The organism is Nocardia sp. NPDC058519 (assembly GCF_042719755.1).
GTDB lineage: Bacteria > Actinomycetota > Actinomycetes > Mycobacteriales > Mycobacteriaceae > Nocardia.
Genome location: NZ_JBHXNK010000003.1, coordinates 111131 through 168801, shown reverse-complemented (window position 1 = coordinate 168801; position 57671 = coordinate 111131). Strand labels below are relative to the sequence as shown.

At 67.6% G+C, this 57671-nt stretch carries 48 protein-coding genes (2 of these 48 running past the window's edge); 20 read left to right on the top strand and 28 right to left on the bottom strand.

What is annotated here, in order from left to right:
* From ACFWPK_RS05295 to mftA, 6 genes are all read right to left on the bottom strand, one after another.
* Nucleotides 1-13281, bottom strand: the 5' portion of a protein-coding gene (locus ACFWPK_RS05295; RefSeq protein WP_378913306.1) for a non-ribosomal peptide synthase/polyketide synthase. The gene continues 4779 nt to the left of window position 1, outside the view; the window shows 13281 of its 18060 coding nt (coding positions 1-13281); the start codon lies at nt 13279-13281; its stop codon lies off the left edge, out of view.
* A gap of 425 nt (nt 13282-13706) precedes the next feature.
* Nucleotides 13707-15071 (bottom strand): GAF domain-containing protein, encoded by a 1365-nt coding sequence (locus ACFWPK_RS05290; protein ID WP_378913305.1) that lies wholly within the window; start codon nt 15069-15071, stop codon nt 13707-13709.
* 105 nt (nt 15072-15176) lie between these two features.
* Entirely contained in the window at nt 15177-16580 is a 1404-nt protein-coding gene (gene mftG, locus ACFWPK_RS05285; protein WP_378913304.1) for a mycofactocin system GMC family oxidoreductase MftG, read from the bottom strand.
* A gap of 10 nt (nt 16581-16590) precedes the next feature.
* Nucleotides 16591-17988: a mycofactocin biosynthesis glycosyltransferase MftF gene (mftF, locus tag ACFWPK_RS05280; RefSeq protein ID WP_378913302.1), complete on the bottom strand. Its 1398-nt coding sequence runs from the start codon at nt 17986-17988 to the stop codon at nt 16591-16593.
* Nucleotides 17989-18129: 141 nt separating this feature from the next.
* Nucleotides 18130-19620, bottom strand: coding sequence for a mycofactocin radical SAM maturase (gene mftC, locus ACFWPK_RS05275; RefSeq protein ID WP_378913473.1), 1491 nt, complete (start codon nt 19618-19620; stop codon nt 18130-18132).
* Nucleotides 19621-19622: 2 nt separating this feature from the next.
* Nucleotides 19623-19727, bottom strand: a complete 105-nt coding sequence (gene mftA / locus ACFWPK_RS05270) for a mycofactocin precursor MftA (protein WP_101468422.1) — start codon at nt 19725-19727, stop codon at nt 19623-19625.
* Between the two features lie 170 nt (nt 19728-19897).
* On the opposite strand from mftA, the gene mftR2 reads away from it, so the two are divergent.
* The gene (gene mftR2 / locus ACFWPK_RS05265) at nt 19898-20536 is read left to right on the top strand and encodes a mycofactocin system transcriptional regulator MftR2 (protein ID WP_378913300.1); all 639 of its coding nucleotides are present in this window, start codon (nt 19898-19900) and stop codon (nt 20534-20536) included.
* Between the two features lie 37 nt (nt 20537-20573).
* Complete coding sequence (locus ACFWPK_RS05260) at nt 20574-21629, top strand: 2Fe-2S iron-sulfur cluster-binding protein (protein ID WP_378913298.1); 1056 nt, start codon at nt 20574-20576, stop codon at nt 21627-21629.
* Here the strand turns inward: ACFWPK_RS05260 and ACFWPK_RS05255 are convergent.
* From ACFWPK_RS05255 to ACFWPK_RS05245, 3 genes are read right to left on the bottom strand one after another with little or no spacing between them, the layout of a single operon-like run.
* The gene (locus ACFWPK_RS05255) at nt 21626-22399 is read right to left on the bottom strand and encodes a DNA alkylation repair protein (RefSeq protein WP_378913296.1); all 774 of its coding nucleotides are present in this window, start codon (nt 22397-22399) and stop codon (nt 21626-21628) included. The two genes, ACFWPK_RS05260 and ACFWPK_RS05255, sit on opposite strands and share 4 nt — an antisense overlap.
* Before the next feature lie 46 nt (nt 22400-22445).
* A complete protein-coding gene (locus ACFWPK_RS05250; protein ID WP_378913295.1) occupies nt 22446-23210 on the bottom strand; it encodes a glutamate racemase in 765 nt (254 codons plus the stop codon).
* A 60-nt stretch (nt 23211-23270) separates the two neighbouring features.
* Nucleotides 23271-23846 carry a TetR/AcrR family transcriptional regulator gene (locus ACFWPK_RS05245; protein ID WP_378913294.1) on the bottom strand — a complete coding sequence of 192 codons (576 nt, stop codon included), beginning with the start codon at nt 23844-23846 and terminating at the stop codon, nt 23271-23273.
* A gap of 70 nt (nt 23847-23916) precedes the next feature.
* On the opposite strand from ACFWPK_RS05245, the gene ACFWPK_RS05240 reads away from it, so the two are divergent.
* Nucleotides 23917-24516 (top strand): flavodoxin family protein, encoded by a 600-nt coding sequence (locus ACFWPK_RS05240; RefSeq protein WP_378913293.1) that lies wholly within the window; start codon nt 23917-23919, stop codon nt 24514-24516.
* Nucleotides 24513-25568 (top strand): NAD(P)H-dependent flavin oxidoreductase, encoded by a 1056-nt coding sequence (locus ACFWPK_RS05235; protein WP_378913292.1) that lies wholly within the window; start codon nt 24513-24515, stop codon nt 25566-25568. Before ACFWPK_RS05240 ends, ACFWPK_RS05235 begins: the two co-directional genes overlap by 4 nt.
* A gap of 3 nt (nt 25569-25571) precedes the next feature.
* Here ACFWPK_RS05235 and ACFWPK_RS05230 read toward each other — a convergent pair whose 3' ends face one another.
* Entirely contained in the window at nt 25572-26771 is a 1200-nt protein-coding gene (locus ACFWPK_RS05230) for an NAD(P)/FAD-dependent oxidoreductase (protein ID WP_378913291.1), read from the bottom strand.
* A 215-nt stretch (nt 26772-26986) separates the two neighbouring features.
* Between ACFWPK_RS05230 and ACFWPK_RS05225 the strand changes: the two genes are divergently transcribed.
* Complete coding sequence (locus ACFWPK_RS05225; RefSeq protein WP_378913289.1) at nt 26987-27343, top strand: SPW repeat protein; 357 nt, start codon at nt 26987-26989, stop codon at nt 27341-27343.
* A complete protein-coding gene (locus tag ACFWPK_RS05220; RefSeq protein WP_378913288.1) occupies nt 27343-27960 on the top strand; it encodes a TetR/AcrR family transcriptional regulator in 618 nt (205 codons plus the stop codon). The genes ACFWPK_RS05225 and ACFWPK_RS05220 overlap by 1 nt, the downstream gene beginning before the upstream one ends.
* On the opposite strand, the gene ACFWPK_RS05215 is transcribed toward ACFWPK_RS05220, so the two are convergent.
* The gene (locus ACFWPK_RS05215; RefSeq protein ID WP_378913286.1) at nt 27886-29436 is read right to left on the bottom strand and encodes an MFS transporter; all 1551 of its coding nucleotides are present in this window, start codon (nt 29434-29436) and stop codon (nt 27886-27888) included. The genes ACFWPK_RS05220 and ACFWPK_RS05215 overlap by 75 nt on opposite strands.
* A gap of 103 nt (nt 29437-29539) precedes the next feature.
* Between ACFWPK_RS05215 and ACFWPK_RS05210 the strand changes: the two genes are divergently transcribed.
* Complete coding sequence (locus ACFWPK_RS05210; RefSeq protein ID WP_378913285.1) at nt 29540-30439, top strand: helix-turn-helix transcriptional regulator; 900 nt, start codon at nt 29540-29542, stop codon at nt 30437-30439.
* Nucleotides 30440-30493: 54 nt separating this feature from the next.
* Here the strand turns inward: ACFWPK_RS05210 and fusA (ACFWPK_RS05205) are convergent, their stop codons facing one another.
* Nucleotides 30494-32572: an elongation factor G gene (gene fusA / locus ACFWPK_RS05205; RefSeq protein WP_378913284.1), complete on the bottom strand. Its 2079-nt coding sequence runs from the start codon at nt 32570-32572 to the stop codon at nt 30494-30496.
* A 270-nt stretch (nt 32573-32842) separates the two neighbouring features.
* Between fusA (ACFWPK_RS05205) and ACFWPK_RS05200 the strand changes: the two genes are divergently transcribed.
* Entirely contained in the window at nt 32843-33274 is a 432-nt protein-coding gene (locus ACFWPK_RS05200) for a PPOX class F420-dependent oxidoreductase (RefSeq protein ID WP_378913283.1), read from the top strand.
* 1 nt (nt 33275) lies between these two features.
* Here the strand turns inward: ACFWPK_RS05200 and ACFWPK_RS05195 are convergent, their stop codons facing one another.
* Nucleotides 33276-34097, bottom strand: a complete 822-nt coding sequence (locus ACFWPK_RS05195) for an alpha/beta fold hydrolase (RefSeq protein WP_378913282.1) — start codon at nt 34095-34097, stop codon at nt 33276-33278.
* Nucleotides 34098-34222: 125 nt separating this feature from the next.
* Here ACFWPK_RS05195 and ACFWPK_RS05190 point away from each other — a divergent pair, with 125 nt between their 5' ends.
* Nucleotides 34223-34570, top strand: a complete 348-nt coding sequence (locus ACFWPK_RS05190) for a nitroreductase/quinone reductase family protein (protein ID WP_378913280.1) — start codon at nt 34223-34225, stop codon at nt 34568-34570.
* Between the two features lie 74 nt (nt 34571-34644).
* Here the strand turns inward: ACFWPK_RS05190 and tuf are convergent, their stop codons facing one another.
* From tuf to hppD, 7 genes are all read right to left on the bottom strand, one after another.
* Nucleotides 34645-35835, bottom strand: coding sequence for an elongation factor Tu (tuf, locus tag ACFWPK_RS05185; RefSeq protein WP_056814209.1), 1191 nt, complete (start codon nt 35833-35835; stop codon nt 34645-34647).
* A 135-nt stretch (nt 35836-35970) separates the two neighbouring features.
* Nucleotides 35971-38073: an elongation factor G gene (gene fusA / locus ACFWPK_RS05180; RefSeq protein WP_067449655.1), complete on the bottom strand. Its 2103-nt coding sequence runs from the start codon at nt 38071-38073 to the stop codon at nt 35971-35973.
* A 33-nt stretch (nt 38074-38106) separates the two neighbouring features.
* On the bottom strand, nt 38107-38577 hold the full coding sequence (gene rpsG, locus ACFWPK_RS05175; RefSeq protein WP_056814216.1) for a 30S ribosomal protein S7: 471 nt from the start codon (nt 38575-38577) through the stop codon (nt 38107-38109).
* Nucleotide 38578: 1 nt separating this feature from the next.
* Nucleotides 38579-38953, bottom strand: a complete 375-nt coding sequence (gene rpsL / locus ACFWPK_RS05170; protein ID WP_056814220.1) for a 30S ribosomal protein S12 — start codon at nt 38951-38953, stop codon at nt 38579-38581.
* A 272-nt stretch (nt 38954-39225) separates the two neighbouring features.
* Nucleotides 39226-39771 (bottom strand): DUF3558 domain-containing protein, encoded by a 546-nt coding sequence (locus ACFWPK_RS05165; protein ID WP_378913278.1) that lies wholly within the window; start codon nt 39769-39771, stop codon nt 39226-39228.
* A complete protein-coding gene (locus ACFWPK_RS05160; RefSeq protein WP_378913277.1) occupies nt 39768-40295 on the bottom strand; it encodes a DUF3558 domain-containing protein in 528 nt (175 codons plus the stop codon). The genes ACFWPK_RS05165 and ACFWPK_RS05160 overlap by 4 nt, the downstream gene beginning before the upstream one ends.
* Nucleotides 40296-40326: 31 nt before the next feature.
* Complete coding sequence (gene hppD, locus ACFWPK_RS05155; RefSeq protein WP_378913276.1) at nt 40327-41469, bottom strand: 4-hydroxyphenylpyruvate dioxygenase; 1143 nt, start codon at nt 41467-41469, stop codon at nt 40327-40329.
* Nucleotides 41470-41601: 132 nt separating this feature from the next.
* On the opposite strand from hppD, the gene ACFWPK_RS05150 reads away from it, so the two are divergent.
* The 3 genes from ACFWPK_RS05150 to ACFWPK_RS05140 all read left to right on the top strand — a co-directional run bounded on the left by ACFWPK_RS05150 (nt 41602) and on the right by ACFWPK_RS05140 (nt 44319).
* Nucleotides 41602-42123, top strand: a complete 522-nt coding sequence (locus tag ACFWPK_RS05150) for an Lrp/AsnC family transcriptional regulator (RefSeq protein WP_378913275.1) — start codon at nt 41602-41604, stop codon at nt 42121-42123.
* A gap of 10 nt (nt 42124-42133) precedes the next feature.
* Nucleotides 42134-42778 carry a TetR/AcrR family transcriptional regulator gene (locus tag ACFWPK_RS05145; RefSeq protein ID WP_378913274.1) on the top strand — a complete coding sequence of 215 codons (645 nt, stop codon included), beginning with the start codon at nt 42134-42136 and terminating at the stop codon, nt 42776-42778.
* 146 nt (nt 42779-42924) lie between these two features.
* On the top strand, nt 42925-44319 hold the full coding sequence (locus tag ACFWPK_RS05140) for a lipase family protein (RefSeq protein ID WP_378913273.1): 1395 nt from the start codon (nt 42925-42927) through the stop codon (nt 44317-44319).
* A 9-nt stretch (nt 44320-44328) separates the two neighbouring features.
* Here the strand turns inward: ACFWPK_RS05140 and ACFWPK_RS05135 are convergent, their stop codons facing one another.
* The 4 genes from ACFWPK_RS05135 to ACFWPK_RS05120 all read right to left on the bottom strand — a co-directional run bounded on the left by ACFWPK_RS05135 (nt 44329) and on the right by ACFWPK_RS05120 (nt 48804).
* A complete protein-coding gene (locus ACFWPK_RS05135; RefSeq protein WP_378913272.1) occupies nt 44329-44508 on the bottom strand; it encodes a hypothetical protein in 180 nt (59 codons plus the stop codon).
* Nucleotides 44489-45601: a winged helix DNA-binding domain-containing protein gene (locus ACFWPK_RS05130; protein ID WP_378913271.1), complete on the bottom strand. Its 1113-nt coding sequence runs from the start codon at nt 45599-45601 to the stop codon at nt 44489-44491. The genes ACFWPK_RS05135 and ACFWPK_RS05130 overlap by 20 nt, the downstream gene beginning before the upstream one ends.
* Nucleotides 45602-45663: 62 nt before the next feature.
* Nucleotides 45664-46638: an NADPH:quinone oxidoreductase family protein gene (locus tag ACFWPK_RS05125; protein ID WP_378913270.1), complete on the bottom strand. Its 975-nt coding sequence runs from the start codon at nt 46636-46638 to the stop codon at nt 45664-45666.
* A 54-nt stretch (nt 46639-46692) separates the two neighbouring features.
* Nucleotides 46693-48804 carry a protein kinase gene (locus ACFWPK_RS05120; RefSeq protein WP_378913269.1) on the bottom strand — a complete coding sequence of 704 codons (2112 nt, stop codon included), beginning with the start codon at nt 48802-48804 and terminating at the stop codon, nt 46693-46695.
* A gap of 189 nt (nt 48805-48993) precedes the next feature.
* On the opposite strand from ACFWPK_RS05120, the gene ACFWPK_RS05115 reads away from it, so the two are divergent.
* Complete coding sequence (locus ACFWPK_RS05115) at nt 48994-49767, top strand: acyl-[acyl-carrier-protein] thioesterase (protein WP_378913268.1); 774 nt, start codon at nt 48994-48996, stop codon at nt 49765-49767.
* Nucleotides 49768-49799: 32 nt separating this feature from the next.
* On the opposite strand, the gene ACFWPK_RS05110 is transcribed toward ACFWPK_RS05115, so the two are convergent.
* On the bottom strand, nt 49800-51467 hold the full coding sequence (locus ACFWPK_RS05110; protein WP_378913267.1) for an FAD-dependent oxidoreductase: 1668 nt from the start codon (nt 51465-51467) through the stop codon (nt 49800-49802).
* A 156-nt stretch (nt 51468-51623) separates the two neighbouring features.
* On the opposite strand from ACFWPK_RS05110, the gene ACFWPK_RS05105 reads away from it, so the two are divergent.
* Nucleotides 51624-52115: a SixA phosphatase family protein gene (locus ACFWPK_RS05105; protein WP_378913266.1), complete on the top strand. Its 492-nt coding sequence runs from the start codon at nt 51624-51626 to the stop codon at nt 52113-52115.
* Between the two features lie 13 nt (nt 52116-52128).
* Here ACFWPK_RS05105 and ACFWPK_RS05100 read toward each other — a convergent pair whose 3' ends face one another.
* A complete protein-coding gene (locus tag ACFWPK_RS05100) occupies nt 52129-52332 on the bottom strand; it encodes a hypothetical protein (protein ID WP_378913265.1) in 204 nt (67 codons plus the stop codon).
* A gap of 106 nt (nt 52333-52438) precedes the next feature.
* Between ACFWPK_RS05100 and ACFWPK_RS05095 the strand changes: the two genes are divergently transcribed.
* The 5 genes from ACFWPK_RS05095 (at nt 52439) to ACFWPK_RS05075 (ending at nt 55684) form a co-directional block, all read left to right on the top strand.
* Nucleotides 52439-52807: a VOC family protein gene (locus ACFWPK_RS05095; RefSeq protein ID WP_378913264.1), complete on the top strand. Its 369-nt coding sequence runs from the start codon at nt 52439-52441 to the stop codon at nt 52805-52807.
* Nucleotides 52808-52895: 88 nt separating this feature from the next.
* Complete coding sequence (locus tag ACFWPK_RS05090; RefSeq protein WP_378913263.1) at nt 52896-53357, top strand: MerR family transcriptional regulator; 462 nt, start codon at nt 52896-52898, stop codon at nt 53355-53357.
* On the top strand, nt 53354-54370 hold the full coding sequence (locus ACFWPK_RS05085; RefSeq protein WP_378913262.1) for an aldo/keto reductase: 1017 nt from the start codon (nt 53354-53356) through the stop codon (nt 54368-54370). The genes ACFWPK_RS05090 and ACFWPK_RS05085 overlap by 4 nt, the downstream gene beginning before the upstream one ends.
* Nucleotides 54371-54380: 10 nt before the next feature.
* The gene (locus tag ACFWPK_RS05080) at nt 54381-54698 is read left to right on the top strand and encodes a GNAT family N-acetyltransferase (protein WP_378913261.1); all 318 of its coding nucleotides are present in this window, start codon (nt 54381-54383) and stop codon (nt 54696-54698) included.
* Between the two features lie 5 nt (nt 54699-54703).
* Nucleotides 54704-55684, top strand: coding sequence for a pirin family protein (locus ACFWPK_RS05075; protein ID WP_378913472.1), 981 nt, complete (start codon nt 54704-54706; stop codon nt 55682-55684).
* A gap of 63 nt (nt 55685-55747) precedes the next feature.
* Here the strand turns inward: ACFWPK_RS05075 and ACFWPK_RS05070 are convergent, their stop codons facing one another.
* Together ACFWPK_RS05070 and ACFWPK_RS05065 are read right to left on the bottom strand one after the other, a co-directional pair.
* Entirely contained in the window at nt 55748-56227 is a 480-nt protein-coding gene (locus ACFWPK_RS05070) for an SRPBCC family protein (protein ID WP_378913260.1), read from the bottom strand.
* On the bottom strand, nt 56224-56556 hold the full coding sequence (locus ACFWPK_RS05065; RefSeq protein ID WP_378913259.1) for an ArsR/SmtB family transcription factor: 333 nt from the start codon (nt 56554-56556) through the stop codon (nt 56224-56226). Before ACFWPK_RS05065 ends, ACFWPK_RS05070 begins: the two co-directional genes overlap by 4 nt.
* A 129-nt stretch (nt 56557-56685) precedes the next feature.
* Here ACFWPK_RS05065 and ACFWPK_RS05060 point away from each other — a divergent pair, with 129 nt between their 5' ends.
* Nucleotides 56686-57671, top strand: the 5' portion of a protein-coding gene (locus ACFWPK_RS05060; protein WP_378913257.1) for an FAD-dependent oxidoreductase. The gene runs 271 nt beyond the window's last position; the window shows 986 of its 1257 coding nt (coding positions 1-986); it begins with the start codon at nt 56686-56688; its stop codon lies off the right edge, out of view.

Sequence of the window (57671 nt, the reverse complement as noted above, 5' to 3'; positions counted from 1 at the left end):
GGCGACCACGTCGGCCATCGCGGCCCGCAGGGCTCCGGTATCGAGCGCACCGCTCAGGCGCAGCGCGAACGGGATGTTGTAGGCCACCGACGCGCGGTCGAAGCGGTTGAGGAACCACATTCGCTGCTGGGCCGGGGACAGCGGAAGGACCTCGGGACGGGCCCGGCCGACGAGCGCGGGCCGATCGACCGTGGACTGGGCATCGACCGCCGCGGCCAGCTCGGCGACGCGCGGCGCCTCGAACAGGGTCCGCACACCGACACGCCGGTCCAGCGCGGCACCGACCCGGGCCACGGCCTTGGCTGCCAGCAGAGAGCTGCCGCCGAGGGCGAAGAAGTCGTCGTCGGCGCCGACCGGCTGGTCGTCGGTACGGCCGAGGACCTCGGTGTAGACGTCGGCGATGATCTGCTCGGTGATCGTGGCGGGCTTGCGGTAGACGGTGGTCTCGAAGACGGGTGCGGGGAGTGCGGCACGGTCGAGCTTGCCGTTGACCGTGAGCGGGATGCGGTCGACCGGCACGACGGCTGCCGGGAGCATGTGCTCGGGCAAGGTTCGCGCCAGTTCCTTGCGCAGGGCGGCGGTGTCGATGTCGGCGGACTCCGCGACCAGGTAGGCCACGATTCGCGGCTCGTCGACGAGGTCGGTACGGACCAGCACCGCGACTTCGCGCGGGGCCACCGAGCTGTGCAGCAGCGCCGCCTCGATCTCACCGAGTTCGACACGGAAGCCACGCAGGTTCACCTGCTGGTCGGCGCGGCCCAGGTATTCGAGATCGACGCGGGTGTCGACGGTCGCCGAAGGTGACAGCGCGAGATCGTCGGGCACAACCGTCCAGCGGGCGAGGTCGCCCGAGCGGTAGGCGAGGGATCCGGGCGGTCCGTAGGGGTCGGCGACGAAGCGGCTCGCGGTCAGGTCGGGTCGGCCCAGGTAGCCGCGCGCCAACTGTGGTCCGGAGACGTAGATTTCGCCGGGGACGCCGACCGGGACAGGGCGCAGACGCGAATCGAGTACGCGCACTGTCAGTCCCGCGATGGCGCCGCCGATCACGCTGGCGGAGCCGGTGTTCGGGGTGATCTCGCGGTAGGAGGCGTGGACGGTGGTCTCGGTGATGCCGTACATGTTCACCATGCGGGGCGAGTCCGGGTGGCGGGCGAACCAGCCTGCCAGGCGCTGGGGCTCGAGTGCCTCGCCGCCGAATATCACTGTGCGCAAGGCGTATTCGATGGGCGCCGGGGTGGCCAGGTCCGCGGCGATGAGCTGGTAGAACGCGGACGGCGTCTGATTGAGGACGGTGACGCGTTCGGTGCGGAGCAGCTCACGGAACTGTTCGGGCGAGCGGGACGTGAAGTAGTCGACCAGGACGACCGAGCCGCCGTGGAGCAGGGCGCCCCACAACTCCCATACCGAGAAGTCGAAGGCGTAGGAGTGGAACATGGTCCACACATCCGACGGGCCGAAGCCGAAGCGCTGTGCGGTGTTGTCCAGCAGCGCAATAACATTCGAGTGCGGAACGACGACGCCCTTGGGGCGGCCGGTCGAGCCGGAGGTGTAGATGACGTAGGCGGCGTTGGCGGGGGCCAGTGGCGTCCGCCGGTCCGCGTCGGTCAGTGGCTCGGCGGCGAAGTCGGACAGGTTGGCCGCGGCGGGGTCGATGACCGGGCCACCGAACCAGTCACGTGCCAGGCCGGTGTCGTCGTTGCTGATGGCGCAGTGCGGGCGGGCGTCGTCGAGGACGTATTCGATGCGATCGGCGGGGTAGTTGGGGTCGATCGGCAGGTAGCCACCGCCCGCCTTCAGCACCGCGAGCAAGGCGACGGGCAGCTCCACCGAGCGCGGAAGTGATACCGCAACCAGTGATTCCGGGCCGACGCCCGCGGCGACGAGACGTCGGGCGAGCCGGTTGGACCACTCGTCGAGCTCGCCGTAGGTCAGGGCGAGCTCGCCCGCCTTCACGGCGACGGCGTTCGGGTCGAGGGTGGCGGCGCGGGTGAACCGGTCGACCATGGTGTCGGCGGCGGCCACCGAAGCGCCGGTGGACGACCAATCGTGCAGGGTGCGCTGCTGTTCTTCGGCGCTGAGCAGCTGGATGTCGCCCACCACGACGGTCGGGTCGGCGACGACGGCGGCCAGCACCTGGGTGAAGCGGCGGGCCAGTACCGCGACGCTTGGCTCATCGAACAGATCGGTGGCGTAGGCGATTTCGATTGACATGCCGTTCGCGCGACCGTCGATGTCGACGGATTCGCCGACAGTGAACTGCAGGTCGAACTTCGCCACGGCGGCATCGAAATCGACCGGCTCCACGCGTAGTCCCGCTGCCGCGAGCGCGGGGACGGTGAAGTTCTGCAGTACCAGGGCTACCTGGAACAGCGGGTGGCGGTTGCGCGACCGCGCCGGGTCGACGGCATCGACGACCTGCTCGAACGGGATGTCGGCGTGCGAGAGCGCGTCGAGGTCGCCCGCGCGGACGGCGTCGAGGGCGGTTTCGAATTCGGCGCGCGGGTCGATCTGGGTGCGCAGGACCAGGGTGTTGACGAACATGCCGATCAGTCCGTCGAGGGCGGCCTCGCCACGGCCCGCGACCGGAGTGCCGATGGCGATATCGCCGGCGCCGGACAGCCGGGCCAGCAAGACGGCGAGGGCCGCGTGCACCGTGCTGAACAGGGTGGCCTCGTGCTTGCGGGCCAGTTCGCGCAGTTCGCTGTGCAGATCGGAGTCGATCTGGAAGCGGTGGACGGCGCCACGGTAGGTGGATTCGACGGGGCGGGGCCGGTCGGTCGGCAGGTCGAGCTGCTCGGGGAGACCGGCTAGGCCACGGCGCCAGAAGGCGAGTTGCGTGTGCGCGAGCGATTCGGGATCTGCCGCGTCACCGAGGTTTTCGTGCTGCCAGAGCGCGTAGTCGGCGTACTGGATCGGCAGTGGTGCCCAGGTGGAGGTGACGCCTTCGCGGCGGGCGGCGTAGGCGGCCATCAGGTCGGCGGCCAGTGGGCCGAGCGAGAAGCCGTCCGCGGCGATGTGGTGGACCACCAAGACGAGTATGTGGTCGCCGTTCACCGCGAACAAGGCCGCACGCAGCGGGATTTCGGTGGTGAGGTCGAATCGGACCGCGGCACAGGACACCAGGCGTTCGGGCAGTTCCGCCTCGGTGATCTCCTCGGGCCGCAGGGTGAGTGCTGTTGTGGCCGAGATCAGCTGTTCGGCGCCCTCCGGCCCGTCGGGGTAGCTGGTTCGCAGGGATTCGTGCCGGGCGACCAGGTCGGCGAGGGCGGCTTCGATGGCAGCGATATCGAGGTCGCCGGCGAGTCGGAGCGCGACGGGAATGTTGTCGACAGCGTCGCCGATGCCCTCGACGTCGGCGAGGTAGCGGTTGAGGAACCACATCCGGCGCTGTGCCGCCGACAGCGGAATCCGCCGGGGTCGTTCGCGGGTGGTGAGTTCGAGGCGGCCACCGGTGCCGCGCAGGGCGGTGCACCGGTCGGCCAGGTCGGCCACGGTCGGTGCGTCGAAAAGCAGCCGAACCGGGATCTGGGTGTCGAGGGCGGCGCCGAGGCGAGCCGCGACCTGGGTGGCATTGAGGGAGTTGCCGCCGAGGGCGAAGAAGTCGTCGTCGAGACCGACTTCGCGATCGGCGGGAAAGCCGAGCACCGTGGCGAAGGTGGCGGCGACGATGCGTGCGACCTCGGTGGTCGGCGCACGGAACACCGCGGCCTCGAAACTCGGTGCGGGCAGCGACTTTCGGTCGAGCTTGCCGGAGGCGTTGAGCGGGAATTCGTCGAGCACCACGAAGGCGGCGGGAACCATGTAGGCGGGAAGGGCGCGGATCAGCGTGGACTTCACCGCGTCCACGTCGACGTGTTGTGGCGCGACGAGATACGCGACCAGGGTCTCGTCGCGGACGACGACCGCGGCCTGGGTGATCTCGGGAAGTCCGGACAGTACGGCTTCGATCTCGCCGAGCTCGATCCGCAGACCACGCAGCTTCACCTGGAAGTCGGTGCGGCCCAGGTACCCCAGTTCACCGTCGGCCGTCCAGGTGACGAGGTCGCCGGTGCGGTACATGCGTTCGCCAGGGGTGAAGGGGTTGGCGACGAAGCGGTCCGCTGTCAGATCGGCGCGGCCCGCGTAACCGCGTGCGAGTTGAGCGCCGGCCAGAAACAGCTCGCCGGGAACACCGACGGGGACCGGGCGTAGTCGGCCGTCGAGGACGTACACCTGGGTGTTGTGCACAGGTGCACCGATCGGGACGGAGACGGTGTCGGCGTCGATCACCTCGTGGAAGGTGACGTCGACCGCGGCCTCGGTGGGCCCGTACAAGTTGTGCACAGCCGTACCGGTGCGCTGACGCAGCAGCTGGGCAGGTGCGGGCGGCAGCGCCTCACCCGACGCGAACACCAGGCGCAGCGATGCGCAGTTCCCGGCCGGTTCGGTGCTTGTGGCCTGCACGATCGCGGCGACGAAGACCGCGAGCATCGATGGGACGAAGTGGGCGACGGTGATCTGCTCGGTGTCGATCACCTGGGCCAGGTAGGCCGGATCGCGGTGCCCGTCGGGCCGGGCCAGGACGAGGCGGGCCCCGATTTGCAAGGGCCAGAAGAACTCCCACACCGACACATCGAAAGTTGCGGGCGTCTTCTGCAGGACGGCGTCGTCGGGGGTCAGGCGGTAGGCGTCCTGCATCCAGACCAGGCGGTTGACGATGGCGGCGTGGGAGACGACGACGCCCTTGGGCTTGCCGGTGGAGCCGGAGGTGAAGATCAGGTAGGCGGCGTTCCCGGGTGTCAAGGTGCCGAGGCGGTCGGCGTCGGTGATCGGTTCGGACGAGTAGTCCGTGGTGTCGAGTTGCTCGAGATCGAGAATCGCGGGGCGAACGGTGGCGGGCGCGTCTTCGGAGTCCACCGCGGAGAGGTCGATGTCGTCGATCGCACGGGTCAGGACACAGATCGGGTCGGCGGCGGCGATCACCTGGGCGATGCGCTCGGCCGGGTGGTCCGGGTCGAGCGGCACATAGGCGCCGCCCGCGGCGAGGACCGCGTACATGGCGACGACGAGGTCGGTCGAGCGACGCATGCCGAGAGCCACGGTGCGGTCGGGACCGACGCCGATCGAGATCAACAGGCGGGCCAGGCGATTCACGTTTTCGACGAGCTCGGAATAGCTCAGCGATTCGCCTTCGAAGGTCACCGCGGTCGCATCCGGGGTGCGCTCGGCCTGCGCGGTGAACAGCGAGACCAGTGTCATGCGCTCGTGGACCGGGTACGCGGTGTCGTTCCAGACGTCGAGCAGGTGGGTGCGCTCCGCGGTATCGAGCAGGTCGATGTCGCCGATCACGACGCTGGGATCGGCGGTCACCGTATCCAGCAGCCGCAGGAAGCGGGTGCCGAAATCCGCGACGGTCTGCGCGTCGAAGAGGTCGGTGGCGTACTCGAAACGGCCGAGCAGTCCGTCCGCGGTCTCGCGCAGGGTCAGGTGCAGATCGAATTTGGCTGTGTGGGTGTCGATCTCGATCTCCGAGGCGGTCAGGCCCGCGAGTTCGAGTTCGGTTCGGGAGTTGTTCTGGAAGTCGAGCATCACCTGGAACAGCGGGTGCCGGGCGGTCGAGCGCTCGGGGTTGAGCACCTCGACGAGACGGTCGAAGGTGACGTCGGTATTGGCGAGGGCGCGCAGGTCGCCGTCGCGGACCGTGGCGAGGAGTTCGGCGAAGGTGGCTTCGGGCCGGAGCTCGGTGCGCAGCACGAGCGTGTTGACGAACATGCCGACCAGGTGGTCGAGCGCCTGGTCACCGCGACCGGCGACCGGGGTGCCGATCGAGATGTCCTGCTGGCCGGACAGTTTGGTGAGTGTGGCGGCGAATGCGGCGTGCAGCACCATGAACAGCGAGGCGTTGGCTTGTGCGCCGATGCCGCGCAGTCGCTCGGTGATCGCGGCGGGAATCGTGAATGCCTGGCGCGCACCGCGCCCCGAGGCTACGGCCGGGCGGGGACGGTCACTCGGCAGGGAGAGCAGGTCGGGGAGATCGGCCAGTTCCGTTGTCCAGAAAGCGATCTGCCGCGACATGGACGAATCGGCGTCGTCCTCGTCGCCGAGCGCATCGCGCTGCCAGAGGGCGAAGTCGGCGTACTGCACCGGCAATGGCGTCCACTGCGGTGCGGTGCCGGACCGGTGGGCGGCGTAGGCGACCATCACGTCGCGGGTCAGTGGTGCGACGGACCAGCCGTCGGCGGCGATGTGGTGCAGCACGAGGACTAGGACGTGCTCATCGGTCGCGGTGTGCAGCAGGTGCAGGCGGACCGGGGGTTCCTGGTCGACCACGAACGGGATGGCGGCCAGCGCGCGGATCCGGGTGTCGAGGTCGATCGGGGCGATCGCGTGCGGTTCGAGGGTGATCGTCAGCTGGCCGGCGTCGAGCACCTGCTGGAACGGGATGCCGTCGACGGCGGGGTAGCGGGTCCGCAGGGCCTCGTGCCTGGCGAAGACCGCGGCGACGGCGGCGTTCATCGCGGCGTAGTCGATGGCGCCGGTCAGGCGGATGGCGGCGGCGATATTGTCGGCGACCGAGTCGGCGTCGAACTGGTTCAGGAACCACATGCGCTGCTGGGCGTAGGACAGCGGAATCCGTGGCGGCCGTGGCCCTGCCACCAGCGCGAGCCTTGGCTCGACCACTTCCGCCGAGCCGAGCAGAGCAGCCAGAGCGGTGACGCTCGGCGCCTCGAACAGCGCCTTCAGCGACACCGCGCGACCGAGCGCGGTGCCGAGGCGCGACACCACCTGGGTGGCGACGAGAGAGTTGCCACCGAGCGCGAAGAAGTCGTCGTCGGCACCGACCTGCTCGACCCCGAGCACCTCGCCGAACACCTGAGCCACCACGGACTCGGTGCCCGCGGCGGGCGCACGGAAGGCGCGCGCGGTGAACACCGGCTCCGGCAGCGCCCGGCGATCGAGCTTGCCGTTGGGGGTGAGCGGCAGCGCGTCGATCACGACGAACGCGGACGGCACCATGTGCGGGGCGAGGATGCCGCGCAGGGCAGCGGTGATCGCGTCGACATCGGTACCGACCACCTCCGCCATTCCGGCAGCCTCGCGTCCGGCATGCGCTTCGCCGATGGCAGCGGGCACGAGGTAAGCGACGAGTTGGTCGCCGCGGTGCGCGTCGGCGCGGACGAGCACGACGGCCTGGCGGATCGACGGCAGCGCGAGCAGGGCGGTTTCGATTTCGCCGAGTTCGATGCGGAAACCCCGGAGTTTGACCTGGTCGTCGTTGCGGCCCAGGTATTCGAGGGTGCCTTCGGTGGTCCAGCGGACCAGGTCGCCGGTGCGGTACATGCGCTCGGACGGTGCCCACGGGCAGGCGAGAAAGCGGGTCGCGGTGAGGGCCGCGCGGGAGCGGTAGCCACGGGCCACCTGGGCACCCGCGACGTACAGCTCACCTGCGACGCCGGCGGGGACCGGTCGCAGGCGGGCGTCGAGTACCCACTGGGTGATGCCGCGCAGTGGCGTGCCGAGGGTCAGCGGGGAATCGGCGGTGAGGGGGGCGCTGATGTTGGTGGCGACCGTGGTCTCGGAGGGGCCGTAGGCGTTCACGAACGCGCGCGGGACGGGTCCGGTGGTCCAGCGGGCGATCAGGTCGGGCGGGCAGGCTTCGCCGCCGACCATCACCATGCGAAGGGCGTCGAGCCGGGTGGGGTCGAGAACGGCCAAGCCGGACGGGGTCATCAGGGCGTGTGTGACGCGCTGCTCCGAAAGCAGCTGGGCCAGTTCGTCTCCCACGTGGCGACCCAGCGGGGCGATCACCAGCGTCGCGGCGGAGTTCACGGCGAGCAGGAATTCCATCACCGAGATGTCGAAGGACGGGGAGCCGACCTGCAGGACGCGGGCGTCGGCGGTGCCGAACATGCGGGCGGTTTCCTCGGCGGCGAACCCGGCGATGCCCGCCTGGGTGACCAGCACGCCCTTGGGGAGTCCGGTGGAGCCGGAGGTGTAGATGACGTAGGCGAGGTGCTGGGTGCGCAGGGGGCGGACGCGGTCTACGTCGGTGACGGGATCACTGGAACGCCAAGCACATTCGGCCATCAGCTTCAGTTCGTCGAGGACCAGCCAGTCGATCGGGCCGGGCAGCGCGGGCTGCGACTCGGACACTGTAAGACCTAGTCGCGCACCGGAATCGGACACCATATGGGTGATCCGATCGAGCGGGTAGCTCGGATCGACCGGCAGCCAGGCGGCACCGGACTTCGCGACAGCCCACACCGCGAGGACCGATTCGATGGAGCGGGGGATGCCGACGGCGATCACATCGTCGGGGCCGATCCCACTGTCGATGAGGACCCTGGCCAGGAGTGACGACGCCCGGTCGAGTTCGCGGTAGGTGAGGGTGCGGTCGCCGTCGGTCACCGCATCGCGATCCGGGTCGGCCGCGACGGCGGTGGCCAGCAGGTCGGGAAGCAGACCGGTGGCGGTCACCGGTCCTCCGCGCATACCGGTGAGCTGGGAAAGTTCGGGCGCCGACAGTAGTGATAGGTCGCCGACCGCAGTGTCGGGGGCGGTGACTGCCGCCGACAGTAGTCGCACGAAACGCGCACCTAGTGTGTGCATCTCGGGTTCGTCGAACAGGTCGGTGGCGTAGAGGGTGACGGCTTCGATGCCTGCGGGTTCGCCCGCTGCACCGCGTCGTTCGGCGAGGGTGATCTGCAGGTCGAATTTGGTGATGTCGAGTTCGATCTCACCGACCGTGACCGGCGAGCCCGCCAGCTCGAAAGTGGTGTCGAGAACGGCCTGGAAGTTGAGCGCCACCTGGAACAACGGGTGACGGGACTGCGAGCGAGCCGGGTTCACGACGTCGACCAGGCGATCGAAGGGAACGGTGGCGTGCGCGAAGGCGGCGAGATCGGTTTCGCGGGTGTGCTCGAGCGCGGCGATGAAGCTCGCGGCCGGGTCGACCTCCGTGCGCAGCACCAGGGTGTTGACGAACATGCCGATCAGGTCGTCGATGGCGCGGTCGCCGCGGCCCGCGACACCGGTACCGATGGCGATATCGGTGGTCCCGGACAGGCGCGCGAGGAGCACGGCCAGCGCGGTGTGCAGGACCATGAACAGCGAAGCGCCTGCCTGCTGCGCCAGGTCGGCGAGCTGACGGTGCAGGTCGGCGTCGATGGTGAAGGCGGTGCGTGCGCCGCGCATGCTCGGCTCGATCGGCCGCTGACGCGCTGAGGGCAGCTCGAGCTGGTCGGGCAGACCCGCGAGAGTCCGCTCCCAGAACGCGATTTCGCGCGAGGCAAGCGACTGTGGATCGGTTTCGGCGCCGAGGAGTTCGCGCTGCCAGAGGGCATAGTCGGCGTAGTGCACGCTCAGCGGCGACCAGCCAGGGTCGACGCCGTCCGTGGCGGCACGATAGGCGGTGAGCACGTCGCGCACCAGCACCTGCAACGAAACACCGTCCGCCGCGATGTGATGCAGCACGACAGCGAGTACGCACTCCGGCTCGCCGACGAACGCCGCACCATCGCTGCCGACGGGCTCAGTGGCGACGCCGGATCGGCGCGGTGCGGAGTTGTCCACAGCTGTGTCGGCGGTCGCCGGGACGACGAAGATGCCCGCACGGAACGGAGCTTCGCGTTCGAGATCGAATCCGGCGCGAGCGAACCGAGTCAGCTCGGCATCGAGCTCGGCGGCCGACACTTCGGTGGGATCGCCGATGCGGACCAGTCCGGCATCGCGGATGACCTGCTCGGCGACCTCACCGCCAGGGGCATCGACCGCGGGGAACACGGTGCGCAGGGCTTCGTGGCGGTCGACAACCGCGTTCAGGGCGGCGACCAGGGCGGGGAGATCCGCGGTGCCACGCATGCGGATGACGAAAGGCATGTTGTAGCCGGGGGCCGAGGGGTCGAAGCGGTTGAGGAACCAGATTCGTTGCTGCGCTGGAGAAAGCGGAATCAGCGCCGGGCGGGAGCGCGCGGTGAGCACCGGGAGCTGGGCCGAGACACCGGTGTCGTCGCGTTCGGTGATGGCGGTGGCGAGGCGGGCGACGGTGGTCGCGCCGAACAGGTCGCGCACACCGAGGCGGCAGCCGAGGTCGGCGCCGAGGCGCGCCGCGACCTGGGTGGCGACCAGGCTGTTGCCGCCGAGGGCGAAGAAGTCGTCGTCGCGGCCGACGCGGTCGAGGCCGAGCACCTCACCGAACACCCTGGCCACCGTCTGTTCCACCGGGCCGACGGGTTCGGCGTAGGTGACGACGGTGCGGGTGGGGGCGGGCAGCGCCTTGCGGTCCAGCTTGCCCGACGCGTTCACCGGGAGGGCATCGAGCAGCACGAACGCGGCGGGCACCATGTAGGCGGGCAGCGCGCGCAGTGCGGCCTCGCGCAGATCAGCGATCGCGACCGAGCCCGGCTCGGCTTCCACGACATAGGCGACCAGCTGCTCGCCGACACCCGCGTCGTCACGGACCAGCACAACGGCACGCGCCGCGGAATCGACACTCTCCAGCACGGCCTCGATCTCGCCGAGCTCGATCCGCAGACCACGCAGCTTCACCTGAAAGTCGGTGCGCCCCAGATATTCCAGCTCGCCGTTGGTGGTCCAGCGGACGAGATCGCCGGTGCGGTACATCCGCTCACCCGGCAGCGGGTGCGTGACAGCGACACCGGACCCGGCGTCGGTGGCGACAACCGCGGGCGCGGCGACGAAACGTCCGGCGGTGAGCTCGGGACGTCCTACATAACCCCGGGCGAGCTGTACCCCCGACAGATACAGCTCACCCGGAGCCCCGACCGGAACAGGCCGCAGCCGTGAGTCGAGAACATGGAGCCGGGTGTTGAACACCGGCGCGCCGATCGGCACCGTGACCCGGTCGCTGTCGTTCACCTCGTGGAAGGTGACATCGACGGCGGCCTCGGTCGGGCCGTAGAGATTGTGCAGCCGGGCACCGGTCAGCAGCCGCAGCCGCTGGGCAGGCGCGGCGGGCAGTGCCTCGCCGGACGCGAAGACCAGTCGCAGCGAGGTGCGCTCGGCGATTTCCTGTTGGGCCAGAAAGACTTCGAGCATCGACGGCACGAAATGCGCGACGGTGACGCCGTATTCGGCGATCACACGGCGCAAATACCCGGGATCGCGGTGGCCGTCCGGCTCCGCTAGCAGCAGGGTGGCGCCGATCTGCAAGGGCCAGAAGAACTCCCACACCGACACGTCGAACGTCATCGGGGTCTTCTGCAGCACCACGTCGGCACCGTGCAGCCGGTAGGTCTGCTGCATCCACACCAGCCGGTTCACGATCGCGGCGTGCTCGACCGCGACGCCCTTGGGCAGACCGGTGGAGCCGGAGGTGAAGATGACATAGGCGGGATGACCGGGGCGCAGCGGCGCGGTGCGGTCGGCGTCGGTCAGCGGGGCGTCGTCGTAGTCGCCCAGCTCGATGGCGTCCACGGCCAGCACCGGCAGCCCGTCGACGTGGGCACGGTCGCGGGTGGTGGTGAGTACCGCGGCCGGGGCGGCGGTGGCGAGGATGTGCGCGATGCGCTCGGCCGGATGATCCGGATCGATCGGCACGTAGGCCGCGCCCGCGGCGAGCACCGCGTACATCGCCACGACCAGCTCGGGCGAACGCCGAATACTCAGCGCCACCAGCGATTCCGGGCCGATGCCGTCGGCCCGCAGCCGCCGGGCCAGCCGGTTGACCCGCTGAGCCAGCTCGCGATAGGTCAGCGTCGCGTCCCCGGAATGCGCGCCGTCGGCATCGCTGGGCGCGTCGGTGCGCGATGACGTCGCCATGCGCACGGCCACGTCGTCGGGGGTGCGCGCGACCTGGGCTTCGAACAGGGCGGGCAGGGTGGCCACCGGCGCCGACCGCTCGGCCAGCGCGGCGTCGACATCGAACCGGGTGGAATTCCAGATTCGGGTGCTGACCTGGAGTTCCAGCTCGGTCGCCACCTCGATCGCGCTCAGCGCGGTGTCCAGGTCGGCAGCGGCCAAACGCTCGAGGAAGCCGAGGAAGCGGGCGTGGTGCCTGGCCAGGGTGTCGGCGTCGTAGAGGTGGGGGTTGGCCTCGAAATCGACGTGCACGCGGTCGCGGTCGCCGTAGTAGACGTTGAGGCTCAGGTCCTCGATCGGGCCGGTGGACAGCACCCGGTATCGGCCGGTGGTGGTTCCGAGCGTGAGGTCACTGCGGAAGAGCATGAAGTTGGCGAGCGGGCCGAACAGCGCGCGCCGGGCGGGGCGGCCGTCGTCCTCGGCGTCGCGGCGGATGTCCTCGGCACGGTAGCGCTGATGACGCAGCGCACCCGCCACCTCGACCCGCGCCGCGCGCAGCAGCTCACCCCAGGTGGCGGCCGAACCCGCCGCGCCCGTCGGCAGTCGCAGCGGCACGATATTGGACAGCATCCCCGCCGAGCGACGCATGACCGCGGTGGTCCGGGCAGTGACGGGCAGGCTCAGCACCGCGTCCGGGCGGTCGGTGAGACGGCCGAGATAGGCGGCGAAGGCGGCGAGCAGTACCGCGGAGATCGTCGAATCATCGCTGGCGGCAATGGTTTCCAGCCGGTCGACCAGTTTTTCCGACAGGCGCCCGCCGGTCACCAGGTTGATCGCCGAACGCGGCGCGGTACGGCCGTCGAGCGCGGTGGGGCTGTCGAGGCCGGCGATGCGCTGCGCCCAGTGCTCACGGTCGCCGACGAAACGGGTGCTCTCGCGATAGCGCTGTTCGCCCTCGACCAGCACCGACAGCTCACCCGGCACCACCTCGCGGGCCGGGGCGTCGAGCATCCGCGCGGTGTAGAGCTCGGCGATGCGCTGGGAGTTGGTGAATGCGCCGTACCCGTCGAGCACGATGTGATGGCCGCGTAGGTACCAGAACCAGCGCGCGTCGCCCACCCGCAATACCGCGCCGGCCACCAGCCGGTCGGTGAGCAGGTCGATCGGGGCGCCGAACTCCGCGCGCATCCATTCGTGCGCGGCGGCCACGGGGTCGTCGTGGTGGCGCAGATCGATCAGCGGCAGCTCCTGCTCGACCGCGATGGTGTGGTCGACGTACTGGTGCGGGACGCCGTCGAACTCGCCGATCCGCACCAGCGGTGAACCGTACGCGTGTGCGGCCTCGGCCGTAACCTGTTGCAGCACAGCGGCATCCAGCTCACCGTCGATGTCGACGTACTGGGCGATGGTGATCGGGACGTCGGGGTCGAGCAGCTGCGCGTACCAGACACCCAGCTGGGCCGGGGTCAGCGGAAACGGCAGACCGACAACCTGTGCTTCCTGTGGTCGCGCACTGAACCCACCCAACTCCGTACCGTGCACCAGAGCCTCCTCGTATCGCGAAAGAACAGCAGATCGAATGTTTTCGGGCAGCACGAATACACCTCGTGAACCGAAAGATTCGATATGAACGCGGTGGGCGTGCCGCCACACTCGCGCAAGATCCCCGACAGATCATGTGGACGAGATCGACGACCGAGGGGCCGCCGAGGCAACGGACGAGGTGTCCGTCGCGGGTGCCTAGCTGTTGATCATTCCTCCAACGGCTTTGTCAGTTACATCACATGGGCGCCTGTCCATGCAGTGCCGACAGTAAGCCTTCGATTAATAAAAAGGTACTTTTTCCGGTAAAAAACCTCGGTCGATTGTCCAGTCCGTACCGGGGGTTGGTCACGACCATGGCACGAGTGTGGGCTCCAACACATCGGCCACCGATATGTGAGCCATCACACCTTCAGACCGGGACACTATGATCCGAAACGTTGCATCTGCGTTGCATCGGCGCCGATGCGCCGGTCGAGCACCCGGATCTTGGCTTCTATCTGCGCATACAGCGGCGAATCACGATCGACAGTCGACCGGTACGCGGCCCACGCCGCGGCATCGTCACGCCCTTCCGGGCACGACGTCCAGCGACGCAGCACGCCGGTATCGGGGGTGGCCAGCACGGCCGTCCGCAAACGGACCCGGAGCTCGTCGCGGATGTCGCAGATGCCGGGCGCCGAGGAGCGCGGGAGCACCGGACCCGCGTACAAGCGCAATGCGGATTCGATATCACCGGAGTCGAGCGCGGCCCGCAAGGCCTCCACATCGGTTGCGACATGCACGCGCAGACGGTAGGGGCGCGATCCGACGACCGAGGCACCGACCACCGACCGCAGCCGCGACATCGCCGCGCGAATCGTGCCGTTGTCCAGATCGGTGTCGTCCAGCAGCAGTGCCAAGTGGTCGGCGCCGAGGCCTTCGGGATATTCGGTGAGCAAGAGCAGGATCTCGGCATGACGCTGCGAGAGCGGCACCCGCTCCCCCGCGATGCTCAACTGAGGTTGACCCAGCCCGAGCACGTCGAGGCCGAGCTTGGCCTGCTCGGTGTCGTCGCGGTTCGCCGGAGCCGGTGCCGCGATGCCGTGGCTCGCGCGCATCGCCCGCAGCACCAGGTCCATTTCGGCGGCGGTCGCGGCGGCTTTGACCAAAGCGAGGATTTCAGGCTTGGCCACCCGCATCCCGCCGGCAATCATCAAAACGCCGATCAGGCGGCCATCCGGCTCGTGAACGGGGGCCGCGGCGCCGGTGATCTGGTGCATGCGATGCAGGAAATGTTCGGGTCCGTGGATCCAGGTGGCGCGGCCGGTGCGCACCACGAGGCCGACGGCATTGGTGCCGATCCGGCGTTCGCTCAGATCGTCACCCTCGCGCACGCCGATCTCGGCGGCGGCGGCGACCTGCTCGGGATGACCGTGCACCGACAGCACACGACCGAACTGGTCGGCCACCGTCACGATCAATCCGGCCTGCGACGCGTCCTGGACCAGCAGTTTGTCGATCAAGGGCATCAGTGCGGCGATGGGATGGGCATCGCGATAACGCTCCAGATCGGCGCCGCGCAGCCCGCGACCGTCGATGACGTCCGTCGGATCGACACCGCCGCGCACACCGCGCAGCCATGATTCGAGAACGAGCGGACGTAGTAGACCGGCCAGCTGGGTAAGCTGTTCACCACCGGCACTGAGAAATCCATGGGCCTGTGCGGCATAGGCTTCCAGAGCCCCGAGCTGCGCGCCCGACTCCGATGCCTGCCGTGGGGGCCTCCCACCTGCAAGATTGCTGACCATTTGCCTTTCTTTCCCGCTACAAACTGTACCGGGCAGTTATCGGGCGAAACGACAGAAGTCTGGGTTTGTCCCGCAGGTCACATCGTGGTATCGACTGTCACTTCGTCACGCCCCCGTGTAGTCCGCTATAGCTGCGGCGAGCATCACTGTCGTGGCCTGTGGACCACGGCCCAGCGGGACCGGCACGACCGACAGATCGGCGACCGTCAGGGCTTCGATGCCGTGGACGCGGCCCTGTTCGTCGACCACCGCGCGCTCGTCGTGCGCGGGGCCCATGCGGCAGGTACCGGAAAGATGTTGAGAAGTACCCAGGTTGGCCTGCAGCCAGGCATCGTCGATGGGGCCGATTCGCCGACCGAGCAGATCCGCGGTGAACGCTACGCCGTCGCGAAGGCGGGCGCGGTCTCGTTCGCCGCGGAGATAGCGCTGGTCGACCTGGGCGGGGACGGCCGGATCCGCCGAAACCAGGGTCAGCTCGCCCGTCGACTCGGGATGCATCAGGGCGACCCCGATCCTGCGAAGACCCGGCGTGAACATCGGGGTGTACGGGCGTAGTTCCAGGTCGCCGATTTCGAGGACGTATTCGAGCGGGACGGCGGGCTCGGCGGGCCCGTGGTCGGGGAATTCGACGCCGATCTCGGGGTGATCGGTGCACCACGCGCCGACCGGAGCGGGCCGCACGATCGGCACACCGAGCGAGCGCAGCAGTGGTTCGGGCCCGATTCCGGATCTGATCAGCAGTGCGGCCGACTCCACCGCACCCGCGCACAACACCGTCTGATCGGCATAGGTACGCCCGCGCTCGCGACCGCGCGCCCACTCCACACCGATCACCCGGGTACCGCGCAGTAGTAGCCGGGTCACCATGGTGTCGCCGGTGACCGTCAGATTCGGTCGCTCCATCGCCGGATAAAGATGAGTGAAAGCGGGCCCCGCTCGATGACCTCGCGACACCGCCAACGGCACCGGGCCGTATCCATCTGTGTGGTTCGCACCGGGCCCGGTCGGTTCGTTGAGGTCGGGGATTTCGGTGAATCCCGCTGCCGCGCAACGCTCCGCGAATTCAGCGCTGAACGCGGTGCAGTCGCTGGTTCGTGAGATCGGGATCGGGCCTGCGACGCCGTGGCCGGGGGACGAGCCGAAATCCAGGTCGTGTTCGAGGTCGCAGAAAACGGGCAGCACCGATTCGAACGACCAGCGCGGGCCTGCCACCGCACTCCATGCCGCGAAGTCGGTGGCGGGTGGGCGGATGAAGTAGCTGCCGTTGATCGAACCGGATCCACCGATCAGCTTGCCGCGCACCAGGTTTCCCGGGTACCGCCACACCACCCGGGAGTCGGGACCGACCGGGAGGTGACCCGGGTCGAGCAGTTCGGTGGGCAGCTGCCCCATCGTCCGGTAGGCCGGTCCGGCTTCGAACACCAGCACCGAACGCGCCGGGTCAGCACTGAGCCGGGCGGCGAGCACACACCCCGCCGACCCGGCTCCGACGATGAGAGTGCTCGTCACGCAGTCGTATTCAGCGGGGTGGCACGCTCGGTTTGAGCGCTTCGAAACTGCGCGCCCGGATGACGCCGAGCCACAGGCCCGTGCCGTAGGCCACGTCGTCGAGGCGTTTGTAGGCCACATAGCGCAGCGGGTCGAGGCCACCCGCGTCGCGATGGGTGAACCAGTCGGCCAGACCGTCGGCGAGTGCCATCGTGATGGCGATCTTGCGGATCCGGCTCGACGCGATGACGGCGAGTAGCGTCACCGGCCAATAGTCCCGGCACATCGCCGAAGCCAGTCGCCACATGCCGGCGAAGTAACCGCGCGCCAGGTAGACCGCGGCGATCCTGGTCGGGTTGTCGAGTTCGGTGAAGACCCGGCGCAGGCGGACGAGGGCCGTGGCGAGGGTGACGAGTCCGCCGAGCAGACCCCACTTCGACAATGTCGCGAACAGCAGACTCGCCAGCACGGTCCAGGTCGGCACCGACAGCGGCGAGACCAGGCCCGAGTGCCGTTTCCCCAGCGGTGCGGCACCGGTGCCGTAGAACAGCTTTCGCCCGAACCAGGCGCGGAAGGCCACCCGGTGATCGTGGGCGACGTGCGCGGCGGGCTCGTAGCGCAACCGCCAGCCCGCGCGTTCGAGCCGCCAGCACAGGTCGACATCCTCGGCCACCTGCATCGATTCGTCGAATCCGCCCTCGCCGAGCAGCGCGGCGCTCCTGGCCAGCAGCGCCGCGCTCGGCACATACGACACGATGCCGCGCGCGTGCACCGCCGACTCACGGCGGCCGAGGTCGAGGGAGGATCGGGTGTGTTCGTAGCGGGCGAGCGCGTTGGATTCGGAGTCCAAGGCGACGATGCGCGGCGCGACCAGCGCGACCTGCGGATCGCTGAAATGTCCGAGCATGACCTCGAGCCATCCGCTGCGTGGCACCACATCGGAGTCGAGGAACGCGACGAAGCCCGTAGTCGCCGCCTGCAATCCGGCATTGCGCGCGGCCGCGGGGCCGAGCGGGCTTTCGTGCCGCAGCACCGTCACCTGACCGCGGCCCGGTCGCGGCGGGATGCGGACCGGCTCGTCGGAACCGTCGTCGACGACGATCACATTGTGCCCGCGCAGCACCGCCAGCAGACGTAACAGCCCGTCGGCGTTGTTGTAGAGCGGGATGACGACGGTGACATCGTCGAGTGACGGTTCGAGCCGCGGACGTGGGTTGGCCACGCCGGAATCGAGCAGTCGGCGGGCGACGATCGCGGACTTGGTGTCGGTCACCTCCAGGTATCCGTCGCCGATCAACTCGGCGGCCTCCGGGGCCAAGCGCAGCATCCGTGCGGGCGATCCTCCGATCAGGATCCGACCCCCGGAAAATGCGCGTACCCGTGGATCGATCCGTACCCCGAAGCCGTCGGGCAGACGATCATGGCGCATTCCTCGCATGCTATGCGCAGTTGGCCTCTCAGACATCATCACCCCACAAAAAAGGAGGAAAGTCTGCCTGAAATGCCGCCCTGACCGGTTGCCGGACGTGTCAACAAGATCGGCAGCGCATTTCCGGCAACCAGCCTCGGGTCAGCCGAGCGGACTCTCGTTGCACGCCTTGGCAGGTGGGCGCTTCACGGTCAGCGGCAGCGACACCCTGGCCCGGCTGCGAACCGGGCGGGAGTGGTCGACAGCAGGGCGCGGAATGGTGCGCCCTGGTGCCGTCAGCGCCGCTTCGCCATAGCCCTGCACGCACTCCGGATCCGGTCCGTTGGCAGGCAGGCCGGTGAAGAACTTCGCCGCCATGCAGCCGCCGCGGCACGAATCGTAGTGCGAGCACTTGGTGCACGCGCCACCGTCGACCGGTTCGCGCAGTTCGGCGAAGAGCTCCGAGTCGGTCCAGACCGCGTCGAAACCACCGTCGGCGACGATGTTTCCGGCTTTGAAGCGGTCATGGATGGCGAACGGGCAGGCGTAGACGTCGCCGACCGGGTCGACCAGGCAGACCACGCGGCCCGCACCGCACATGTTCAAACCCGGTAGCGCCGAGCCGAATGCGGACAGGTGGAAGAACGAGTCGCCGGTGAGCACACCCTCGCCGTTGAGCACGAGCCAGTCGTAGAGCTCGCGTTGCTGTTCGGGCAACGGGTGCAGTTCGTCCCACACGTCGGCGCCGCGACCCGAGGGGCGCAGCCGAGTGAGTCGCAAGGTGGCGCCGTATTTGTCGGCGATGGCCTTGAACTCGTCGAGCTGGGAGATGTTGTGGCGGGTGGCCACGACCGAGAGTTTCGCGTCCTTGAAACCCGCCGCGGCGAGGTTCGACAGCGCCTTGATCGCGGTGTCGTAGGAGCCGGGGCCGCGCACGGCGTCGTTGACCGCGGCGTCGGCACCGTCGAGGGAGATCTGCACGTCGACGTAGTCGCTGGCCGCCAAGCGCGCGGCGACCTCCTCGTTGATGCGAACGCCGTTGGTGGAGAACTTGACCCCCACATTGTGCGCGGTGGCGTAGTCGACGAGTTCCCAGAAGTCCGGGCGCACGGTCGGTTCACCGCCGCCGATGTTGACGTAGAAGATCTGCATGCGCTCGAACTCGTCGATCAGCGCCTTGCACTGTTCGGTGCTCAGTTCGTTCGGGTCGCGCCTGCCAGAGGAGGACAGGCAGTGCACACACGACAGGTTGCAGGCGTAGGTGAGTTCCCAGGTGAGGCAGATCGGTGCGGCCAGACCTGATTCGAAACGATCGATCAGCCTGCCGCCCTGCGTCGCGGGGCCCGCCTGCGGTGCGGCGGCGTGAATCGGGGCGGGTGCGGCGGTGACCGGGCCTGGTGTCGGCACGATCATGTCGGTATCGGCCAGCTGCCCGAGCGCGGCGAGGTGCGCGTCGGAGGCGTCGATGCCCTTGGCACGCAGTGCGTCACGCACAGAACTGTGCGCGGGCAGCGACCGGACCACGTCGACGAGATCGCGGCTCTTGAGGAACGAGAGCTTGCGGGTCCCGAAGTGGTACAGCAGCGCGCCGAAGGACTCCGGGCGCAACGAGACCCGCGGGTGCAGCGTCCAACGGGTGTCGAGATCGAGCATGGTCAGTACACGCCGCACATGCCGTCGATGCTGACCTCTTCGATCAGCGTCTCGGTGACCAGGTCCTCGTCGGATTCGACGGTCGCAGGCGTGGTGTTCTCAGGCATGACTACCTCCATTGTGTTGCCGGTCACCTCGGACCTTAACGTCAGTGACTGCCATAAAGGGCGGAATCGGAAAATCTTTCTCTGAGCACACCCCACCCCCATCGCGTGCGAACCCCTCTAGACTTCCGGGGGCAGGATGGGAAAAGGGCTGGTGGCCCGGAGGAGGAAGCTTGCGTAACCACGGAGGGGCGGGGAGTGGCGCAAATTCAACTCTGTCCGAGGCGGAGATTGTCGATGCGGCGCTCAAGGTGGTGCGCGAGGACGGGGTCGAGAAACTATCGATGCGTCGGCTCTCGCGCGAGCTCGGGGTGTCGCCGATGGCGCCGTACTACTACGTGGCCGACAAGCGCGAGCTACTCGACCTAGTCGCCAGCGCCGCACTGCTCGGGGTGCGCAAGCCGCCGCGCGAGTCGGGTCCGTGGCAGCAGCGCCTGCGCGATCTGATCGATCAGATAGACGATAAACTGCGCACGCATCCCGGCCTGGGCGACATCTTGCTCGAGCAGATGCTCGGCAAGCAGCTCGACCTGATCGACGCCGTGATGGAGATCCTGTTCGACGCGGGCTTCAGCGACCGCAATGTGCTGGCCGCCTACGCGACCATCCACACCTACCTGTTCGGCCGCAGCAGAGTGAACCCGCGCGACCGTTCCGCGCCGGCGGATGTGTTGTTGCCCGAGGCCGTGGCCCGAGCCACGAAGTACATGTCCGACCTGCGCGGCAAGTACTCCTACGACTTCGGGATGGAGGTCCTGGTCGCCGGACTCGAGGCACAGCTTGCCCTGCAGGCGCGTCCCGGCCTAGCATGAAACTGAAACACGTTCTAGTTTTGCTCGAGAGGACGACATGACCACAGTCGAGGTTCCGCACGGCTCGCGCTCGGTGGTGCTGCGGGTAGCCGCGGTGATCGCCGAAACAGCCGATACCCACTCCGTGGTCTTCGAGGTGCCCGCCGAACTGCGCGAGCGCTTCACCTACTCCCCCGGCCAGTTCCTGACGCTGCGCATCCCGAGCGAGCAGACCGGATCGGTCGCCCGCTGCTATTCGCTGGCCAGCTCGCCGTTCACCGATGATCTACCGAAGGTGACCGTCAAGCGCACCGAGGGCGGCTACGGCTCGAACTGGCTGTGCGACAACCTCGCCGCCGGCGACGAGGTCGAGGTGCTGCCGCCGTCGGGTGTGTTCACGCCCAAGAATCTCGACGAGAACCTGCTGCTGTTCGGGGCGGGTAGCGGGATCACGCCGGTGATGTCGATCCTGAAGTCGGCGCTGTCGCAGGGTTCGGGCAAGATCGTGCTCGTCTACGCCAACCGCGACGCGAACTCGGTGATCTTCGCCGACGAACTCCGCGATCTCGTCGGCAAGCATCCCCAGCGATTCACCGTCATCCACTGGCTCGAACCGCTGCTCGGACTGCCGACCGCCGACATGCTGGCCACCCTGGTCGCGCCCTACACCGCCTACGAGGCGTTCATGTGCGGGCCGAAGCCGTTCATGGACCTGGTGCACGACTCGCTGGCCGCGCTCGAGGTGCCGCGGAACCGGACCCATGCCGAGGTGTTCAATTCCCTCGCGGGCGATCCGTTCGCCGACCACGCACCCGCCGAGGTGTCCGAGGCCGAGGCCGCCGACGCGGCGACGGTCGAGGTGGAGCTCGACGGTCAGGTGCACGAGATGTCGTGGCCGCGCAAGCAGACGCTGGTCGACATCATGCTCGACAAGGGTCTCGACGTGCCCTACTCCTGCCAGGAGGGCGAGTGCGGGTCGTGTGCCTGCACCGTGCTGGAAGGCAAAGTGGAGATGGCCAATTCGGAGATCCTGGATCCCGAGGACATCGCGAACGGGTACATCCTGGGCTGCCAGGCGCGGCCGGTCACCGATCGGCTGCGGATCCAGTTCTAGCGCATGGCGCGGTAGGCGGCGCGTTGCTCGGGGTCGAGGTGTTCGGTCGCGTAGCTCAAAGCGGTGCGGCCCAATTCGGGCGCGTTCTTGTCGAGGAAGTCGGTGAGCGCGGCCGGGTCGACGCGTTTGCCTATTTCGCGCAGCATCCAGCCGAGTGCTTTCTGGATGAGGTCTCGGCGGTCCGCCCGGAGGATTTCGGCGAGTTCCAGCGTCGTGCTCGGGTCGCCCGCCTTGATGAAGGCGAAGGTGGACAGCAGGGCTACCCGGCGCTCCCAGAGTGAATCCTGCTCGGCCAGTTCGAAAAGCAGGGTGCGGTCTTTGTCGAGCAGCCACGGGCCGATGATGTTCTCGGCGGAGGCGTCGACCAGGTCCCAGTTGTTGACTCGGCCCCTTCGGACCGCCGCCAGGTAGAGGTCGACCATCTCCTCGCGGGCCTTGTCGTCGAAGACGCGCGGTTTCGATGCCGCGGCGAAGCGGGCGTTGAGGATGAACAGGGCGGCCAGGCGTTCCTCGTGGAGGGGGCTGTCCAGGAGTTCGTCGATCTGCGACAGGGGAAGTGTGGCGAACTTCTTCGCCACACTTCTGGTGACGGGGACTCGGATGCCGAGGAAGATGTCGCCCTCGCCGTATTCGCCGGGGCCGGTCTTGAAGAAGCGTTGCAGGTGATGCGCATCGGTGGGGTTCGCCAGGTCGGCGAGGGCCTTGCGCACCTGTGCAGCGGTGGGGAGCTCGGACACACGCACCTCCGGGTCGAGGGATTCTCTCCGCATTCAACACGGGTGCGGTGACATGTTCGCGCAGGCGGCCGCCTGCCGATCAAGCGGGCAGCGCGCCGAGCAGGCGGCCCGACTCGAATGTCGCCGCACCGGAGGGCAATTCGCCCGGCCGCCCGCTCGTGCGGACGGTGACGGTGCCGGTGCCGGTGGTGGGGCGGCCTAGCTCGTCCATCTTGCGGAGGGTTTGGGCGGCGACGGCCTGGGCGCTGTCGAACAGGCGCACGCCGTCGGGCAGGGCGGCGACGATGGCGTCGATGACCAGCGGGTAGTGCGTGCAGCCGAGGACCACGCCCTCGACGTCGGCCGGGGTGCGCGCGGCGGAGTCGGCGATGGACTCGCGGATCGCCGTGACATCGCCGCGGTCGATCGCGTCGGCCAGTCCGTGACAGGCGACCCCGACGACCTTCGCGTCACCGCCGAACCGGGCGATCAGGTCGGCTTGGTAACGGCTGGCGGTGGTCGCCGCCGTCGCCCATACCGCCACCGAATTGCATTGCGCGGCAGCCGGTTTGATGGCGGGCACCGTGCCGATCACCGGCACCGAAGCCCCCACCTCGGCCCGCACGTGATCCAACGCCGTGACACTGGCGGTATTGCACGGCAGCACGATCACCTCGGCCCCCGACTCGACCGCCTGCCGCGCCGCGCCGACGACCCGCTCGACCACCCACTGCTCGGGCTTTGGCCCCCACGGCGCGCCGTCGGGGTCGAGCAGCAGCAGCAGATCGACGTCGGGCCGCAGCTTGCGCAACCACGAAGCCGTAGGCAACAGGCCGAGGCCGGAATCGATGAGCGCGACGATCACCGCTACACCGTATTACAGGTGCGAGATCGGCCCTGCGCGCCCATGTGTGCGCCGCCCCTCCTACCCGGGGTCGAGTAGGCGTCTGGTCTGATCCCACAGTCCGTCGAGCAACAGGGGATTGTTGTGGAGCTTGGCGAACAGCAGCGCTCCCTCGAGTTGCGCGAGCACCGAACGGGCAGTGCTGACGGGATCGACGCCGTCGATCTCGGACACCAGGTCGGCGACGATCGTTGTCTGTTCATCGAAGATCTCTTGAATCCTCCTGCGCACCAGAGGTTCTCGGTCACTCAATTCGAGCCCGACGTTTGCCAGCATGCAGCCGCCGAGGTTGCCGGTGGCTGCCCGGTATACGTACTGAGCCTCGACTTGGGCGCGCACCAGCGATTCGAGGCGGGATGCCGGTGCGGTATCGCCGTCACGGGCGGCCAGCCACGTGGGGCGTTGCCCCTCCCAGTAGGCATCGATCACGGCGATCGACAGCGCCTCCTTGGAGGCGAAGAAGTGGTAGAAACTGCCCTTCCGCACGTCAGCACGCGCGCAGATCTCGGCGACGCCGATGGCGGCGTAGCCGCGCTGATGCATGAGATCCCCCGCGGAGTCGAGCAGGCGCTCTCGGGCATCACTCGTTCTTCCCATTTCCCCACAGTAGACGACCGGTCAACTTTCTGTTTATAGTTGACCGGTCGTCTACAAATGAAGGATGGACATGTCCACAATCACCGTTGCCGTCGCTTATCACAGCGGATACGGCCACACCGCGCGGCAAGCGAAGGCCGTAGCGTCGGGAGCAGAGAGCCTCGACGGCGCAACAGCCGTGCTGGTCGACGTCGAGGAACTCGGCGAGAACCTGTGGAACACCCTTGCCTCCGCCGACGCCATCGTGTTCGGCTCGCCCACCTACATGGCCAGCCACACCGCGGTGTTCCAGGCTTTCGCCGAGGCCAGTTCCGGGGTATGGCTCGAGCAAGGATGGAAGGACAAGGTCGCAGCCGGATTCACCAACTCCGCCGGTGTCAACGGCGACAAGCTCAACACCCTGGTCTGGCTTTCCCTGTTCGCCGCGCAACACGGGATGACTTGGGTCGGCCTCGGTCTGCCGCCCGGTTGGGCCTACACCGCTGCCGGTGAACGCGACTCGCTGAACGCGCTCGGCGGTTTTCTCGGCGCGATGGCGCAGTCGCCGTCCGACGTGGGGCCGGACGAGGCGCCTGTGCGCGCCGATCTGGACACCGCCGCGCACCTGGGCCGTCGCGTCGCCGAGCAAGCGCTGCTGCTGGCGCACGGCCGAGAGGTTGTGCCCCAGTGAACGCATTCACCGAACTGATGGGAATCGAACATCCCATCGTGCAAGGGCCGTTCGGCGGTGGGCTGTCCACGGTCGAGCTGCTGGGAACCATCTCCGACGGCGGCGGGCTCGGCTCCTTCGGCGCACACATACTGGATGGGCAGGGCATTGTTGAGCTGGTGACCGAATGCCGGGCACGTACCCAGCGACCTTTCAACATCAATCTGTGGGTACCGCAACCGGACGAACCCACAACCCTCGCGGCTGCGGACAAGCTCCGGCTCCAACCGTTCTACACCGAACTCGGCACCGAACCGCCGCACGGCATCTTCACGCCGGACTACGCGGAGCAGCTCGCCGGGGTACTCGAAGCGGCGCCACCGGTAGTGAGTTTCGTGATGGGCATTCCCGACGCGGGATTTCTCGCGGCCGCCCGCAAGCGCGGGATTCTCACGCTCGGCACCGCCACCACGGTCGACGAAGCCGTTGCCATTGAGGCCGCGGGCATGGACGCGGTGGTCGCGTCCGGGTCCGACGCCGGTGGACATCGCGGCGCGTTCCTAGCCCCGGTGCACGAGTCGTTGGTCGGCACATTCTCACTGATTCCCCAGGTAGCGCAGTCTGTTTCGATCCCTGTCGTGGCAGCAGGCGGCATCGCCGACAGCCGTGGGGTCGCTGCCGCGCTGCTGCTCGGCGCGGACGCTGTGCAAATCGGGACCGGCTTTCTGGCCACCGAGCAATCAGGTGCGAGCGCGGTGCATCGCGCCGCGCTGCGCTCGGCAGGTGCCCGTACGACGGTGCTCACCCGACTGTTCTCGGGGCGGACGGCACGGGGCATCGCGAACCGCTTCGTGCGTGAGATGGCCAGGTACGAAGCCGAGGTACCCGCCTATCCCGCACAGAACGCCCTCATGATGCCGATCCGGAAAACCGCCGCACAGCAGGGTAGTTCAGAGCTGCTCAATCTGTGGTCCGGGCAGTCGGCGGCGCTGGTGGGCAGCACCGCCGCCGCCGAGTACCTGGCGGAGTTGGTCACCGGGCTGGGCAACCAGCAGGTCCCTGCCCACCTATGAGGTTCAGCCCGCTGCGGCGAGGAGGTCGGCTACCGGGGTGGGGGTGGCGAGTTTGGCGCGCAGTTTCATCACCTGGCCGGTCAGGCCGGCGCCGAGAACGGCGGTGAGAACGCCGTCGCGGGAGTAGTAGGCGAGGAACTTGCGGCCGTCGTCGGTGACGATGGTGACGTCATCGTTGGGCGATGGGGTGCCGAGTGCCTGGATCTTGACGTCGTACTGGTCGCTCCAGAAGTACGGTACGCGGGCCATGGTGGGGGGCGCGCCGCCGAGGAGGGCGGTGACCAGGAGTTTCGCCTGTTCACCGGCGCTGGTCCAGTGTTCTACGCGCTTGCGGACGCCGCTGTCGTGCTGCCAGGCGGCGACGTCGCCGACGGCCCAGACGGCGTCGGCGGAGGTGCGGCCGACCTCGTCGGCGAGCACGCCACCGCCCGCGGACCTGTCGGCCAGTTCGATGCCGGAGTCCGCCAGCCAATCGGTGACCGGGACGGAGCCGACGCCGACCACGACCAGGTCGGCGTCGATTTCGGTGCCGTCGGTGAAGACCGCGCCACGCACCCGGCCGGAGTCGTCGGCGCGCAGGGTGTCGACGCCGACGCCGCAGCGCAGGTCGACACCTTCGTCACGGTGCATGCGCGCCACCAGGCCACCGACCTGCTCGCCGAGGACCGAAGCGAGCGGGGTCGGCTGCGGTTCGACCAGGGTGACCTCGACTCCGGCAGCACGGAAGCTGGCCGCGAGTTCACAGCCGATGAAACCGGCGCCGATGATCAGTGCGCGGTTCGCACCGTCGAGTTCGGCGCGCAGGGTTTCGGCGTCCTCGTGGGCACGCAGCACGTGCACGCCCGCGACGTCGGGCAAGCTGGGGAGCCTGCGGGGGCGCAGACCGGTCGCGATGATCAGCTGGTCGTAGGCGACGGTGCCGCCGTCGGCCAGGGTGACGGTGCGCGCGGCGGTGTCGACGCCGGTGACGGCGGTGCCCAGGCGCAGTTCGATGTTCTTGTCCGCGAAGAACTCCGGCGGCCGAAGGGTGGTGTCGTCGGTCTCGCCGCGGACGAACTGCTTCGACAGCGGCGGACGGTCGTACGGCGGGCGCGTCTCGTCGCCGAGCAGCAGCACCCCGCCCTCGTACCCGGCCCGACGCAGTTCCTCGGCCGTGCGCAGGCCTGCCAGACCCGCTCCGACGATCACGATGGGCGCGCTCATGTTGTGTCCTCTCGGCATGCTCGGTCACCGACCACCCATGCCATGTTCTGCTGTGTCGCGGACCACTACGGCCCCCAGATGTTTGTACCAGTGCGCCGGGCCGCTGTGACACCCACGTCGCAACCCAACCGTGCCGCTTCCGATATCGACCGGGCGGTCAATCAGGAGTAGACCGAGGTCAGAAGTATTTTCGTCTCATCGAGGAGGCACAACCTATGTTCACCAACAGTCGCGCACAGGATTTTCTCGCTGTCGTGCTCGGCGCATTCACCGCACTGTCGCCCCTGTGGCTCGCCACCAACGACAACGCCCGCTGGACCCTCATCGTGCTCGGCGTACTCATCGCCGCGACCGGTCTGATCCAGATGGCCAGGGATGACCTGATCGTCGCGGACTACGCGATGGGCGTATTCGGCGTGCTGCTGTTCATCTCGCCGTGGGCAATGGACTTCACCGCCTTCAGCGGCGCGTCCTGGACCGCATGGGTGGTCGGAGTGGTGACGGCGGTGGTGGCGGTCGCCGCACTGCCCGCGATGAACCAGCGCCTGCACAACATGGCTCCACATCACTGATGCCGGGCCGACGAGTCGGGCGCCGCAACGCGAAACGCGATGGCGACGCCCGGCAACTCATCCTGGATGCCGCCGAAACCCTGTTCGCCACGCAGGGATTCGATGCCACCGCGACCGCCGCCGTCGCCGCGGCCGCCGACGTGCCGAAAGGACTGGTCTTCTACTACTTCCCCACCAAGAACGCGATCCTGTCCGCGCTTATGCGCGAGCGCGTCCCGGAACACCCGATCGACGACCTCACCGCCGTGGTCACCCCCGGCGATCCGGCCGCCAGCCTGATCAACCTCGACACCGCGATCAACCTGCGTGACCACCATTCCTCGGTCCTGCGCGTGATCATGTGGCGCGAGGCCGACACCCACCCCGACGTCCGCCGCACCCTCCGCGCCCTGCGCGACCAGCTCCTCGACGTCACCGCCCGGGTGCTGCAAGCCAGCACGCCGGTCCCCGTTCGGCCCGGCACCCTCCACGCGTGCGCCGCCGCCTGGGTGTCCGCCATGTTCGCCATCGCCAGTACCGACCGTCTCCACGCCCTCGACGGCCTACCCGTTCCGACGGCCGATGACCTGATGAATGTCGCCCAGGTGGTCGCGGCGGGCATGACCCAACTCGGCTGAGCCCGGCTCGATCCGCGGGACGCCCGGCGAATTGCCGCGGAGCAGGCGGATCGCCGCCAGCCCGAGGACAGCGTGCAGGAAGGCCGCTGTCGCGGCGACCACATGCAATCCGCTGACGAAAGCGCTGCGAGCGTCCGCAAGTACGGCGGGGGCAAGGGCCGGGAGACGCAGGGTTTCGCCGAGGGTGGGAGCGAGGTCGGGGCCGTCGACGCGGAACAGCACGGCGGCCAGGGAACCGAAGAGGGCGATACCGAGGGCGTTGCCGAGCTCGTTGCCGGTTTCGGCCAGCGCGGCGGCCGCCCCTGCCCGTTCGACCGGAACCGCGGCGACCGCGATATCGGCGACCACGCTGAACGAGATGCCGTAGCCGATGCCGGCGACCGCGGTCGCGGCGATATACCAGCCGACACCGCCGCCGGTGCTGGTCGGCAACAGCAGTATCAGCCCGACCGCGATCGTGAAGTGGGCGGTGATCAGCGCTGCCGAGTGGCCGATGCGGGCGACGACGGCCGGGGTGACGACGGCGGCCACGGTGAGAACGAGGGCTCCAGGGACCGCGAGCAGCGCGGCGTCGGCGATGGACATCCCGAGGACCGATTGCAGGTAGGTCGCGGCCAGGTACGCGGTCGCCGACCAGGCTGCCAGTGGCAGGAACCCGGTGATGATCGCGATGGTGAAGACCCGGTTGCGGAACAAGGTGAAATCGATGAGCGGATTGTCGATGCGCCCCTGCCTGCGGCCGAACGACCCGAGCAGAGCCATACCGGCCAGACCGGCGATCACCGATGATATCGAGATACCTTGCGCAGCAATATGTTTCACCGCATACATCGTCAGCAATAGCCCGGCCGCCGAGGTGAGCACGCTCGCCACGTCGATCCGACCGAGCCCGGTCGCGCGCACCTCACCGAGCAGGACCGGCGCCAGCACCAGGAACACCAGCACCACAGGCACATTGATCAGCAGCACCGATCCCCACCAGAACCGGGTGAGCAGCTGACCGGCCACGATCGGGCCGATCGCGAAACCCGCGGCGAAGGCGGCGGCGAAGATGCCGATGGCCCGCGCGCGTCGACGTGGGTCGGTGAACAAGGTGCCGAGCACTGCGAGCGCCGACGGCAACAGCGTCGCACCGGCCACACCCATCAGGACGCGGAAGGCGATCAGCAGTTCGGGGCTGGTGGCGAAGGCCGCGCCCACCGAGCCGAGGCCGAACATCACCGCGCCGATCATCAGCAGGCGCTTGCGGCCGTAACGGTCACCGATGGTGCCGAACGCGATCAGCAGTGCGCCGACCGCGAAGCCGTAGCTGTCCAGGATCCAGAGGGATTCGTCGGCCGAAGGCGACAGCGCGTCGGTGATGGCGGGCATCGCCAGGAACAGCACCGACCCGTCCATCGCGACGAGCAGTACGGGGCCGAGCACCACCAGCAGGCCCAGCCAGGACCGCAACTCGGTGTCATGGGTTCGATTCATGTCACCGAGCTTGCGATCGGGCGCGGGCGGCAACCAGACCCCTGACGTGGGTACACCCAGCCGGGGTAGGCAGCACCGCGCCCAGGTGCCTACGATCGGAACGATGGAGTTGGAAAGCCTCGGAACGTTCCTCAAGTCCCGCCGCGACCGCACCACCCCCGAACGGATCGGCCTACGTACCTTCGGTGTCACCCGCCGCGTGCCCGGCCTGCGTCGCGAGGAACTCGCTCAGCTCGCCGGGGTCAGTGCCGGGTACTACACCCGCCTCGAACAGGACCAGGCCGGAACCGTCTCCGCCCAGGTCATCGATGCCATCGCCCGGGTGCTCCAGCTCGACCCCGCCGAAACGGCCCACCTGCACAACCTCGCCGGTCAACCGGCCGTCCCGCGCCTGGTCAGGGCCGAACCGGAACAGCCCCACCCACGGGTACTCACGCTGCTCACCTCACTCGGGGACACCATGCCCGCCGTCGTCCTCGGTCGCCGTGGCGATGTGCTCGCCTGGAACCGTGCCGGACACGCGCTCGTCGCCGAGCACCTCGACTTCACCGCGCCCAGCGATCCCGCGCGACGCCCGTCGATTCCGCGCCTGTTCTTCCTCGATCCCCTCGCCAGGGACCTTTACCGCAACTGGGACGAGCTCGCCCGCATTCACGTCGGCTACCTGCGGCTGACCGCGGGACGGTATCCCACCGACGCGCATCTGGCCGAACTGATCGGCGAACTCGCCATGCGCAGTACGACTTTCGCGACGCTGTGGGCTGGGGCGGAGGTCGCCGATTGCACCGTCGGGCCCATGGATCTGCGTCATCCGACGGTCGGGCGCGTGGATGTCGACTATCAGGTGTGGTTGCAGCCCGACAGTCCTGACCATCGGCTCGAGGTCTACACCGCGCGCGATGAGAGTTCGGCCGATGCGCTGCGCCTGCTGGCCGCATCCGCAGGGACGCGCCAACTCCCCGCGATGGTCGACTCCGAGACGTCGGACGGAACCCACCCGTAGGCATCACGGACGGAACCGGTGACGCCGCACGCAGTGCGACGCCACCGGTTTCGATCAGCCGCCCGTGATGATCGACTCGGCCGCACCCGGTGGGACCGGAGCATAGGAGTCGAACACCATCGAGTAGTTCGCTCGGCCACGGGTTTTCGAGCGCAGGTCCCTGATGTAGCCGAACATCTCCTGGAGCGGGGTCAGTGCGCGGATCACGTGCGCGCCACCCCGTTCCGTGAGGTCGGTGACCCGGCCACGACGGGCGTTGAGGTCACCGATCACCTCGCCGACGTACTCCTCCGGTGTCACGACCTCGACGGCCATCACCGGTTCGAGCAGTACCGGCTTCGCCCTCGCAACCGCGGCGCGCACCGCTGCCGCACCCGCGAGACGGAACGCCAGCTCCGACGAATCCTGCACGTGGGCGGCGCCGTCGAGCAGCGTCACCTTCACGTTCACCAGGGGGAAGCCGCCGAGCGTGCCGACGCACAGCGCGTCCTGTGCGCCCGCGTCGACCGCGGGGATGTACTCCCGCGGTACGCGCCCGCCGGTGACCCGGCTTTCGAACTCGTAGATCGCGTCGTCATCGGCCACGTGCGGTTCCAGCGCGATCACCACCTTGGCGAACTGCCCGTGCCCACCCTGCTGCTTGCGGTGGGTGTATTCGAACAGATCGACTGCAGCGGTGATGGTTTCGCGGTAGGCCACGCGTGGGGCGCCGATGTCGGCGTCGACCCGGAACTCCCGTTTCATCCGGTCGACCAGGATCTCCAGGTGCAGTTCGCCCATGCCACCGATGACCGTTTGACCGGTTTCGGCGTCGACGTGCACGGTGAACGTCGGGTCCTCGTCGGCCAGACGGGCCAGGGCGGTGCCCAGCTTGTCCTGGTCGGCGCGGGTCCTCGGTTCGATCGAGACGGCGAGTACCGGGTCGGGGAAGGTCATCGACTCCAGCACGACGGGGGCTTCCCGATCGCACAGGGTGTCTCCGGTTCCCGTCGCCTTCAGGCCGATCACGGCACAGATCTGACCGGCCTGCACTCGCTCGACGGCGATCTCGGTGCTCGAATGCATCTGGAACAGCTTGCCGAGGCGCTCCTTTCGTCCAGTGGTCGAATTCGATACGGTCGCTCCGGGTTCGGCGGTCCCGGAGTACACCCGCAGGTAGACGAGCTTGCCGAAGAACGGGTGCAGCGCGACCTTGAACGCCAGGGCCGCGAACGGCTCGGCGATATCGGGCGCGCGATGGATGTGCTCACCAGCCGGTGAGAATCCGTGCACAGCAACAACATCCAACGGTGACGGAAGGTAGTCGACGACGGCGTCCAGCAGCGGTTGCACGCCGATGTTCGCCAGGGCCGAGCCACACAGGACCGGGTAGGCCTGTGCGTCGATCGTCATCCGCCGGATGGCCGCTTTCAGCATGTCGACGGTGATCGGCTGACCGGCGAGGTAGCGCTCCAGCACTTCCTCGTCGGCTTCGGCGACCGCCGCTTCCAGCGCCTCGCGGTGTTGGAAGGCCTTGGTACGCAGCTCTTCCGGGATCTCGACCGTCTCGAAACGTGCACCGTGGTCGGTGTCGCCACGCCACACCTTCGCGGTCATCTCGACCAGGTCGATAACCCCTTCGAACTCCCGTTCCGCACCGATCGGCAGCTGAATCACCAATGGGCGCACCCGCAGTCGCTCCGCGATGGTCCGCACGGTGAACGCGAAATCGGCACCGAGCTTGTCCATCTTGTTCACGAAACAGATCCTCGGGACGCCGTACTTGTCGGCCTGGCGCCATACCTGCTCCGATTGCGGCTCCACGCCTTCCTTGGCGTCGAACACGGCGATCGCACCGTCGAGCACCCGCAGCGAGCGCTCCACCTCGACGGTGAAGTCGACGTGGCCAGGAGTGTCGAGGATGGTGATCTGGTGCTCGTTCCACGAGCAGGTGGTCGCCGCCGCCGCGATCGTGATGCCGTGTTCACGCTCCTGGATCATGCGATCCATCACCGCGGTGCCGTCGTGTACCTCGCCGAGGGTGCGGGTGACACCGGTGTAGAACAGCACCCGCTCGGTGGTCGTGGTCTTGCCCGCGTCGATGTGGGCGGCGATGCCGATATTGCGTATGCGGGCGAGATCGATTCTGGTCATGGGAATCCCCCAGGCTGGTTCGGTCGATGAATCGACGCTCGCCGGTTGTGCGTTCCTGGGACGGCACGGGCGTCGGATCACGCGGCGCCGCACCGGCGCCGAAGGACCCGATGCGAGCTAGAACCGCGACTGCGGACGTGCTGTAACCATGCGACAAGTTCTACGCGAGGAGACGGCGCGCTGTCGACCGGATTTTCGCCGCCGGGCATAAACACGCCACCACCACGGTTCGTCACAACGAGCAGCCCCGCAACCACTAGGAGCCGACCGATGCCCGAAACCCCACTCGACCTGCACGCCCTCATCGCCGACTCCCGCATCGGCATCCTCGCCACCATCAAGTCCGACGGCCGCCCTCAGCTCTCCCCGGTCACCCCGTACTACGACCGCGCGGCGGGCATCATCTACGTCTCCATGACCGAAGGGCGCGCCAAGACGGTCAACCTCCGTCGCGATCCGCGCGCCGCCATCGAGGTCACCAGCGCCGACGGATGGTCGTGGGCCACCGCCGAAGGCACCGCGACATTGACCGGTCCCGGTACCGATCCGAATGGACCGGAAGTCGAGGCATTGGTCGACTACTACCGGGCAGCGGCGGGCGAGCACCCCGACTGGAACGAGTATCGCGAGGTCATGGTCTCGGACCGGCGGGTACTCATGGCGTTGTCCGTAGAGCACGTCTACGGGGCCAAGATTCGCTGAGTCAGGTTGTCGCGGACAGGAATTCGGTGACGTCTGGGGCGAACCTGGCATGTTTGATCGCACCCAGATGGCTGGTGGCGGGGTAGATGATCAGGCGGGAATCGGGGATGCCTTCGGCGGTGTAGCGGAACGAGGATTGGTCGTAGAACTCGTCGCGTTCGCCGGCGACGACCAGCGTGGGGGCGGTGATGTCGGTGAGGCGGTCGGTCAGGTCGAAGGCATCTTCGGCCTGAACGAAGGCGAGGGTGTCGGCGGGGTTCTTCGGGCGGAGCAGCGGGTCCGCCAGCCAGGCCATCGCGCCGACGAGGCGGGCCTTCAATGGCGATTCGATGCCCTGGGTTGCCAGGTGGTGCAGGGACCGCTTGCCCGCGGCGGCGGCTTGCGCGTAGTTCATCTGCGACGTGCGCGCGGCTTGGTCGAGCCGGTAGGCGGAGGAGGCGATCACCAGTCGGCGCACGGCGGACGGATGGTCGGCGGCGAGTTGCAGCGCTACCGAACCGCCCGAGGAAATGCCGAGAACGTCTACGGGAGCGTCGAATTCGGCGCGCAGGGCTTGCGCGTGCGCCTGCGCGATATCGGCCATCGAGGTGCCTGCCGCCATCCCCGGCGCGCGATTGACCGCGTACACCCGGAAGTTCCTGGCCAACGGCAGCATCGTCTTGATCTCGCTGGACCGCAGCCAGCCACGCGGATTGGCATGGTCGGGCGTGAACCACCGCAAGAACACCAGCGGCCGCCCCGACCCGAACGCGAGATAGGGCATCCCGTGTTCGAGCACCCCCTCGCTGACATCCAATTCCCGTTCGAGCGCAGCCCTGCCCATGACGTCTCCGATCCTGTCGAATGCGTTAGCGCCCCAACGCTACCGAGCACCACCGACAACCACGATGACCTGCGACGTCATCCACCGTCGGTAGGCTGGCGGTTCGTCGACTACAGGAGAATCCGATGGGACAACAATCGCTGCTGCGCCGCGGTGTCGGCGCGTTCAACACGGGCGTGGTCGCCCTGACCGAGGCACCCGTCATCGGCAAACTGCTGGGCAAGGCCTTCGCCCAGATCACCTACGTCGGCCGCCGCTCCGGCCGCACCATCAGCACCCCTGTCAACTACCGCCGCTCCGGCGACGAATACCTCATCGGCGTGGCCATGCCGGACAAGAAGAGCTGGTGGCGCAACTTCCTGGGCGAAGGCGCCCCCGCCACCCTCCGCATCGACGGCATCGACCACCCCGGCCACGCCATAGCGACCCGAGACGCCCGCGGCGGAGTATCCGTCCGCTTCCGCCCGGAGTAGCTCGCACGGAAACGCCGAACGGCGCCGCTCCCAGGGGAGCGACGCCGTTCGGGTTGTGCAGTGGGTCTACAGACTCACTTGATGATCTTCGTGACGCGACCGGCACCGACGGTGCGGCCACCTTCGCGGATCGCGAAGCGCAGGCCTTCGTCCATGGCGACCGGCTGGATCAGCTTGACCAGCATCTCGGTGTTGTCGCCGGGCATGACCATCTCGGTGCCCTCGGGGAGGGTAACGACGCCGGTCACGTCCGTGGTACGGAAGTAGAACTGCGGGCGGTAGTTGTTGAAGAACGGGGTGTGGCGGCCGCCCTCGTCCTTCGACAGGATGTACGCCTGGCCCTCGAACTCCGTGTGGGGAGTCGTGGTGCCCGGCTTGACGACAACCTGGCCACGCTCGACATCTTCGCGCTTGATGCCACGAACCAGCAGGCCGACGTTGTCGCCCGCCTGGCCCTGGTCGAGCAGCTTGCGGAACATCTCGATGCCGGTGACGGTGGTCTTGGTCGACTTCTCCTTGATGCCGACGATTTCCACCTCCTCGTTCACGTTGACGATGCCGCGCTCGACGCGACCGGTGACGACGGTGCCACGACCGGTGATCGTGAAGACGTCCTCAACGGGCATCAGGAACGGGAGCTCGGTCTCGCGGACCGGGTCCGGGATCGAGTCGTCGACGGCCTGCATGAGCTCGACGATGGCCTCGGCCCACTTCTCGTCGCCCTCGAGGGCCTTCAGACCGGAGACACGCACGACCGGCGCGTCCTCGTCGAATTCCTGCGAGGCCAGCAGTTCGCGGACCTCCATCTCGACGAGCTCGAGGATTTCCTCATCGTCGACCATGTCCGACTTGTTCAGCGCGACCAGGATGTAGGGCACGCCGACCTGACGGGCGAGCAGCACGTGCTCGCGAGTCTGCGGCATCGGGCCATCGGTGGCCGCGACCACCAGGATGGCGCCGTCCATCTGCGCCGCACCGGTGATCATGTTCTTGATGTAGTCCGCGTGACCCGGGGCGTCGACGTGCGCGTAGTGGCGCTTCTCCGTCTGGTACTCGACGTGGGAGATGTTGATCGTGATACCACGAGCCTTCTCCTCCGGCGCCTTGTCGATCTGATCGAACGCAAACGCGTCGTTCAGGGTCGGGAACTTGTCAGCCAGCACCTTGGTGATCGCTGCAGTCAGCGTGGTCTTGCCGTGGTCGACGTGACCGATGGTGCCGATGTTGACGTGCGGCTTCGTCCGCTCGAACTTCGCCTTCGCCACTTTGGGTCCTCCTGGACTTGTTGGTGCGTGCATTTGCAGCAGTGCGTATGGTCATCCCCACTGGGGGTGGGGATCGGGTTTCTTCTTGACGTCCAGCACTTGCGGTCCAGTGTGTCACTGGACCGCAAGAGGGTTTTATTCGCCGGTCGCCTTAGCGATGATCTCCTTGGACACGTTGGCCGGAACCTCCGCGTACTGGGCGAACACCATGGAGTAGTTCGCGCGACCCTGGGTCTTGGACCGCAGGTCACCGATGTAACCGAACATCTCCGAGAGCGGAACCAGCGCCTTGACGACACGGGCACCACTGCGTTCCTCCATGGCCTGAATCTGGCCACGGCGGGAGTTGAGGTCGCCGATCACGTCGCCCATGTATTCCTCGGGCGTGATGACCTCGACCGCCATGAGCGGCTCGAGAATCACCGGACCGGCCTTACGGGCCGCTTCCTTGAGGGCCTGCGAACCCGCGATCTTGAACGCCATTTCCGAGGAGTCGACGTCGTGGTACGCGCCGTCGAGCAGGCTGACCTTCAGGTTCACCAGCGGGTAGCCGGCGAGCACGCCGTACTGCATGGCATCCTGGGCGCCCGCGTCGACCGACGGGATGTACTCACGGGGCACACGACCACCGGAGACCTTGTTCTCGAACTCGTAGGTCGCGCCGTCTTCGCCGACGAACGGCTCGAGGGCGATGATGACCTTCGCGAACTGGCCGGAGCCACCCGTCTGCTTCTTGTGGGTGAACTCGTGCTTTTCGACCTTCTTGGTGATGGTCTCGCGGTAGGCCACCTGCGGCTTGCCGACGTTGGCCTCGACCTTGAACTCGCGACGCATACGGTCGACGAGGATGTCGAGGTGGAGCTCGCCCATGCCGCCGATGACGGTCTGGCCGGTCTCCTGGTCGAGCTTGACCGAGAACGTCGGATCTTCGCGCGCCAGCTTCTGGATCGCGGTGCCGAGCTTCTCCTGGTCGGACTTGGTCTTGGGCTCGATCGAGACCTCGATGACCGGATCCGGGAAGGTCATCGACTCGAGGACGACCTGGTTCTGCGCGTCGGACAGGGTGTCACCGGTGGTGGTGTCCTTCAGGCCGATGACCGCGTAGATGTGGCCTGCCGACGCCGTGGCGACCGGCATCTCCTTGTTGGAGTGCATCTGGAACAGCTTGCCCAGACGCTCCTTCTTGCCCTTGGTCGAGTTGACGACCTGGGCGCCGGAGGCTACCTGACCCGAGTACACGCGCACGTAGGTGAGTTCACCGAAGAACGGGTGCACCGCGATCTTGAACGCCAGCGCCGCGAACGGCTCGTCGACGTTCGGCTTGCGGGTGATCAGCTCTTCTTCCTTGTTGGGCACGTGGCCGGTGGTGGCCTCGACGTCCAGCGGGGAAGGGAGGTAATCGATGACCGCGTCGAGCATGGGCTGAACGCCCTTGTTCTTGAACGCGGAACCACACAGCACCGGGTACAGCTCGGAGTTGACCGTCATCTTGCGGATGGCGCCCTTGATCTCCTCGATGGTGAGATCCTCGCCACCGAAGAACTTCTCGAGCAGTGCCTCGTCGGACTCGGCGACGGTCTCGAGCAGTTCCTGACGGTACTGCGCGGCCTTCTCCTCGAGGTCGGCCGGAATCGCGACGACTTCGTACTCTTCGCCGAGCTTGGTCTCGCCCTTCCAGACCTTGGCGTTGTTCTCGACCAGGTCGACGATGCCCTCGAAGTCGTTCTCAGCGCCGATCGGCAGCTGGATCACGAGCGGGCGAGCGCCGAGACGGTCCTTGATGGTCTGCACGGTGAAGTAGAAATCCGCACCGAGCTTGTCCATCTTGTTCACGAAGCAGATACGCGGCACGTCGTACTTGTCGGCCTGACGCCACACCTGCTCGGACTGGGGCTCGACACCCTCTTTGCCGTCGAACACCGCGACCGCACCATCGAGCACGCGGAGCGAACGCTCCACCTCGACGGTGAAGTCGACGTGCCCGGGGGTGTCGATGATGTTGATCTGGTTGTCTTTCCAGAAACAGGTGGTAGCCGCGGAGGTGATGGTGATACCACGCTCCTGCTCCTGCTCCATCCAGTCCATCGTGGCCGCGCCATCGTGAACTTCACCGATCTTGTACGTGATACCGGTGTAGAACAGGATGCGTTCGGTCGTGGTGGTCTTGCCCGCATCGATGTGGGCCATGATGCCGATGTTGCGGACCTTGTTCAGGTCGGTGAGCACGTCCTGTGCCACGAAATTCTCCCTTTTAAGTGACGGGCCGGGCAATCACCAGCGGTAGTGCGCGAAGGCCCGGTTCGACTCGGCCATCTTGTGGGTGTCCTCGCGACGCTTCACGGCGGCACCGAGGCCGTTGCTGGCATCGAGGAGCTCGTTGGCGAGACGCTCGACCATGGTCTTCTCGCGACGGGCGCGGGAGTAGCTGACCAGCCAGCGCAGCGCGAGGGTGTTGGCGCGGCCCGGACGGACCTCGACCGGCACCTGGTAGGTGGCGCCACCGACACGACGGGGCTTCACCTCGAGGGCGGGCTTGACGTTGTCCAGCGCGCGCTTGAGGGTGACGACCGGATCGGTGCCGGTCTTCTCACGCGCCTGCTCGAGTGCGCCGTAGACGATGCGCTCGGCGGTGGACTTCTTGCCGTCCATCAGGATCTTGTTGACCAGCTGAGTGACCAGCGGGGACCCGTAGACCGGGTCGTTGATCAGCGGACGCTTGGGTGCGGGGCCCTTGCGTGGCATATCAGCTCTTCTCCTTCTTGGCGCCGTAGCGGCTGCGCGCCTGCTTGCGGTTCTTCACGCCCTGGGTGTCGAGCGATCCACGGATGATCTTGTAACGGACACCCGGGAGGTCCTTCACACGACCGCCGCGAACGAGCACCATGGAGTGCTCCTGCAGGTTGTGGCCTTCACCGGGGATGTACGCCGTGACCTCGATCGCGCTGGTCAGGCGAACACGCGCGACCTTACGGAGCGCGGAGTTCGGCTTCTTGGGGGTGGTGGTGTACACGCGAGTGCACACGCCACGACGCTGCGGGCTCCCCTTCAGGGCCGCAGTCTTGGTCTTGGTGACCTTGTCGCGGCGACCCTTGCGGACCAGCTGGTTGATGGTTGGCATAGACCGGCTTTCCTTATTGGTAATTGCGCTTGGTGTGCAGTGTCTTGCAGTTCATCGAGCTTTCACTCGCACGTCAGACCACGTTTCCGTTAACCCGTGGTCGGGCGTGTCGCGGTGGCGCTCAGTGCCCTTTTCAAGGCACGTTGGAACGTATCGGCCGCTTTCGCTGGCCTACGTTCACACACGAACTTGCCCGTAGCAATCCGGGCACAGGGATCTACGATACCCACCTGCCCGATTCGGGGTCAAAGCGGGGGGCCGCGTCAAGCCTTCTACCGGGCGAGATCCAGAGTCAGCTCGACCAATTTCTGGGCGCCCGCGCACGGATCGGGGTGAGCCGAGCCGGGCCGGTAGTTGATCCACCAGCCGACGACGCCGACATCGGCGGCCGGTGCGGTGACGCCGCAGGAGTCGTTGTCGCCCGGCCGACGCACCTGCAGCGCCCTGCGGCCCTGCACGGTGATGTCGCCGGAGAGGTAGCCCAGCTTGTCGTTGGTGGTCTTCTCGTTGTTCAGGGTACCCATCTCGTACCAGTTGAGGCTGACCATGGCTCCCCCACCAGGTGCGTCCTCGACATCCCACATGCAGACGGCCCCGCTGAAGGAGGCACCGACCATCTTGGCGTTGCCGACGATCTCGCCGATCTTGTCGGGGGCCACCACCTCGCACTCGCGCAGCAGCTTGTCGAAGTCGGTGTTGATCGACTCCCCACCGCCACCCTGGCCAAGGGGCTGGGCGGTGCCCTCGATCTTCTGGCCGCAGCCCGCCAGCGCGAGGCTGAGCATCAGCGCGGCGACGGCGATCCTGCCCGCCCTCACTTCAGCCGTCCCACGGTCAGCTCGGCCAGTTTCCTGGTCCGGTCGCACGGGTTCCCGCCGGTGGCGAAGAGGCCGGTGGATATCGACCATTCGAAGAAGTCGTCGTCGAGTTGCACGGCGAAGTCGCAGACAGTGCCCTCCGGCGCGAGCGCCTGGAAGCCGGGGTGGCCGCCGACGTCGACGGTCTCCGGTGCGCGGCCGACGTTGGACACCCACGCCTTCTCACGTTCGATCGGACTGCCACGGTAGGAGGCGAAAGTGACGCTGGGCGAAGATAATCCGGCCGCCTGCCAGTTGCAGCCGGTCGCGTTCTTGTAGACCCGCGCGATCTGGCCGAGGCCGGCCAGGGTGCGCACTTCGTCGTCGGTGACGTGACCGCACTCGCCGACGAAGGGGCCGAGTGAGGCGACCTTCGGTGGTGGTCGATTTGGCCCTGTCGGCGTATCGGAGTCGCCCCCCGATCCGCACGACGTCAGCATGACGACCAAGGTCATGCCGGTGATGATCGCCGAGGGGATCCGCATGCCATGAACTCTAACCGGCGGCGCGGTCCGGTCACAGGTTGCCGCGGGCCTCCTGTTCGCGTTCGATGGCCTGAAAAAGGGCCTTGAAGTTGCCTTTTCCGAAACCGAGTGAGCCGTGTCGCTCGATGAGTTCGAAGAAGACGGTGGGTCGATCGGTGAGGGGGCGGGTGAAGATCTGCAGGAGGTAGCCGTCCTCGTCGCGATCGACCAGGATGCCTCGGCGCTGGAGTTCGCCGACCGGGACCCGCACGGCACCGATTCTGGCGCGCAATTCCGGGTCCTCGTAATAGGTGTCGGGGGTTTGCAGGAATTCGACGCCCTCGGCGCGCAGGGCGTCGACGGTGGTGAGGATGTCGCCGGTGGCCAGGGCGATGTGCTGCACGCCGGGACCGCGGTAGAACTCGAGGTACTCGTCGATCTGAGAACGCTTGCGGCCCACCGCCGGTTCGTTGAGCGGGAACTTCACGCGGTGGTTGCCGTTGGCGACGACCTTGCTCATCAGCGCGGAGTACTCGGTGGCGATGTCGTCGCCGACGAACTCGGCCATGTTCGTGAATCCCATGACGCCCCGGTAGAAGTCGACCCAGCGGTCCATCATGCCGAGTTCGACATTGCCGACCACGTGGTCGATCGCCTGGAACACGCGCTTGCCCGGCTCACGGGTGGAGGTGCGCGCGATATAGCCGGGGAGATAGGGGCCGACGTAATCGGAGCGGTCGATGAGGGTGTGTCTGGTGTCGCCGTAGGTGGCAAGTGCGGCGGAGCGGACGGTGCCGAATTCGTCGGTCTCGTCATGGGGTTCGACGAGGATCGTCGCGCCGTGCTCGCGGGCCCAGGCGATGCAGCGGTCCACGTCGGGGACCTCGAGCGCGATATCGACGATGCCGTCGCCGTGCCGGTCATGGTGTGCGACGAGTGGGCTGTCGGGGTCGACCGCGCCGGTGATCACGAACCGCGCTCCCCCGCTGCGCAGCACGAACGACTTGTGGTCGCGATTGCCGGTCTCCGGCCCCGAATACGCCTCGAGTCGCATGCCGAACGCGGATTGCAGGAAGTGGGCGCTCTGGGTCGCGTTGCCGACAACCCAGACGAGTGCGTCCCACCCGATCACCGGAAACGGATCGACACTGTCGTCATGCTCGATCAGCCCGACGAGCTGCTGCTCAATGGTCATGACCTAGGAAATCGCGTCATGCCACAGGTGGGCAACTACCCCATATTTGCCTGAACAGGCTGGCTCGAGAAGCCACCGAATGCACACAAATGATGGACAATTTGAATAGCAACCGGACATGGAGGTCTTCTCATGCGCACGCCCGCGAAATTGGATGAGCTCGACCTGGCGATCCTCACCGCGATGCACGAGTTCCAGAAGGCCGGAATTCTCGAGCTGTCGCGGCGGACGAAGGTCGCGCGGGCGACGGTGCAGGCGCGGATCAACCGGATGGAGGAATCCGGGGTGATCGCCTCCTACGATCCGCAGATCGATGTCACCGCAGCGGGTTTCGATGTCCAGGCATTCGTGACCTTGGAGATCGCGCAGGGAGCGCTCGACTTGGTGAGCGCGGAGCTCGCGGCGATTCCGGGGGTGGTCGAGGCGTACGCGACGACCGGGTCCGGTGACGTGCTGTGCCGGATCGGGGCCGATTCACACGCCGGGTTGCAGTCGGTGTTGCTGAGCATCGACCGGACCGGATCGGTGGTGCGGTCGCACAGCGTGGTCGTGTTGTCGACGGTGATCGCGCGCCGCACCATGCCGCTGCTGCGCACCCTGGCCCCCTCGGGTACCGCGAAGGCGCCCGCCTATCGGACCGAGCACCCCCGCTAGGGTTGCCGCTGTGACGGCGAGCAGCTCCTCTCGGGTCTATGACGGCCGCCCGGTCGATGATCGCCGGGCGGATCGACGGGCACAGTTCATCGCCGCCGGGCTCGCCGTGTTCGGCGAGCACGGCTACCAGGGCAGCTCCATCACCGGAGTGTGCAAGGCCGCCGGATTGGCGCGCGCGCAGTTCTATGAACACTTCGACAACCGTGAGATGTTGCTGCTCGCGGTCTACGACCTGATCCAGGCCGACGCCCGGCTCGCCGTGACCGAGGCGCTGGCAGCGGTCACCGATGCGGACGCGGCCACGCGGGCGAGAATCGCGGTGCGCGCCTATGCCGAGTCGATCGGCAGCGATCCTCGGCGCGCCCGGGTGTCGTTCGTCGAGATCGTCGGCGTGAGCGCGGGCGTGGAGAAGCATCGGGTCGAACAGCGTGAGATCTGGGTGCAGTTCTTCACCGCGGAATTGCGACGGACGCTCGGGCAGGATTTCGTTCCGGCGGGCGGATATCGCGCCGGCGCAACGGGTTTCATCGGCGCATTGATGGCGCTGGTGCATCAGTGGAGTACCGACGACCCGACCGGCGGGCCCGCAGCGGCGCGCGCCGAACTCGACGACCTCGTCGAGGTCCTCACCCTCTTCCTCATCAGCCTGATGTAGCTGCCCCGGCCTCGGCCGGGCACGCCGGATCTCGCGTACCCGAGGCGGTGAGTGAGCCAGCGCATTCGCGCGAACATTTGAGACGGGCATCACTGCTGTGCCATAGTGGGCGAAATGTTAGACGCTGGTGTCTGACTCAGGAGTGGATGGAGCGAGGCGTGACCTCCTCGAAACGGATTTCTCGCGGCTTTGCCGGTCTAGCAGCGGGAATCGCGACTCTGACGGTGTTCACGGCGACACCGGTGGCAGCGGACCCGGTCATCGTGCAGCCGGCCGCGGCGGTCCCGCTGCCGCCCGAGCTGGATCCGGGCTTCTACCGCCCGTCCCCGGAGCTGTTCGCCGGAAAGGCTCCCGGCGAGATCATCGCCGCGCGGCAGGTGAACGTGGCGAACCTTGGCTTGATTCCGGTGAACGTCGATGCCTGGCAACTGTCCTACCGATCGAACAACAGCCGTGACGAAGCGATCGCCGCGGTCGCGACCGTCTTGAAACCGCGGGGATCAGCGCCCGACAAACTGCTGTCGATGCAGGGCGCGGAAGACTCGCTCGCCGGATACTGCGCGCCGTCCTACGCCATGCAGCAGTGGTCGGTGGCCGCGCTGGCCGGCCAGATCGTCACACCGGCGGAGTTCGTGATCGCCCAGGGCGCGGTGCAGCAGGGCTGGGGCGTGGTGATTCCCGACCATCAGGGGCCCGACGATGCCTTCGCGGCCGGGCCGCTCGCAGGCCGAATCACCCTCGACGGCATCCGCGCCGCCGAGAACTTCGAACAGATGCGACTCTCACCCGACGTGCGCACGGCGCTGTTCGGCTACTCCGGCGGCGCGATCGCGACCGGTCACGCGGCGGAGCTGAAGCAGAGCTACGCCCCGGAACTCAACATCGTCGGCGCCGCCGAGGGCGGTGTACCCGCCGACCTCGGAGCCATCGTCGAAGTCGGCAACAACCAGCTGTGGTCGGGCATGATCATGGCGGCCATCCTCGGGCTCGCCCGCGAGTATCCGGAGTTCGCCGACCTGCTGAACCGCGACCTCGATCCGTTCGGCCAGTCGCTGGCGCAGGTGAAGGGCAAGCTGTGCGTCCAGTACAACACCATCCTGTTCCCGTTCCTGAACATCACCGGGATGCTGCGAGTACCGGGTGATCCGTTGGAGCACCCCGTCGTCCGCGATGTGCTCGACAAGACGCGCATGGGTAAGTCCCTGCCGGATATGCCGATGTTCATCTGGAACGCCAACCCCGATGAGCTGATTCCGGTCGGCCCGGTGAACACCCTGGTCGACACCTACTGCCAGAACCCCGATGCCCAGGTCCGCTACACCCGCGAGCACCTCGGCGAGCACATCACCACCCAGCTGTCCGGTGTCGCCACCGCCCTGCTCTGGGTCCGTGAGCGCCTCGACGGAGTACCCGCCGAGGCGGGATGCAGCATCAAGGACGACACGCTGATGGCGCTGAACCCGGAGGGTCTGAGCCTGCTGGCCGCCACCTTCGGCGAGACGTTCGCGTCGTTCTTCGGCAAGCCGATCGGCGTCAAGTAGCCGACGAGGTCACTGCCGGGCGAGCCTGGTCAGCAGGCCGTGCACGTGCGCCTCGGCGGCGGCGAGACCGTCGAGGACGGCGCGGACCGCGAGCACATCGCGGATGCGGTCGTCGTCGACGGCGGGTGTCCAGCCCTGCTCGGTGTGTTGCCTCGACGTTAAGGCGCTGTCACGGGCGCAGGTCCGCACCCGGTGCCAGGATCTCCACGACCGGCTCGCTCTCGGGTTCGAGGAAGTCCAGCAGCGCCACCGCCTCCGGTTCCACCTGCGCCGCTTCGGCTTTCGTCCAGTCACGATTCGGGCTGACGCACAGCCGGGCGGTGCCACCGTTGACGAAGATCTTGTACATCCCGGCAAGGAAACCGTCGATCAGGATCGGCGAGACATTGGTCGTGAAGGTGCGCAGGGGCGGTGCGGAGGTGTCGCCGACGATGCGGGAGCGGTCCTTGTGCGAGAGCAGGGCGTTGTCGAACCAACCCAGCAGCCGGACGGGGGCCGGCAGGTCGGGATCGGCGAGTTCGAGGTCGGCGGCGTCGTAGAGGGTGCGGCCGCGGTCGTCGGTGTAGGTGCGGACCCGGTCGCCGAGTTCGGTGACGGCCTTCTTCATGGCAGGCAGCCGTGACCAGGCCTGCATGTCCATCGTGCTCGCGGGACCGAACGCGCGCAGGTAGCGCAGGATCAGTTCCGATGCCGGGTAGGTCGGGTCGAGTGGTGCGCCCAGCCAGGGCTGGATCCGCGACCAGACCGGGCGGCTGTTGTCGCGCCAGCGGCCACGCGGCGGCGTTTGCAGGACGGGGAGTTGGTACAGCCAGGTCTGCATGACGGCACCGGGGTCGCGGTCGGAGTAGCAGCGGGCGGCTGCGGCGCGCAGGTCCGCCGTCGACATCGGTTCTTCGCCCAGCGCCGCCTCACCGTGCGCACGCACCTCGTCGGGGTCGAGGCCGACCATCGCGCCGAAGTTGAAACCCTTACGGAACGGCGCGTTTTCCAGAACCGGCTGGATGTGGGGTGCGATGCGTAGCGCGTCCGGCGGCGTGACGAGGTGAATCGTGCCGCGCATCAAGGTGATCCGGACGAGTGACCGGTCATCGAGGCCGTTCGTCACCGTCGCGGGATCGAAATCGGCTATCCGACTCCATAACCCGACGAACGGCGGCGGTACGTCTTGCGCCTGCAAACCGATCAGATGGTCACACATCTGGGCGGCGGTCAGCGTGGAGCGCTCCAGCAGATGCTGCCGGGCCAGCAAGGTCCGGTTGAGCGTTCGATTCGACAGCTGCATTCGAGTTCCTCCGTCGGCCCGCGATGATCCGCCGACATTACCGCCGACCGCTGACATCCGGGTCAGCGCAGCTGCACGACCACCTTGCCGGTTGCGGTCCGGTTATCCAGTGCCGCAACGGCTTCGGCGGTGCTCTCCAACGGGTACAGCACCGGATCGGGAGCGGGAATCGCGCCGGAGGCGAGCAGCGGCGCGATCTCGGACCACTGTTCGGCGAGGTAGGTGGGGTGGGTCATCACCCATTCGCCCCAGGCGGCACCGACGACCTCCACGTTCTTGAGCAGCAGGCGATTCACCTTCACCGTCGGGATCTCCCCCGCCGTGAAGCCGACAACCAGCAGCCTGCCGCCGCCCGCCAGCGAGCGCACGCTATCGGTGAAGCGGTCGCCACCGACCGGGTCGAGGACGATATCGACGCCGCGACCGCCGGTCAGTTCCTTCACCGCGGCGAGCCAGCCGTCGGTGAGTACCACGTCGGTGGCGCCATTGGCCTTGGCCACCTGGGCTTTCTCGTCGGTGCTCACCACCGCGATCACCCGGCCCGCGCCGAGCGCCTTGGCCATCCGCAGGGTGGAGGTGCCGACCCCGCCTGCCGCACCGTGCACCAGGACCGTCTCGCCCTCGGCCAGCCTGCCACGCTTGGTCAGGCAGAAGTGGACGGTGAGGTCGTTGAACAGCACGCCCGCGCCCGCTTCGAGGGAGATGTTGTCGGGCAGCGCGAACACGGCGTGCTCGGGCGACACCGCCACCTCGGCGACACCGTTGCCCAGCATGGTCAGCGCTGCGACCCGGTCACCGGGGCGCAGCGACGACCCCTCCGGTGCCTCGCGCACGACCCCGGCCACCTCGCCGCCGACGACGAAGGGCAGGCCCGGCTTCATCTGATAGAGACCGCGCGTCATCAGCACATCGGGGAAGGCGATGCCCGCGGCGTGCACGTCGATCAGGACACCGCCCGGATAGGCCACGGGCTCGGGCAGCTCGACGATCTCGATCGCCGACGGTCCGTCCAACTTGCCGATCTGGGCTGCGCGCATTTCCGACACCTCTCTGCGATGACATTCACCCGCGAACATAACCCGGCGAGCGGTTCAACGATGGGCGAACTCGGTCACCGTTTCGCTGAACGGCGGTTTACCTGGAACGGTGATGGTGAGACCGTCGGCACTGAGCAGGTACTGGGTGCCGTCGGTGTAGTTGGTCGCGATGAACGAGCCGTCGCCGTTGGGCACCGGATCGTTGAGCGTGATGACGGCGCCGTCATTGACCCGGACACCCTTGTAGTAATAGCGCTGATCACCGGTGTGGCAGATGACCACTCGCGATTGGGTGGTGCGGGCGATGGACATCGCGGCGTCGTTGTCATGACAGCGCGGGCCTCCAGAAAGGAAGCCCTGACCGTCGGCGCCGGTGACACTCGACCGCAGCGGCGGGACGGTGGTTTCGGTGGGCAACTGTGCTGTGGAGGCATACGTCTGGCTCGCGGTGTCGATCACGGACGGTTCGACGACGCCGGAATCGAGCGATGGCGGGACGGCCACGTTGCGACGGTCATCGACGCTCATCATGAACCACACCCCGATGCCGACCGCCGCCAGCGCGATCAGCGAGCCCAGCGCGCCGACCAGCAGTGGTGTCGCCGAATTACGTTGCGGGGGAATCGGTATCGGCGCCGAGGGATGGGTGTACCCACTCCCCTGGCTGGGACCGACCACCCGTTGTGATGCCCGAACGACCGTGGACTCGTGTCCTGCCGCGCGTGTGGGCCGGGGTTCGGTCACGCGACGCATCGGCTGCGGTTCGGCCGATTGTGGGCCTGTCACGCGACGCGTCGAATTCGGTTCCGCGGGTTGCGGACCCGTGACGCGAGGTATCGGGGTGAATGAACCGGCACCGGTCGCGGATCGGGCCGGCCCTCGAGTTGTCGGCGACGACAGCGATCCGGCGGAGAAAGCCGCCGAAGCACGGGTTGCCGGCGACGACTCGGCCGACAGGGCCGCGGAAGCGCGAGTCGGCGGGGACTGTGAGTCTGCCGGGACGGCAGCCGCGCCACGGGTCGGCGGCGAGTGCGAGTCGCGCGAGAGGGCCGCCGAGTCCCGAGTCGGGGGCGACTGCGAGTCGGGCGAAAACGCCGCAGGGTCCCGAGCAGGGTGCGAGTCGCGCGGCAGAGCCGCGGAGTCCCGGGTCGGCAGGGGTTGCGAGTCGCGCGAAAGAGCCGCAGAGTCCCGGGTCGGCGGGGGTTGTGAGTCGGCTGGGACGACAGCGGAGCCGCGGGTTGTCGGTGGGGACGGCGGAACGTCGGAGCGGTGCGGTGGCGTCTGCGGGCCGGTGATCTCGATTCGAGGGCCGGATACCGTTGCGGGAGTGGAGCGCTCGGCCTGGATCAGCGCGGCTCTGGCGGCACGGGCCAGGTCGATGGGCGAGGCGTAGCGCTGGTCGGGGCGCTTGGCCATGCCGCGCTCGATAACCGGGTCGAAGGTGGTGAGCGTGGGATCGGCGGCGCTGGGGCGCGGGGCGGGCGCCATCTGATGCGAGCCGATCGCGCCCGCGAGGCTGTTCACCGGGAACGGCACCCGGCCGACCAGGCATTCGTAGAGCACACAGGTGAGCGCGTAGGTGTCCACCGACGCCGACATCGGCACGCTCTCGAACCGCTCCGGCGCCATGTACGCCATGGAACCGACCGCGCTGCCCGCGCTGGTGAGCTGCGGATCGGTGGCGGCGTGGGCGATGCCGAAGTCGACCAGATAGGCGAACAGGTTGCCGGTGAGCAGGATGTTGGCCGGTTTCACGTCGCGATGGACCAGGCCTGCCTCGTGCGCGGCATCGAGCGCGAACGCGATCTGCTCGATCACCTGCACCGCCTCGACAGGGGTGAGCTTGCCGTACTGCTGGAGCCGCTCCTTGAGATCGACGCCCTTGACCAGGCGCATGTCGATGTACAGGACGCCGTCGACCTCGCCCCAGTCGTGCACCGGGATGACGTGCGGTTCCTGCACGCTCGCCATCGCGTGCGATTCGCGGCGGAAGCGCTGCACGAAGGTGGGGTCGGTGGCGAGTTCGCGGTTGAGCATCTTGAGGGCGACAACACGATTCTTGGAGGTGTCGTAGGCCTCGTAGACCTCCCCCATACCGCCGACTCCGATAAGTCTGCGAATTTCATAGCGCCCGAACATCGAGCCCGCCATTGCTCCGCCGGCCATTCAAGCAGGCTACCTGGGCGCGGATAGGTCTGTCATGTAGGACAACCGCGCTCCTACCCCCTTGGTGATCGTCACCTGGTACCCCTAGTCCCGACTCGCCGCGAGGGTGTGATCTGCGACCCGTAAAGTCGTCTACAGAACTACGCAAGAAGTCGCGGCGCACCCTGGTGTGCCGCGCAAGGAGCACACGTGTCACTCGATCAGCCACTGGCCCCGCTTCCCGAGGAGGGCACGGGTTTCGCCACGGCGTGGCCTGTCCGGGCCGGCGACGTGGATCCTTATCAACGACTGCGCCTGGATGCCGTGGCGCGCTACCTGTCCGATATCGCCTGGGACGAGCTGAATCAGACGGCTCTGCATCTCACCGATCCCACCTGGATCGTGCGCCGCACCGTCATCGACGTGATCCGCCCGGTCGTCTGGCCCGATCACGTGCATCTCGAGCGCTGGTGTTCGTCGATGTCCACCCGGTGGACGAACATGCGCACGCGGATCACCAGCGAACGCGGCGGGCTGATCGAGACCGAGGGATTCTGGATCAACCTCAGCGAATCGAGCAATCTGCCCGCCCGGATCAGCGACGACGGCCTCGCCTACCTGGCCCGGTCCACCGACGAGCATCGCCTGCGCTGGCGGCCCTATCTCACCGATCCGGCACCACGCGAGTCCGATACGGACCTGCCGTTCCCGGTCCGCGCCACCGATATCGACCAGTACAACCACGTCAACAATGCCTGCTACTGGCAGGCCGTCGAACAGTTCCTCGTCGACTTCCCGAAGCTGGTCGCCGGACCGCACCGCGCCGTGATCGAGTACGTGGCACCGGTGCTGGCCCGCGAGCACATCACCGTGCGCGCCCGCCACGAACCGGGTGACCGGAACGGGCAAACGGTGCTGCGGCTGTGGTTCGTGGTCGGCGGCGTCACCACGACCGTCGTCAGAATCATGCCGCTCCCCCAATAGCCCCGGACCCATCTAGGGACCGGGGCCATCGGCTACCCCTTCGCGGCCTTGAGCAGGTCGGCGCGGGTCGTGAACTTGACCCGCGGCCTGCCTGCCGCCTTGCCCGCGGTCTTCTCGGCCTGGTCGATGGTCTTCCAGCCCTTGCGGTCGACCAGATCGGGCTGACGCTGCGCGAGCAGTGCGCGCAGGGCGGCCCGGTCGCCGGTCGGTGCGGTGAGTTTGCCCGCGATGAAGTCGGCGATCACCGCTTCGACGGTTTCCTCGGCGTCGACCCGGTTGGAGCCGATCACCCCGCGCGGGCCGCGCTTGATCCAGCCGGAGACATAGACACCGGGGACGGGCTCGGTCGCGTCGAGGACCCGGCCGTGCTCGCTCGGCACCGTGCCACGGCGCTCGTCGAAGGGCAGGCCTGCGACGGGCACGCCGCGGTAGCCGATCGCGCGCAGTACCAGTCCGGTGTCGATGGTTTCGGTGCGGTCGGTGGCGGTGGCCACCAATTGCCCGTTCTCCTCGGTCAATTCGTTGTGCGCGAACTCGATCGCGGTGACCGCGTCGGTGCCGTGCACCGCGGTCGGCGCGGCGAGGTAGCGGAAGACGATCCGCTTGTTCGCCGGGTCGGACTTCGCCGTCGAATACTCTTGCGCGAGTTCGTACTTCAGGCGCAACGAGGGTTCGATGTTCGGATCGTCGAGCACCGCACGGCTGTGCGGGTCGAGTTCGACATCGGCGGGGTCGACGATCACATCGACGCCGTTGCGATGGGTGAGCGCCAGGAACTCCGGCGAACTGTAGGCGGCCTGCAGCGGGCCGCGCCGACCGAGGATCACAACCTCGCGAATCTTGCTGCGACGCAGGGCGTCCAGCGTGTGGTCGGCGATATCGGTCTTGGCGAGCTCGTCGGGGTCGCCGGTGAGCACGCGCGCCACATCGAGGGCGACGTTGCCGTTGCCGACGATCACCGCGCGCTCGCCGGACAGGTCGAACTCGCGGTCGGCGAAATCGGGGTGGCCGTTGTACCAGGCCACGAACTCGGTGGCCGAGTGGCTGCCGGGCAGGTCCTCGCCGGGGATGTCGAGCGAGCGGTCGCTCGAGGCACCGACGGCGTAGATCACCGCGTGGTGGTGGTCGAGGAGCTCCTGGTGATCGATGTGCTCACCGACCTCGACATTGAGGTAGTACTGCAGCGAGTCGCGACGGAACGCCGACTCGAACATCTCGGCGACGCCCTTTGTGCCCGCGTGATCGGGGGCGACGCCCGCGCGCACCAGACCCCACGGGGTCGGTAGCCGGTCGAACATCTCGACCTCGACATCGCTGCGCCGCAGCAGTTCGTCGGCGGCGTAGCAGGCCGCGGGGCCCGCACCGACGATCGCGACCCGCAGCGTGCCCAGACTCTTGGGCGGGCGGGCAGGCGTGCTCAGCGGGTCGAAGTTCGACTCGAGCGGGTGGCGCTGGAAGTAGGCCGCGTTGATCTCGCGATACCTGGCCAGCGAGGCGAGCAGGTCGTCCTCGGAGAAGATCGCGTCCACCGGGCACGCGTCGACGCAGGCACCGCAGTCGATGCAGGTGTCAGGGTCGATGTACAGCATTTCCGCCGTGGCGAACTCCGGTTGATCCGGAGTCGGGCGGATGCAGTCGACCGGGCATTCGGTGACGCAGCTGGCGTCGTTGCAACAACGCTGCGTGATGACGTAGGCCATAGGGTGCAGATCCTCGAAATGTGTGGTCGGTGGCTCGAGGCGCCGCCGGGACGGGCCCGCGGCGGGTGAGCCGCGGGCACATCATCGGTGACGCACCTTTCAGTGTGCCTCGAGTGTGACCGCGACCTCACCGCTGCCCAGGATTACGGTGGTCTCATGGTGGCGACCCTGATCTTGATGCGGCACGGAAAATCGGCCTACCCCGACAATGTCGACGACCACGCCCGCCCGCTGGCACCGCGTGGCGAGCGCGAAGCGGCGCTGGCCGGCGCCTGGCTGCGCGCCTCCCAGCCGCCGATCGACGCCGTGCGCTGCTCGACGGCCGAGCGCACCAGGCAGACGCTGGCCGCCACCGGCATCACGGCGCCGGTCGAGTACACCGACGACATCTACGACGCGAACCCGCACACCCTGATGGAACTGATCGGGCTCACCGACGACTCGATCTCGACGCTGCTCGTCGTCGGCCACGTTCCAGGGATCCCCTGGACCGCGTGGGAACTGGCGAGCAACCGCGAATCCGATCAGGCGACCGAACTCAGCCGCAAGTTCCCCACCTCGGCGCTGGCCGTGCTCGAATTCGACCGGCCGTGGGCACAACTGGGCCCCGGAACGGGCGAACTCACGTCATTCCACGTCCCGCGCTGAGTCACGCGGTGGCTCACTTCAACAACTTGCCGCCGACGACGATGCCCACCCCCAGCAGCGCGAGGAGCAGGAACGCGACGAATCCGTTCGTCAGCGCCCAGACCACGCCTAGCACGAGTACCACCGGCGCCACCGCGATCGCGGTGATCACCGGGCTCTCCTTGACCGTTTCCCAAGCCGAGCGGGCCCTGACGCGGTCGATGTCCTTACCAGCCATGTGATCCACACTACGTTTCTGCGGCACCCCGGTACACACGCTTGGCGCGCACGGACATGTGATCCGCGCCTTGTTTCTGTCGGACCCCGCAACGATGCTTGACCGCATGGAATGGAAAATCGAACTCGTTGCCATCCCGGTCACCGATGTCGACCGGGCCAAGGATTTCTACACCAGCATCGGCTTCAACGCCGATCACGACCACACACCGAGCCCGGAGATCCGGTTCGTGCAGCTCACTCCGCCGGGTTCGGGATGTTCGATCTGCATCGGGCGCGGGCTCACCAGCGCCGCGCCGGGCAGTGTCGAGGGCATGCAGATGGTCGTGGCCAGCGCCGACAAGGCCTATGAACAGCTGATCGCGGCAGGCGTGGAAGCCACCCCCGTCGAGGACATGGGCTGGGGCCGGTTCACCTTCTTCGCCGACCCCGACGGCAACAAGTGGGCTATCCAGGAGCTGCCGAACTACAGCTGAATTCGCCCGCCCGTGAGAATAGGTCTTGCTTGGAGTGCACTCCAGGTGGATAGCGTCTGAGGAAGTTCCACGGGAAGGGACGAGCACGATGGATCAGGACGCAGCGCTACGCGCCGACAGCGACGACGAGCACGAGCGCCCGAGGTATTCGATCGGCCAGGTGGCCCAGCAATCGGGCCTGAGCCGCGACACCCTGCGCTGGTACGAGCGGATCGGGCTGATGGGCTACATCGGTCGCGATCACACCGGCAACCGCCGGTTCAGCGACCGCGACCTGGAGTGGCTGGCGCTGATCGGGCGGCTGCGCCTGACCGGCATGCCGGTGGCCGACATGATCCGCTACGCCGAACTGGTACGGGCAGGTGAGCAGACCTACCCGGAGCGGCTGGAGATGTTCCGGCAGACCCGATCCGACGTGCTCGACAAAATCGCGGAGCTGCAACAGACCGTGGCCGTTCTCGACTACAAGATCGCCATCTACGAAGGCCGATCCGATGTGGTCCGTCCCGCCACGATCACCGTGCACACGAGCGAAGGAAGCGACACATGAGCACCACCGCGACACTGCCCACCACCACTCTGGGCGCCGACGGACCGCTGGTCGGGACACAGGGGCTCGGCTGCATGGGCATCAGCGAGTTCTACGGTGACACCGATGCGGCCGAATCGCGGGCCACCCTCGACCACGCACTCGAACTCGGCGTCACCCTGTTCGACACCGCCGATGTGTACGGCTCCGGCCACAACGAGGAATTCCTGGCCGATTTCGTCCGTGCCAACCGCGAAAACCTGCTGATCGCCACGAAATTCGGCATCGTGCGCAAGGCCGACGACCCGTCCTTCCGCGGCTTCGACAACTCCCCCGCCTACATCCGCGCGTCGGTCGAGGCCAGCCTGCGCAGGCTCGGCGTCGACACGATCGACCTGTACTACATGCACCGGCGCGATCCCGGGGTGCCGATCGAGGAGACCGTCGCCGCGATGGCCGAACTGGTCGCGGCGGGCAAGGTGCGGGCGCTGGGGTTGTCCGAGGTGACCGGTGACGAGCTGCGCGCCGCGCACGCGGTGCACCCGATCGCGGCGCTGCAGTCGGAATGGTCGCTGTTCTCCCGCGACGTGGAACGCACCGCGGTGCCCGCCGCGGCCGAACTGGGTGTGACGTTCGTTCCGTACTCGCCGCTGGGTCGCGGTTTTCTCACGGGCGCGTTCACCTCGGCGAAAGATCTGAGCGACAAGGACTTCCGTCGGTTCCAGCCTCGCTTCACCGGCGACAACGCCGAGCACAACGCCGAATTGCTCGCGCCGTTGGCCGCGATCGCGGCGGCGCACGACATCACCCAGGCCCAAGTCGCCCTCGCGTGGGTGCATGCGAGGGCGGGTGCGCACAACGTGTCCGTGGTGCCGATCCCCGGTACCCGCAAGCGGACCAGGCTGGCCGACAACGTCGCCGCGGCGTCCGTGCGTCTGTCATCCGACGAACTGGCGACGCTGGAACCGATCGCCGGACACGTGGCAGGCGCCCGGTACGCGGATATGTCGTTCACCTCGGCCGGGCGCGAATAGGATCGCGGCCATGACCGATGCCACCGCCGATCCGCAGCGCCGCGTCGTGCGCAACGTGGAGAAGAACCGCTACGACGTGTTCCTCGACGACGAGCTCGCAGGCTTCGCCGAGTACATCGAGCGCGACAACGACACCGATTTCATCCACACCGAGATCGACGACGCGTTCGCGGGCAAAGGGCTCGGCGGGGTACTCGCCCGCCAGGCCGTCGAGGACGTGATCGCGCGCGGTCGCACCATCACCGCGCACTGCCCGTTCATCCGTGGCTGGCTGGACAAACACCCCGAGTACGACGCGCATGTGGTGGGCAAGGGCATCCTGCCGTGAGCGACATGGAGGTCGACCCGGACGAGGCGCTGTGTGAACCGTCGCCGCGCCCGGGTCCGATCGCCGAGTTGTATCCGGCCAGGGAGGTCCCGCTCGGCGGGGTGCGCGGGGTGTACGTGGAACGCACACTGCCGCAACGGGATCTGCCGACCGTCGGTGCGTGGTGTTTCCTCGACCGGTTCGGTTCGGCCGCCGCGACCGAGGCCGGCGCCTCCCCCGACATCCTGCCGCACCCCCACATCGGCTTGCAGACGGTGACCTGGCCGCTCGACGGCCGCATCCGGCATCGCGATTCGGTGGGCTCCGACGTCGAGATCGAGCCGGGACAGCTGAACCTGATGACCTCCGGTCGCGGCATCGCGCATTCGGAGTTCGGCGTGCCCGGCGCCGAAGCGGGCCACGGCCTCCAGTTGTGGATCGCGCTGCCCGGCACCGCCACCGGCATCGACCCGCACTTCGAGCAGCATCGCGAACTGCCGACCTACGCGGCGCCGGGACTGCGCGCCACCGTGCTGATCGGCGCGCTGGGCGGTGTCGCCTCACCCGCGAAGGCCTACACACCGATCGTCGGGGCCGACATCGTGCTCGATCCCGACGCCGAGGTGTCGCTCCCGCTGGATCGCGCGTTCGAGCACGCCGTGCTGGTGATCGAGGGCACGGTGACGATCGACGGCACCGAACTCACCCCGGGGCCGCTGCTGTATCTGGGCACCGACCGCGCCGAACTGCGCCTTTCCAGCTCCGACGGCGCGCATTTCGCGCTGGTCGGTGGCGAACCCTTCGCCGAGGAACTCGTGATGTGGTGGAACTTCGTCGCACGCAGTCACGAGGAGATCGTCGATGCCCGTGCGGCGTGGGAAGCCCGCGATACCAGTCGCTTTCCCACCGTCGTCGGCCATTCCCCCGACGAGCGGATACCCGCCCCGCCCCTGCCTCCGTTGCGTTTGAAGCCGCGCAAGCGAGCGACCGGCTGCACTCACCTCTGACCCGGGATCAGACCACGCGGGAACCCGATGCGGGCTCCCCGGCGCCGCATCGGGTTCGCGCGTTCAGCGACCGCCGGCCAGCAGGGCGTCGAGGGCGCGGTAGCTGTCGTTGAGGCCGACCTCCATGCCCGAGTCGAGCATGCCGGCGCATTCCTCGGCCGTGTGGAAGATGCTGTCGGTGGCGACCCTGGTGCGGCCGTCGCCGAGATCGGTGAAGGTGGTCGAGTCGATGCTGATGTGGGCGGGCATGCCGTCCCATTCGAAGGACTGCACGATGCGTTCCTTCGGGGTGATCTCGCGGAAGCGGCCTTCGAATCCGTAGGACTCGTCGCCGTCGTGTTCGACGAACCGCCAGTGCCCGCCCTTGCGGAACTCCCAGCGCTCGACGTCGACTACGTGTCCACGACCCCACCAGCGCGAGAGCTGCTCGATGCGGCTGTAGGCGTCCCACACCCGGTCCAGCGGCGCGTCGAAATCGCGTTCGATGTGGACTTCGCGGTCCGAGGTGGAGGTGATGACCGCGTCGTTGGTGGTTGTACTCATTGCTCTGGCTCCGTTCGTTGCAGGAATTCACCGAGACGGTCCATCCGGGCCTCGAGCATCTGCCGATAACCCTGCATCCAGGCCACCTCACGATCGAAGACGCGCTCGGAGATGCGGCAGTAGCGCACCCGCCCACGCTTCTCGGTGACCACCATGCCCGCGTCCTCGAGCAACCCGATGTGCTTCTTGATGCCGGTCAGGGTCATCTCGAACCGCTCGGCCAACTCGCTGATACTCGCGGGCCCACGTCCGAGCTGCTCGAGGATGCCCCGCCGTGTGGGGTCCGCGAGCGCCCCGAACGAGGCGTCTAGGAAGTCATACTGAACCATCTAGTTCAGTATTATGCAGCGGTCCCATCCGGTCAAGGCCCTTTCGGCAAAACCCTGGACGTGCCAACGGATTAACTACTACGCTTTGTCGTAGAACGTGGTGGGAAAATCATCGAGGGGGAAGAACTCATGGACAAGACCGCATGCTGCATCGTCGGCGGTGGCCCCGCGGGCACGATGGCCGGACTACTCCTGGCCAGAGCCGGTGTCGAAGTCACCGTGCTGGAAAAACATGCCGACTTCCTCCGGGATTTCCGCGGCGACACGGTGCACCCCTCGACCGTGCGGCTGATCGACGAACTGGGGCTCGGCGCCGAGTTCGCCAGGTTGCCGCGCTCCGAGCTGACCCGGATGTGCATGTACGCGGGCGACCGCATGGTGGTCGCCGCCGATCTCACGCGGATTCCCGGCAAGTACCGCCACATCGCCATGGTGCCGCAATGGGACTTCCTCGACCTGCTGACCAGCGCCGCCGCCGAAGAACCGTCCTTCACGTTGCGCATGCGCGCGACCGCGATCGGGCTGATCGAGGAGGCGGGCCGGGTGGCAGGCGTGCGCTACCTCGATGCCGACGGTGCCGAACACGCGTTGCGCGCCGATCTCGTGATCGCCTGCGACGGACGCGATTCCGTGACGCGCGAGGCCGCGGGCCTGCGTCAGCGAATGGAGGACGTGCCGATGGACATGTGGTTCTTCCGCGTCCCCAAAGCGGTGGACGATATCGACGGCGGAGCTGTGCAGGCCCGCTTCACCAGCGGCAACTCCGCGGTGGCCATCGATCGCGGCGATTACTACCAGACCGGCTACATCATCGAGAAGGGCTGCGACACAGCGCTTCGCACCGCGCACGACGTGGGGTGGCTGCGTGATCGCGTCACCGAACTCTTCGGCTGGTCCACCGAGGCGACGGCGGCGATCCGGACCTGGGACGACGTCAAGCTGCTCGAGGTCACGGTGGGCATGCTCGACCGGTGGTATGTGCCCGGCCTGCTGTGCATCGGCGATGCCGCGCACACCATGTCACCAGTCGGTGGGGTCGGGGTCAACCTCGCGGTGCAGGACGCCGTGGCGGCCGCGCGCATCCTGGCGCAGCCACTGCTCGACGGCACCGTGCA

Coding starts and splice junctions, on each gene's coding strand:
- ACFWPK_RS05065 (WP_378913259.1), bottom strand. CDS start 56,556: ATGGTTCAGTATGACTTCCTAGACGCCTCGTTCGGGGCGCTCGCGGAC.
- ACFWPK_RS05090 (WP_378913263.1), top strand. CDS start 52,896: ATGGATCAGGACGCAGCGCTACGCGCCGACAGCGACGACGAGCACGAG.
- ACFWPK_RS05095 (WP_378913264.1), top strand. CDS start 52,439: ATGGAATGGAAAATCGAACTCGTTGCCATCCCGGTCACCGATGTCGAC.
- ACFWPK_RS05085 (WP_378913262.1), top strand. CDS start 53,354: ATGAGCACCACCGCGACACTGCCCACCACCACTCTGGGCGCCGACGGA.
- ACFWPK_RS05245 (WP_378913294.1), bottom strand. CDS start 23,846: ATGGGAAGAACGAGTGATGCCCGAGAGCGCCTGCTCGACTCCGCGGGG.
- ACFWPK_RS05215 (WP_378913286.1), bottom strand. CDS start 29,436: ATGAATCGAACCCATGACACCGAGTTGCGGTCCTGGCTGGGCCTGCTG.
- ACFWPK_RS05210 (WP_378913285.1), top strand. CDS start 29,540: ATGGAGTTGGAAAGCCTCGGAACGTTCCTCAAGTCCCGCCGCGACCGC.
- ACFWPK_RS05140 (WP_378913273.1), top strand. CDS start 42,925: ATGGAGCGAGGCGTGACCTCCTCGAAACGGATTTCTCGCGGCTTTGCC.
- ACFWPK_RS05160 (WP_378913277.1), bottom strand. CDS start 40,295: ATGCGGATCCCCTCGGCGATCATCACCGGCATGACCTTGGTCGTCATG.
- ACFWPK_RS05150 (WP_378913275.1), top strand. CDS start 41,602: ATGCGCACGCCCGCGAAATTGGATGAGCTCGACCTGGCGATCCTCACC.
- rpsL (WP_056814220.1), bottom strand. CDS start 38,953: ATGCCAACCATCAACCAGCTGGTCCGCAAGGGTCGCCGCGACAAGGTC.
- ACFWPK_RS05290 (WP_378913305.1), bottom strand. CDS start 15,071: ATGGTCAGCAATCTTGCAGGTGGGAGGCCCCCACGGCAGGCATCGGAG.
- ACFWPK_RS05105 (WP_378913266.1), top strand. CDS start 51,624: ATGGTGGCGACCCTGATCTTGATGCGGCACGGAAAATCGGCCTACCCC.
- mftA (WP_101468422.1), bottom strand. CDS start 19,727: ATGCCTGAGAACACCACGCCTGCGACCGTCGAATCCGACGAGGACCTG.
- mftC (WP_378913473.1), bottom strand. CDS start 19,620: ATGCTCGATCTCGACACCCGTTGGACGCTGCACCCGCGGGTCTCGTTG.
- ACFWPK_RS05120 (WP_378913269.1), bottom strand. CDS start 48,804: ATGGCCGGCGGAGCAATGGCGGGCTCGATGTTCGGGCGCTATGAAATT.
- ACFWPK_RS05100 (WP_378913265.1), bottom strand. CDS start 52,332: ATGGCTGGTAAGGACATCGACCGCGTCAGGGCCCGCTCGGCTTGGGAA.
- ACFWPK_RS05075 (WP_378913472.1), top strand. CDS start 54,704: ATGGAGGTCGACCCGGACGAGGCGCTGTGTGAACCGTCGCCGCGCCCG.
- ACFWPK_RS05110 (WP_378913267.1), bottom strand. CDS start 51,467: ATGGCCTACGTCATCACGCAGCGTTGTTGCAACGACGCCAGCTGCGTC.
- ACFWPK_RS05070 (WP_378913260.1), bottom strand. CDS start 56,227: ATGAGTACAACCACCAACGACGCGGTCATCACCTCCACCTCGGACCGC.
- mftF (WP_378913302.1), bottom strand. CDS start 17,988: ATGCGCCATGATCGTCTGCCCGACGGCTTCGGGGTACGGATCGATCCA.
- ACFWPK_RS05255 (WP_378913296.1), bottom strand. CDS start 22,399: ATGCGGAGAGAATCCCTCGACCCGGAGGTGCGTGTGTCCGAGCTCCCC.
- ACFWPK_RS05200 (WP_378913283.1), top strand. CDS start 32,843: ATGCCCGAAACCCCACTCGACCTGCACGCCCTCATCGCCGACTCCCGC.
- fusA (WP_378913284.1), bottom strand. CDS start 32,572: ATGACCAGAATCGATCTCGCCCGCATACGCAATATCGGCATCGCCGCC.
- hppD (WP_378913276.1), bottom strand. CDS start 41,469: ATGACCATTGAGCAGCAGCTCGTCGGGCTGATCGAGCATGACGACAGT.
- ACFWPK_RS05080 (WP_378913261.1), top strand. CDS start 54,381: ATGACCGATGCCACCGCCGATCCGCAGCGCCGCGTCGTGCGCAACGTG.
- ACFWPK_RS05220 (WP_378913288.1), top strand. CDS start 27,343: ATGCCGGGCCGACGAGTCGGGCGCCGCAACGCGAAACGCGATGGCGAC.
- ACFWPK_RS05130 (WP_378913271.1), bottom strand. CDS start 45,601: ATGCAGCTGTCGAATCGAACGCTCAACCGGACCTTGCTGGCCCGGCAG.
- ACFWPK_RS05230 (WP_378913291.1), bottom strand. CDS start 26,771: ATGAGCGCGCCCATCGTGATCGTCGGAGCGGGTCTGGCAGGCCTGCGC.
- ACFWPK_RS05190 (WP_378913280.1), top strand. CDS start 34,223: ATGGGACAACAATCGCTGCTGCGCCGCGGTGTCGGCGCGTTCAACACG.
- ACFWPK_RS05195 (WP_378913282.1), bottom strand. CDS start 34,097: ATGGGCAGGGCTGCGCTCGAACGGGAATTGGATGTCAGCGAGGGGGTG.
- ACFWPK_RS05125 (WP_378913270.1), bottom strand. CDS start 46,638: ATGCGCGCAGCCCAGATCGGCAAGTTGGACGGACCGTCGGCGATCGAG.
- ACFWPK_RS05260 (WP_378913298.1), top strand. CDS start 20,574: ATGACCACAGTCGAGGTTCCGCACGGCTCGCGCTCGGTGGTGCTGCGG.
- ACFWPK_RS05240 (WP_378913293.1), top strand. CDS start 23,917: ATGTCCACAATCACCGTTGCCGTCGCTTATCACAGCGGATACGGCCAC.
- rpsG (WP_056814216.1), bottom strand. CDS start 38,577: ATGCCACGCAAGGGCCCCGCACCCAAGCGTCCGCTGATCAACGACCCG.
- ACFWPK_RS05225 (WP_378913289.1), top strand. CDS start 26,987: ATGTTCACCAACAGTCGCGCACAGGATTTTCTCGCTGTCGTGCTCGGC.